The organism is Candidatus Pantoea communis, from assembly GCF_011752685.1.
Taxonomy (GTDB): domain Bacteria; phylum Pseudomonadota; class Gammaproteobacteria; order Enterobacterales; family Enterobacteriaceae; genus Pantoea; species Pantoea communis.
Genome location: NZ_VWXC01000002.1, coordinates 343416 through 388847, shown reverse-complemented (window position 1 = coordinate 388847; position 45432 = coordinate 343416). Strand labels below are relative to the sequence as shown.

43 protein-coding genes and 2 tRNA genes (1 of these 45 cut by a window edge) are annotated in these 45432 nt (G+C 52.9%); 21 read left to right on the top strand and 24 right to left on the bottom strand.

The features are described from left to right. Positions 1-156: 156 nt before the first annotated feature. The 5 genes from F3J37_RS05940 to rssA form a co-directional block, all read right to left on the bottom strand. On the bottom strand, positions 157-1164 hold the full coding sequence (locus F3J37_RS05940; RefSeq protein ID WP_166932362.1) for an NAD-dependent epimerase: 1008 nt from the start codon (positions 1162-1164) through the stop codon (positions 157-159). A 14-nt stretch (positions 1165-1178) separates the two neighbouring features. Continuing rightward, on the bottom strand, positions 1179-2519 hold the full coding sequence (locus F3J37_RS05935; protein WP_034828819.1) for a UDP-glucose dehydrogenase family protein: 1341 nt from the start codon (positions 2517-2519) through the stop codon (positions 1179-1181). Positions 2520-2542: 23 nt separating this feature from the next. Further along, positions 2543-3451 (bottom strand): UTP--glucose-1-phosphate uridylyltransferase GalU, encoded by a 909-nt coding sequence (gene galU, locus F3J37_RS05930; protein WP_034828817.1) that lies wholly within the window; start codon positions 3449-3451, stop codon positions 2543-2545. 193 nt (positions 3452-3644) lie between these two features. Next, complete coding sequence (rssB, locus tag F3J37_RS05925) at positions 3645-4661, bottom strand: two-component system response regulator RssB (protein WP_034828815.1); 1017 nt, start codon at positions 4659-4661, stop codon at positions 3645-3647. 102 nt (positions 4662-4763) lie between these two features. Next, positions 4764-5669 (bottom strand): patatin-like phospholipase RssA, encoded by a 906-nt coding sequence (rssA, locus tag F3J37_RS05920; protein ID WP_058959825.1) that lies wholly within the window; start codon positions 5667-5669, stop codon positions 4764-4766. A 96-nt stretch (positions 5670-5765) separates the two neighbouring features. Here rssA and F3J37_RS05915 point away from each other — a divergent pair, with 96 nt between their 5' ends. The 5 genes from F3J37_RS05915 to xthA all read left to right on the top strand — a co-directional run bounded on the left by F3J37_RS05915 (position 5766) and on the right by xthA (position 8408). Further along, positions 5766-6221 carry a YchJ family protein gene (locus F3J37_RS05915; protein WP_166932360.1) on the top strand — a complete coding sequence of 152 codons (456 nt, stop codon included), beginning with the start codon at positions 5766-5768 and terminating at the stop codon, positions 6219-6221. A 57-nt stretch (positions 6222-6278) separates the two neighbouring features. Further along, the gene (gene purU, locus F3J37_RS05910) at positions 6279-7127 is read left to right on the top strand and encodes a formyltetrahydrofolate deformylase (RefSeq protein ID WP_034828882.1); all 849 of its coding nucleotides are present in this window, start codon (positions 6279-6281) and stop codon (positions 7125-7127) included. A 143-nt stretch (positions 7128-7270) separates the two neighbouring features. Continuing rightward, a tRNA-Tyr gene (locus F3J37_RS05905) sits at positions 7271-7355 on the top strand. A 45-nt stretch (positions 7356-7400) separates the two neighbouring features. Beyond that, positions 7401-7485 (top strand) — tRNA-Tyr (locus F3J37_RS05900). A gap of 110 nt (positions 7486-7595) precedes the next feature. Then, a complete protein-coding gene (gene xthA, locus F3J37_RS05895) occupies positions 7596-8408 on the top strand; it encodes an exodeoxyribonuclease III (RefSeq protein ID WP_034828809.1) in 813 nt (270 codons plus the stop codon). 33 nt (positions 8409-8441) lie between these two features. Here xthA and F3J37_RS05890 read toward each other — a convergent pair whose 3' ends face one another. The 4 genes from F3J37_RS05890 to F3J37_RS05875 form a co-directional block, all read right to left on the bottom strand. Continuing rightward, complete coding sequence (locus tag F3J37_RS05890; protein WP_240154070.1) at positions 8442-8696, bottom strand: YnjH family protein; 255 nt, start codon at positions 8694-8696, stop codon at positions 8442-8444. Positions 8697-8737: 41 nt separating this feature from the next. Further along, positions 8738-10660 (bottom strand): DNA topoisomerase III, encoded by a 1923-nt coding sequence (locus F3J37_RS05885; protein ID WP_166932356.1) that lies wholly within the window; start codon positions 10658-10660, stop codon positions 8738-8740. A 22-nt stretch (positions 10661-10682) separates the two neighbouring features. Next, the gene (gene selD, locus F3J37_RS05880) at positions 10683-11726 is read right to left on the bottom strand and encodes a selenide, water dikinase SelD (protein ID WP_166932354.1); all 1044 of its coding nucleotides are present in this window, start codon (positions 11724-11726) and stop codon (positions 10683-10685) included. 153 nt (positions 11727-11879) lie between these two features. Further along, entirely contained in the window at positions 11880-12431 is a 552-nt protein-coding gene (locus F3J37_RS05875) for an NAD(P)H nitroreductase (RefSeq protein ID WP_166932352.1), read from the bottom strand. 169 nt (positions 12432-12600) lie between these two features. Between F3J37_RS05875 and sppA the strand changes: the two genes are divergently transcribed. From sppA to pncA, 3 genes are all read left to right on the top strand, one after another. After that, positions 12601-14460: a signal peptide peptidase SppA gene (sppA, locus tag F3J37_RS05870; RefSeq protein ID WP_166932350.1), complete on the top strand. Its 1860-nt coding sequence runs from the start codon at positions 12601-12603 to the stop codon at positions 14458-14460. An 85-nt stretch (positions 14461-14545) separates the two neighbouring features. Beyond that, positions 14546-15559, top strand: coding sequence for an asparaginase (gene ansA / locus F3J37_RS05865; protein ID WP_166932348.1), 1014 nt, complete (start codon positions 14546-14548; stop codon positions 15557-15559). A 16-nt stretch (positions 15560-15575) separates the two neighbouring features. Then, positions 15576-16184 (top strand): bifunctional nicotinamidase/pyrazinamidase, encoded by a 609-nt coding sequence (pncA, locus tag F3J37_RS05860; protein ID WP_034828795.1) that lies wholly within the window; start codon positions 15576-15578, stop codon positions 16182-16184. Positions 16185-16219: 35 nt separating this feature from the next. Here pncA and F3J37_RS05855 read toward each other — a convergent pair whose 3' ends face one another. Beyond that, on the bottom strand, positions 16220-16501 hold the full coding sequence (locus tag F3J37_RS05855; protein WP_045816085.1) for a YeaC family protein: 282 nt from the start codon (positions 16499-16501) through the stop codon (positions 16220-16222). A 2-nt stretch (positions 16502-16503) separates the two neighbouring features. After that, entirely contained in the window at positions 16504-16914 is a 411-nt protein-coding gene (gene msrB / locus F3J37_RS05850; RefSeq protein WP_034828790.1) for a peptide-methionine (R)-S-oxide reductase MsrB, read from the bottom strand. A gap of 338 nt (positions 16915-17252) precedes the next feature. On the opposite strand from msrB, the gene gapA reads away from it, so the two are divergent. Next, positions 17253-18251 carry a glyceraldehyde-3-phosphate dehydrogenase gene (gene gapA, locus F3J37_RS05845; RefSeq protein ID WP_034828788.1) on the top strand — a complete coding sequence of 333 codons (999 nt, stop codon included), beginning with the start codon at positions 17253-17255 and terminating at the stop codon, positions 18249-18251. Between the two features lie 74 nt (positions 18252-18325). After that, positions 18326-19201, top strand: a complete 876-nt coding sequence (locus F3J37_RS05840; protein ID WP_166932346.1) for a D-hexose-6-phosphate mutarotase — start codon at positions 18326-18328, stop codon at positions 19199-19201. Positions 19202-19222: 21 nt separating this feature from the next. Here the strand turns inward: F3J37_RS05840 and F3J37_RS05835 are convergent, their stop codons facing one another. After that, the gene (locus F3J37_RS05835) at positions 19223-20071 is read right to left on the bottom strand and encodes an aldo/keto reductase (protein WP_166932344.1); all 849 of its coding nucleotides are present in this window, start codon (positions 20069-20071) and stop codon (positions 19223-19225) included. A gap of 84 nt (positions 20072-20155) precedes the next feature. After that, a complete protein-coding gene (locus F3J37_RS05830; protein ID WP_058959835.1) occupies positions 20156-20905 on the bottom strand; it encodes a MipA/OmpV family protein in 750 nt (249 codons plus the stop codon). 407 nt (positions 20906-21312) lie between these two features. Between F3J37_RS05830 and yeaG the strand changes: the two genes are divergently transcribed. The 6 genes from yeaG to F3J37_RS05800 all read left to right on the top strand — a co-directional run bounded on the left by yeaG (position 21313) and on the right by F3J37_RS05800 (position 30041). Further along, a complete protein-coding gene (gene yeaG / locus F3J37_RS05825) occupies positions 21313-23247 on the top strand; it encodes a protein kinase YeaG (protein WP_034828773.1) in 1935 nt (644 codons plus the stop codon). Positions 23248-23338: 91 nt separating this feature from the next. Then, a complete protein-coding gene (locus tag F3J37_RS05820; protein ID WP_034828771.1) occupies positions 23339-24616 on the top strand; it encodes a YeaH/YhbH family protein in 1278 nt (425 codons plus the stop codon). Between the two features lie 230 nt (positions 24617-24846). Then, positions 24847-26574 carry a potassium/proton antiporter gene (locus F3J37_RS05815; protein WP_038646621.1) on the top strand — a complete coding sequence of 576 codons (1728 nt, stop codon included), beginning with the start codon at positions 24847-24849 and terminating at the stop codon, positions 26572-26574. A gap of 77 nt (positions 26575-26651) precedes the next feature. Further along, positions 26652-26885, top strand: coding sequence for a DUF1480 family protein (locus tag F3J37_RS05810; protein WP_034828766.1), 234 nt, complete (start codon positions 26652-26654; stop codon positions 26883-26885). A gap of 377 nt (positions 26886-27262) precedes the next feature. Beyond that, positions 27263-28729 carry an undecaprenyl-phosphate galactose phosphotransferase WbaP gene (gene wbaP, locus F3J37_RS05805; RefSeq protein ID WP_166932342.1) on the top strand — a complete coding sequence of 489 codons (1467 nt, stop codon included), beginning with the start codon at positions 27263-27265 and terminating at the stop codon, positions 28727-28729. A 118-nt stretch (positions 28730-28847) separates the two neighbouring features. Further along, positions 28848-30041, top strand: coding sequence for a multidrug effflux MFS transporter (locus F3J37_RS05800; protein ID WP_166932340.1), 1194 nt, complete (start codon positions 28848-28850; stop codon positions 30039-30041). On the opposite strand, the gene dadX is transcribed toward F3J37_RS05800, so the two are convergent. After that, positions 30034-31104, bottom strand: a complete 1071-nt coding sequence (dadX, locus tag F3J37_RS05795) for a catabolic alanine racemase DadX (protein WP_034828760.1) — start codon at positions 31102-31104, stop codon at positions 30034-30036. The two genes, F3J37_RS05800 and dadX, sit on opposite strands and share 8 nt — an antisense overlap. Positions 31105-31125: 21 nt before the next feature. Further along, complete coding sequence (locus F3J37_RS05790; protein WP_166932338.1) at positions 31126-32427, bottom strand: D-amino acid dehydrogenase; 1302 nt, start codon at positions 32425-32427, stop codon at positions 31126-31128. Between the two features lie 501 nt (positions 32428-32928). Between F3J37_RS05790 and F3J37_RS05785 the strand changes: the two genes are divergently transcribed. Beyond that, the gene (locus tag F3J37_RS05785) at positions 32929-34464 is read left to right on the top strand and encodes a SpoVR family protein (RefSeq protein ID WP_097116914.1); all 1536 of its coding nucleotides are present in this window, start codon (positions 32929-32931) and stop codon (positions 34462-34464) included. A gap of 37 nt (positions 34465-34501) precedes the next feature. Here F3J37_RS05785 and fadR read toward each other — a convergent pair whose 3' ends face one another. Further along, positions 34502-35221, bottom strand: a complete 720-nt coding sequence (gene fadR / locus F3J37_RS05780) for a fatty acid metabolism transcriptional regulator FadR (protein WP_034828755.1) — start codon at positions 35219-35221, stop codon at positions 34502-34504. A gap of 316 nt (positions 35222-35537) precedes the next feature. On the opposite strand from fadR, the gene dsbB reads away from it, so the two are divergent. Continuing rightward, the gene (gene dsbB, locus F3J37_RS05775; protein WP_034828752.1) at positions 35538-36071 is read left to right on the top strand and encodes a disulfide bond formation protein DsbB; all 534 of its coding nucleotides are present in this window, start codon (positions 35538-35540) and stop codon (positions 36069-36071) included. 39 nt (positions 36072-36110) lie between these two features. Here the strand turns inward: dsbB and ycgN are convergent, their stop codons facing one another. From ycgN to F3J37_RS05760, 3 genes are all read right to left on the bottom strand, one after another. After that, positions 36111-36557 (bottom strand): cysteine cluster protein YcgN, encoded by a 447-nt coding sequence (gene ycgN, locus F3J37_RS05770; protein WP_034828749.1) that lies wholly within the window; start codon positions 36555-36557, stop codon positions 36111-36113. A gap of 65 nt (positions 36558-36622) precedes the next feature. Next, on the bottom strand, positions 36623-37282 hold the full coding sequence (locus F3J37_RS05765) for a fumarylacetoacetate hydrolase family protein (protein ID WP_166932336.1): 660 nt from the start codon (positions 37280-37282) through the stop codon (positions 36623-36625). 267 nt (positions 37283-37549) lie between these two features. After that, positions 37550-37825, bottom strand: coding sequence for a YcgL domain-containing protein (locus F3J37_RS05760; RefSeq protein WP_058959843.1), 276 nt, complete (start codon positions 37823-37825; stop codon positions 37550-37552). Between the two features lie 153 nt (positions 37826-37978). Here F3J37_RS05760 and minC point away from each other — a divergent pair, with 153 nt between their 5' ends. The 3 genes from minC to minE are packed head-to-tail and all read left to right on the top strand — an operon-like array spanning position 37979 to position 39814. Further along, on the top strand, positions 37979-38689 hold the full coding sequence (minC, locus tag F3J37_RS05755) for a septum site-determining protein MinC (protein ID WP_166932334.1): 711 nt from the start codon (positions 37979-37981) through the stop codon (positions 38687-38689). A gap of 33 nt (positions 38690-38722) precedes the next feature. Further along, complete coding sequence (gene minD, locus F3J37_RS05750) at positions 38723-39535, top strand: septum site-determining protein MinD (RefSeq protein WP_034828743.1); 813 nt, start codon at positions 38723-38725, stop codon at positions 39533-39535. 3 nt (positions 39536-39538) lie between these two features. Next, positions 39539-39814: a cell division topological specificity factor MinE gene (gene minE / locus F3J37_RS05745; protein ID WP_034828741.1), complete on the top strand. Its 276-nt coding sequence runs from the start codon at positions 39539-39541 to the stop codon at positions 39812-39814. A 54-nt stretch (positions 39815-39868) separates the two neighbouring features. Here minE and rnd read toward each other — a convergent pair whose 3' ends face one another. The 5 genes from rnd to yoaA form a co-directional block, all read right to left on the bottom strand. Beyond that, complete coding sequence (gene rnd / locus F3J37_RS05740) at positions 39869-40990, bottom strand: ribonuclease D (protein WP_058959851.1); 1122 nt, start codon at positions 40988-40990, stop codon at positions 39869-39871. A 98-nt stretch (positions 40991-41088) separates the two neighbouring features. Then, on the bottom strand, positions 41089-42765 hold the full coding sequence (fadD, locus tag F3J37_RS05735) for a long-chain-fatty-acid--CoA ligase FadD (RefSeq protein WP_166932372.1): 1677 nt from the start codon (positions 42763-42765) through the stop codon (positions 41089-41091). A 207-nt stretch (positions 42766-42972) separates the two neighbouring features. After that, positions 42973-43569, bottom strand: coding sequence for a Slp family lipoprotein (locus F3J37_RS05730; RefSeq protein WP_166932332.1), 597 nt, complete (start codon positions 43567-43569; stop codon positions 42973-42975). Between the two features lie 59 nt (positions 43570-43628). After that, on the bottom strand, positions 43629-44327 hold the full coding sequence (gene tsaB, locus F3J37_RS05725) for a tRNA (adenosine(37)-N6)-threonylcarbamoyltransferase complex dimerization subunit type 1 TsaB (RefSeq protein WP_166932330.1): 699 nt from the start codon (positions 44325-44327) through the stop codon (positions 43629-43631). A 52-nt stretch (positions 44328-44379) separates the two neighbouring features. Further along, positions 44380-45432 carry the 3' portion of a DNA repair helicase YoaA gene (gene yoaA, locus F3J37_RS05720; protein WP_166932328.1) on the bottom strand. The gene runs 858 nt beyond the window's last position, so the window shows 1053 of its 1911 coding nt (coding positions 859-1911); its start codon lies beyond the right edge, outside the window; it ends in the stop codon at positions 44380-44382.

Below are 45432 nucleotides of genomic sequence, written 5' to 3'. Positions count from 1 at the left end.
ATAATGGCGATGGCGCCAGGGCTGGTGCTGCCGGAAAGAAGAGTGCGGCATTACCCAAGGGCGGTAAAAAAGAGGCCACAACGTTATCCGTTGCGGCCTCCATTAAGATCTTAACTGACAAGCATTAAGCCGCTGGCTTCCTTTTTTAATGCGTCTTTATTGCTGATAAAAGCGACGATACCAATCAACAAAGTTCTGCACGCCCTGCTCAACCCTGGTTTGCGGACGGAACTGAATCGCATCATATAATGGCTGGGTATCCGCACTGGTATTGAGCACATCTCCCGGCTGCATCGGCAGCATATTTTTCTTCGCTTCAATGCCCAACGCTTTTTCCAGTGACTCGATATAGGTCATCAGGCTGGTCGGCTGGCTGTTGCCGATATTGTAAACCCGGTATGGCGCAGAACTGGTGGCCGGCGATCCCGCTTCCACGGTCCAGTTTTCATCAGCCTGCGGAATCACATCCTGCATACGCACGATAGCTTCAGCAATATCATCAATGTAAGTAAAATCTCGGGTCATTTGCCCACGGTTATAGACGTCAATTTGCTCACCGGCCAGCATTGCGCGGGTGAATTTGAATAACGCCATATCCGGACGTCCCCATGGACCGTAAACAGTAAAGAAGCGCAGACCGGTGGTGGGCAACTGGTATAAATGGGAATAAGTATGCGACATCAATTCGTTGGCTTTTTTGGTGGCCGCATACAGAGAAATAGGATGATCAACAGAGTCATCCGTTGAGAAAGGCATTTTGCGGTTAAGCCCATATACTGAGCTGGATGACGCATACAGCAGGTGGCCAACTTTATGATGGCGGCACCCTTCGAGAATGTTGAGGTGGCCAATGAGATTGGCATCGGCGTAAGCGTGTGGGTTATCAATTGAATAACGAACGCCCGCTTGCGCACCCAGATGGATCACGCGATCAAATGCATGATGTTCGAATAATGAAGAAATGGCCTGGCGATCTGCCAGGTCCATTTTCAGGAAAATAAACTCGGGATGCTGGAGGATCTGGTCTAAGCGCGCTTGTTTCAGGCTGACATCGTAATAGTCATTCAGGTTATCGATACCGACGACCTGGTGACCGGCGGCCAGCAAACGCTGACTCACGTGAAATCCAATAAAACCTGCCGCACCGGTAACCAAAAACTTCATACATCCCTCATTTATTACACAATTTGAATTGATGCTCCGCGGCCGATAGCGTAATACGTAAAGCCGCGTTTGCTGATACGCTCCGGATCATACAGGTTACGACCATCAAAAATCACGGGTTGTTTTAACGCGGTTTTGATAACGTCGAAATCTGGCGCACGGAAGTTCTGCCATTCAGTACAAATGACCAGGCCATCAGCACCTTGCAACGCCGCTTCTTTGGTACCGGTCAGCTTCAGGTCGTCGCGGTGGCCATAAATACGCTGCGCTTCTTCCATTGCTTCCGGGTCAAATGCCTGAATGGTCGCACCCGCTTCCCATAGCGTTTCCATCAGCACACGGCTGGAGGCTTCACGCATATCGTCGGTGTTAGGTTTGAACGCCAGGCCCCAGAGAGCAAAGGTTTTGCCACGCAGATCGTCGCCAAAATGACGCTTGATGAAGCTCGGCAATTTGTTCTTCTGTGAATCATTCACATCTTCTACCGCCTGCAACAGACGCGGTGTGTAACCAATCGACTCAGCAGTACGAATCAGCGCCTGCACGTCTTTCGGGAAGCACGAACCACCGTAGCCACAGCCAGGGTAGATGAAGTGATAACCAATGCGAGAATCTGAACCAATCCCCTGGCGGACTTTCTCAACGTCGGCTCCCAGACGTTCTGCCAGGTTAGAGATTTCGTTCATGAAGCTGATTTTGGTCGCCAGCATGCAGTTCGCTGCGTACTTGGTCAGCTCTGCACTGCGGATATCCATCAGAATCATGCGATCGTGATTGCGGTTGAATGGCTCATAAAGCTCACGCAACAACTCAACCACGTCGTCGTTATCAGTGCCCACCACGATGCGCTCAGGACGCATGCAGTCGTTTACTGCAGCCCCTTCCTTGAGGAATTCAGGGTTAGAAACCACATCAAACGGGATGTTCACATCACGTTTTTGCAGCGTCTCGGCCATTACTGCACGCACACGATCAGCCGTTCCGACAGGGACGGTAGATTTATCGATCACCACTTTATGATCGTTCATGTGCGCTGCAATTGTCCGCGCAACCGCAGTCACATATTTCAGATCGGCAGAACCGTCTTCATCCGGCGGCGTACCCACAGCAATAAATTGCATGACACCGTGGTTAACACCCTCTTCTGCATTGGTGCTGAACTTCAGGCGACCCGCTTCATAGTTAGACATGACCAGCGGCGTCAAACCCGGTTCGAAAATCGGAATATGGCCTTTTTTCAGGTTTTCGACTTTCTTTTCATCGACATCAATACAGAGAACGTCATGTCCGACTTCGGCTAACACCGCAGCCTGAACCAGACCGACATAGCCGATACCAAATACAGTGACTTTCATTGAATTATCCTGTGTTTAATGAATTACTTTTTGTTGCCTACAGCGCCTTCCAGCCATTGAGTAAAGTCTTTACCCAGTACTGGATGACGAACGCCATACTCAACGAAAGCCTGCATATAACCCAGTTTGTTACCGCAGTCATGGCTTACACCGGTCAGGTGATAGGCTTCAACGGTCTCTTTTTCCATCAGCATGGCGATGGAGTCAGTCAGCTGAACTTCGCCGCCAGCACCTGGAGGGGTTTTCGCCAGCAGTGGCCAGATGTCAGCAGACAGCACGTAACGACCCACAACTGCGAGGTTAGAAGGCGCTTCAGAAGCTTTAGGCTTTTCAACCACACCCACCATTGGCGCGCTCTGGCCTGGCGCCAGGTCAGCACCTTTGCAGTCAACGACACCGTAAGCGGTCACATCAGCAACCGGCTCTACCATGATCTGGCTGCGGCCGCTTTCTTCGTAACGCGCCAGCATTTCTGCCAGGTTGTCTTTGGTTGGGTCAGATTCGTACTCATCGATGATCACATCTGGCAGAATCACGGCAACTGGCTCATCACCGACCAGCGGATGTGCACACATCACTGCGTGGCCAAGGCCTTTCGCAATACCCTGACGCACCTGCATGATGGTCACGTGTGGAGGACAGATAGACTGGATTTCATCCAACAACTGACGCTTAACGCGTTTTTCCAGCATGGATTCCAGCTCAAAACTGGTATCAAAATGGTTTTCGATGGCGTTTTTAGAAGAGTGCGTAACCAACACGATTTCGTTAATGCCCGCAGCGATACACTCATTCACGACATATTGGATCAGCGGCTTATCGACCAGCGGTAACATCTCTTTTGGAATAGCTTTAGTAGCAGGCAGCATACGCGTACCCAGACCTGCAACCGGGATTACCGCTTTTTTTACTTTAGACTTATAGGCAGACATCTAAATACCTCTCTTAATAGGCCGTTCAAGTTAATACTTGATATGTCGGTTTAAAAACGAAATGAGTATATCAGTTACTATCAGACGGATTTATCCTGGATGGAGCTAATCCGCGGAATTTAAGACTATTACCCAAGTGTAAAGCTTACCCCTGGCCCTGTCTCCAGCCCGCAAAAAATATAAATCCAATCGCTTATTCTTCAGCCGATAACATCAGCCGTAGCCTGCCACCCGCGCCCCACACATGGCACTGCCAGGCATCAGCGCGTTGACTGATCTGATTGAGGTGCGTACTGCCCATAGTACCAAGCGGCACGCCATTACTGAGTTGAATCTGATGGGTGTTAATGTGCAATGTGGCGTTGAGGCCAGCGGAGACCAGAATCAGGTTTTTCAACTGACGGTGGTAGTACCCCACCAGCAAGGGGAACTGGCCACTGAGATTGGCCTGGCGTAACAGCATATTGACCTGGCGCAGCAGGCCGTTTAACTCCGGCAAGCGCTGCTTCTGTCCGGAAAGTTGTTCCTGTAACAGACCATTAAACAGCGCGCGCAACAGTAAGGCGGCCAACACGCCATTATCGCCTGCTCGGGTCACATCAAGACAGTAGAAGGCCAGATCCTTGTCGGACAACGCGGCAATATCCAGCACCAACCCTGGCTGTTCAGCCATGGTCAGTTGGCGATAGTTAATGCGGCAATTGGCGATGGTTTGCTGAACCGGAGGTTGCAACTGCTTCAGTAACTTAGACGCAGCTAAAGGATCGCGGACCAGTGCATCCCAATCCTGAAACAGCTGTTCATCTTCCTCAACTTTGGAAGTGAACATCGAAGGATAAAGGCACTCATAAACAGCTTCACGAAAACGTTCGAGGTTTCTGAGCGGCTTAAGCAGAACATCCTGAACCCCAAGGCGCAGGACATGCGCAATATCGGCCATGTTCTGCGTGGCGGAGATGATCAAGATTGGCACACTATTACCGCGGCTGCGGATACGTTCGACGAACTGAAGCCCCCCCATGCGCGGCATCTCCAGATCGCAAATCACCAGATCCACGGCTTGAGCCGACAGCAAGGTTAAGCCATCGAGGCCATCTCCCGCTTCCAGCGTGCTGGCTCCCAGCCCCACCAACATAGTGTCTAACATCGAACGGAAAACGACCTCATCTTCGACAATGAGTATCTTTTTGCCGATTAGTGGTTTTTCCATTCTCTCCCCCTGCGTACCAGATATTTCAATAGTGGTTCATAAAACGCAGTTGCGCATTTCAGAATTGACTGAAGTCGCACTGCCTGTGAATGAACAACCTGATTATCTGCCACGGACCAGCGGTAATAGTTCATCCATTTTTTTCTCGACGGCGGCTTTACCTGCCGCAATGGCTTCTTCTGCACGATGAAAATCCAGTGTGGATATCTGCGGACAAAACGGTTGAATCAGCACATCCGGTGGATCGCCCGCCATACGATTACGTTTAAGGCGGTTTTCCAGAATCTGGATGGATGTGGACATGATCTCCATGGCGCCCGGCGTTTGATTGGCGCGGCGGTGCGTCAGACCCAGTATGCGCTGGCGCAATTTTTTGCCCCAGCTTAATGCCTCAGCCGCGGCCTCTTCTTCACCGCTCTGTGGTGTCACCGATAATAAATCCTGCTGCATTAAATGCGCGTCATGCTGTAAGTCCACCGCGATGACAATGTCGGCGCCAAGGGCTCGTGTCAGAGATATCGGCACCGGATTGACCACGGCACCATCCACCAGCCAGTAACCATTGTAGCCAACAGGTGGTAATAAGCCTGGCATACTACAGGACGCACGTACTGCCTGATGCAAATCGCCTTCGGTTAACCACAACTCACGGCCGGTACTTAAATTCGAGGCCACCACGCCGAAGGGTTTATTGCACCCCTCAATCAATTCATTGGGGATCAACTGACGGATGTGGCTGAACACGCGGTCACCGCGCAGCAAACCACCACGCTGCCACGACAGATCCATGAGCCGGATCACGTCCCAATAGCGAAATGCGCTCACCCACTTTTCCATTACGCCCAGCCGCCCATTGACGTATGCCGATCCCACCAACGCGCCGACAGAGCAGCCTGCAACCACATCAATTTCAATGCCGGCACGCTCCAGCGCATTAATCACACCAATGTGCGCCCAACCTTTGGCGGCACCTGAACCCAGGGCCAGCCCGATCCTCACCTTTCTCATCGCACCTCGTGATTAGTCTGGTACGTAGCATCCCGCTCAGCAGTCGGCTACCATAGCGCACACTTTAATTAACTTTAATCACTCACAGGAGATGACGTGTCTGAAAAGTGCCCCTGCTGCAGCGGAAAGCAGTATAGCTTATGTTGCCAGCCCTTTCTGAGCGGTCAGGCATTCCCTGCCAGCGCTGAACAATTAATGCGTTCACGCTACACCGCCTATGTTGAAAAGAACGTGGGTTATCTGGCTGCGACCTGGCACTCCAGTAAGCGTGTGGCCGACCTTGAGACGTTATTATCTGAAAGTTTTTCCGGCACTGAGTGGCTGGGCTTGAATGTAACCCGTTGTAATCATGGAAGCCACGAGAATGAAGCCTTTGTGACCTTTTTTGCGCGTTACCGCGAAAAAGAGCGCACTTCGGCCATCTATGAATGTTCACGCTTTCTCTGTGAGGATCAACGCTGGTACTATATCGACGGAACGGTGCCCGAGCTGGGGCGCAACGATCGCTGTCCTTGTGGCTCCGATAAAAAATACAAAAAATGTTGTGGTTAATCTGGACAGATGCACAACGGCTTTACCATTCATCGCTTTGACAGGACTCTGATCGAGATGCAAGCGCAAAACACGCAACGAAAAGTTTTACGGACCATTTGCCCTGATGCGAAAGGTCTGATCGCCAAGATCACCAACATTTGCTACAAGCATGAACTCAACATTGTGCAAAACAACGAGTTTGTCGATCACCGTACCGGGCGCTTTTTCATGCGCACAGAGCTGGAAGGGATTTTCAACGACAATACCCTGCTGGCGGATCTCGACAGCGCGTTACCGGTAGGTTCGGTGCGGGAATTGCAGAGCGCTGGTCGTCGTCGTGTGGTGATTCTGGTGACCAAAGAGGCGCATTGCCTGGGCGATCTGCTGATGAAATGCGCGTTTGGTGGTCTCGATATGGAGATTGCCGCCGTCATTGGTAACCATGAAACGCTGCGCTCGCTGGTTGAACGTTTTGATATTCCGTTTGTGCTGGTCAGCCATGAAGGTCTGACGCGTGAAGAGCATGACAACCGCATGGGCGATGAAATTGATCGCTACCAGCCGGATTACGTGGTGCTGGCCAAATATATGCGCGTGCTGACGCCGGCTTTTGTGCAGCGTTACCCGAATCAGATCATCAATATTCACCACTCGTTCCTGCCTGCTTTCATCGGCGCGCGCCCTTACCATCAAGCTTACGAGCGTGGCGTAAAAATTATCGGTGCTACCGCGCATTACGTAAATGACAACCTCGATGAAGGTCCGATCATCATGCAGGACGTGATCAACGTCGATCACAGCTACACCGCAGAAGAGATGATGCGTGCCGGTCGTGATGTCGAGAAGAATGTCCTGAGCCGTGCATTGTATAAAGTGCTGGGTCAACGCGTGTTCGTTTACGGTAACCGCACCATCATTCTGTAAGCGTCCTGGCGCTGAATTGTGCAACTCTTCAGCGCCACGGATGAAAAGTGGGCAAACGATTCATATTTTTGTTTTCAGCGCTTTACAGTCAGAACGCATTTGGTATCATGCGCCCCGCTTTCAGGCACATTATTCAGGCCAGTGGCGGGATTCCCGAGCGGCCAAAGGGAGCAGACTGTAAATCTGCCGTCATCGACTTCGAAGGTTCGAATCCTTCTCCCGCCACCATCTGAATAATCTTCTCACCTGAATCACTAAGAGCTTTATATCCCTGGCGGGATTCCCGAGCGGCCAAAGGGAGCAGACTGTAAATCTGCCGTCATCGACTTCGAAGGTTCGAATCCTTCTCCCGCCACCATCGCTTTTCCTATTGCTTACATCGTTATTTCTTCCCGATTCAATCCATGACATTCTAACGAAAACTCGTTACCATCCCGGCATACTTTTGCGGATAAGAATGGCAGCGAAATGAAATTCATCTCTTTCAACATCAATGGCTTGCGCGCACGCCCTCATCAACTTGAAGCCCTCGTCGAACAGCATCAGCCAGACGTCATCGGCCTGCAGGAAACCAAAGTTCACGATGACATGTTCCCGCTCGAAGACGTCAGCAAATTGGGTTACAACGTGTTTTATCATGGTCAAAAAGGCCACTACGGCGTCGCGCTGCTGACCAAGGCTCAGCCTGTTTCGGTACGTCGTGGTTTTCCCGGTGATGATGAAGATTCACAACGCCGCCTAATCATGGCGGAAATCCCCAGCCCAATTGGCGACATCACCGTGATTAACGGTTACTTCCCGCAGGGTGAAAGCCGTGACCATCCAACTAAATTCCCGGCGAAAGAGAAGTTCTACCGTGATTTACAGGATTATCTGGAACAGCAGTTGGCGGTTGATAAGCCGGTGCTGATCATGGGTGACATGAATATCAGCAGTACCGATCTTGATATCGGCATTGGCGAAGATAACCGCAAGCGCTGGCTGCGCACCGGTAAATGCTCATTCCTGCCAGAAGAGCGTGAGTGGATGGATCGCCTGTTGCATTGGGGTCTGGTCGATACCTGGCGCGCGAAATACCCGGAAACGGCTGACCGTTTCTCCTGGTTCGACTACCGTTCAAAAGGTTTTGATGATAACCGTGGTCTGCGTATCGACCTGTTGCTGGCCAGTCAACCGCTGGCAGCGCGTTGCATTGAAAGTGGCATTGATTACGAGATCCGCAGCATGGAAAAACCATCGGATCATGCACCTGTCTGGTCGACGTTCAATCTGGAAAAATAAGTTAACTGCGTGGCGTGAGAACGCCACGCACCTTTACTTGATGATTTTCCAGATAAGCGGGTTAGTGCCCATCACTTTCTCATCACGCCCACACTGCAGCAGCACGCCTTCCGCTTTCACGACCGCCCCTTCAGAGTAACTGCGATTCTCATAAGTGCAGCACTGCAGACAGTTGCTCTGCTGATTATTCTGTCCCTGTGTCCAGACTTCCGGTGGCATATCCACCACCACATCCGTATTGCTCGTGCGACTGTTTTCCGGCTGGCGGTTCGCCAGCGCCGAATTCATGCACAACAGCAGCCCGCTAAGCGCTAATAGGATATAACGCATCACTCTGTCTCCTTGGTTTTACGCCGGGTCGATTTCGGTTTTGCTTTACGTTTAGCGGCCGGTGCGGCAATGCCTCTAAATGATTGCAACGAGGGTCGCTGACGCGCTTCGCCAATTAACCCGATCAGCGTGGCAACCAGCGGCTGCATAAACTCATCGTAGCGGCAGGCCTTTTCACTGATGCGTGTTAATGTCGATTCCCATTGAGCCGTCATATCTGGTCGGGCCGCCATTTCTGGTAACGCATGGATCAGCGCCCTGCCCGCGTCCGTAGAATGAATATAGCGGCCTTTCTTCACGAGGAATGTCCGGCGGAACAATAATTCAATAATGCCGGCTCGCGTCGCTTCCGTCCCTAAACCATCGGTCGCACGCAGCACTTTCTTTAATTCTTTATCCTGAACAAAGCGCGCGATGCCGGTCATGGCGGATAACAGGGTGGCATCGGTAAACGGGCGCGGCGGCTGCGTCTGCTTGGCAAGCACCTCACCGCGCTCACACAGCAGCTCATCGCCCTTTGCCACCACCGGTAAAGGCGTGCCATCGTTCTCTTCATCGCGTTCTTTACTGCCGATTAAGGCACGCCAGCCCGCTTCTGCCAGAAAACGCGCTTTGGCAACAAACTTGCCCCCGCCAATCTCGAGATCGATAACACATTTGCGAAACACCGCGTCTGGGCAAAATTGCATCAGATACTGACGTGCCACCAGGCCGTAAATATTGGCTTCATTCTCCGTGAGGTTCACTTTACTGGCGCGGGCGGTAGGGATGATCGCGTGGTGCGCATCCACCTTTTTATCATCCCAGCAGCGGTTCTTCTGATCAGGGTTAAAATCCGTCGGCGGTGTCAGATTGGGTTGGTGCGCCTGTATCGCATTTAGCACCGCATGGCGTCCGGCAAAATGTTCATCCGGCAAATAACGGCTGTCTGAACGCGGATAGGTAATCAACTTATGGGTTTCATACAGACGCTGGCAGCAGTCCAATACGTTTTGCGCACTCAGGCCGAAACGCTTTGCCGCCTCGATCTGCAGGCTGGAGAGCGAAAACGGCAATGGTGCGGTGTCAGATTCCCGTTTGTCGTTATAGCCTGTCACTATCGCCGGCTTACCGTTGATGCGCTCTAAGACATGATCGGCCAGCGAACGGTGTAACAGGCGACCTTCCTCATCCTGCCAGGGTTCGCAGGCGTCGCTGGGTATCCAGCTGGCAACAAAACGCTCATCCTTCGGCGTCACGATGTGCGCTTTCACTTCGAAAAAATCTTTAGGAATGAAGTTTTCGATCTCTTCATCGCGACGCACCACCAGACCGAGCACCGGCGTTTGTACGCGTCCGACCGACAGCACGCCATCATAACCGGCATTGCGGCCTAACAGCGTCCAGGCACGGGTCATATTGATGCCGTAGAGCCAATCTGCGCGGGCGCGGGCCAATGCGGAGACGCACAGCGGGATAAACTCGCGATTCTCACGTAAACGGCTGACTGCTCGCTCCACGGCGGAGGGGTTGAGATCGTTAATGAGACAGCGCTGCACTTTCTGCCGCTTTTCCGGCGCGAGTTGCAGGTAGTCCAGCACTTCATCCACCAACAGCTGACCTTCACGATCCGGGTCACCGGCGTGCACCACTTCACTCGCCTGTTGCAGCAAACCCTCAATCACTTTGAGTTGCTTAGCCACCGACGGACGGGGTTGTAAACGCCACTTTTCCGGAATGATCGGCAGGTCGGCAAGGTTCCAGCGCGCATAGCGGCTGTCATAGCTGTCCGGCTGCGCCTGTTCCAGCAAATGCCCGACACACCAGGTGACCATCTGATCGTTGCCACAGGCAATAAAACCGTCACCGCGGCGATGCGGCTTCGGCAGTACATCAGCAATGGCACGCGCCAGGCTGGGTTTTTCAGCAATAAACAAACGCATGTCTGGCGTCGTTCCTTCTACGTCAATTCACGACGGTAATTAATGGACAGGAAGGATCGGCAGCGAAGAGTTCCCCCACCGCCGTCGCCTGCACGCCGGCCAATATTGCGCAGCGCTGGAAGGCTTCGACCTCGCTGGGTTGCACCGCCACCAGTAAACCACCCGAGGTTTGCGGATCGCACAGTAACGCGCGCGTTGCATCATCCATCGCGGAAACCAGGGCGCCATAGCTGGCAAAATTGCGCTGAGTGCCTCCGGGCAAGGCACCTTTGGCGATATACTCATCGACACCCGGTAAGCGCGGAACCTGTGTGGCGTGGATTTCCGCACGCAAACCCGATCCCTGGCAAATCTCACTCAGATGTCCCAGCAAGCCAAAACCGGTGACATCGGTCATGGCGCTGACGCCATCCAGTTTGGCGAACTCGGCACCGGCTTTATTCAACTGACACATCACCTCCGCCGCTAATGACTGATGTTCTGGCAGCAGAAGGCCTTTTTTCTCGGCGGTGGTCAGGATGCCGATCCCCAATGGCTTCGTGAGAAACAGCTGGCTTCCCACCTGCGCGGCGCTGTTCTTTTTCACCCGCGCCACATCAACAATTCCCGTGACGGCCAGGCCAAAAATCGGCTCCGGCGCATCGATCGAATGCCCACCCGCCAGCGCAATACCAGCAGCCTGACAGGCCGCACGGCCGCCTTCAATGACCTGCTGAGCCACTTCCGGGCTCAGCACGTTGACCGGCCAACCCAGGATGGCAATCGCCATGATCGGTTTGCCGCCCATAGCATAAATATCACTGATGGCATTGGTGGCGGCGATGCGACCAAAGGTATGGGGATCATCGACAATCGGCATAAAAAAGTCAGTGGTGCTCACCACCGCTGTGCCGTTACCAAGATCGTAAACGGCAGCATCGTCACGTGTTTCGTTGCCCACCAGCAACTGGGGGTCATGAAAAGGGATTAGCTCACTATGAAGAATGGTTTCCAGTACCTGCGGCGAGATTTTGCAGCCGCAGCCAGCTCCATGGCTGTATTGCGTCAGACGAAGAGGTTCACTCATGGCGGGTTCCTTATGCGCTGAACAGAAGGCTGTATGTTAGCCTGGCTGTCAACCGGTGGTAAGTGTTGCGCGGTTTAAGCTCGATCTTTCGCACACGCGGTGTGCAATCTTTGCAACACGGCTCACCCTGCCGAAGAAACCCGCCGATGTCTGTCAGAAATAACTGACAAATTGCGCGGTGTCCGGTGCAACCACCGTGGTATTCGCTTTAAGCTGCGGCGTACCGAGATACAGGAATCCGACAATCGCATCCTGCTCGCGGCAACCAAAAGCTTCGCGTACCGAAGGATGGTCGGTCCATGGACCGCTGCGCCAGATACCGTTAAAGCCCTGCGCCAGCGCGGCCATTTGCATCGCCATCACGGCACAACCTGCTGAAACCAACTGTTCCCAATGCGGGACTTTGGCATGCTCTTCACAGTGCGCCACAACAGTGATAATCATCGGCGCTCGAAACGGTGCGGTGGCGGATTTTTCAATTGCCTTTTCATCGAGGTTGCTGTCACGCGCCGCTTGTTCAAGCAATTTACCAAAACGCTCACGCCCTTCATTCTCTACAATGATAAAGCGCCACGGCTGCAACGTACCATGATCCGGTGCACGTAAGCCTGCGTGCAAAATGTTCTGCAAGACTTCGCCTGCTGGAGCCGGTTCTGCCAGACGCGATGCCGAACGGCGGTTAATTAATAAATCCAGTGCATCCATCATTATTCTCCCGTGAATAAAAAGCGTGGGCTAATCCTGGCACAGCAAGATCTTTTGTAACAGTCTGGCGCGATTTCCTGCTGACATTTCGCACGCTGCTCTTTAGGATGAACCCGACATCGGGGCAGACCGCGTGGCGACTGCCCTGTTACGTGAATATGGAGAGTTTATGCGCACATTGTGGCGAATTATTGCTGGCCTGTTCCGCTGGAGCTGGCGGGTGTTGAATTTTATTCGGGAATTCATTCTTAATTTATTCCTCATCGTCTTAATCCTCGCCGGTGTCGGTATCTGGTTACAGCTTTCCAGCGCCAACAGCAGCGAACCGGTGCAACAGGGTGCACTCAAAGTGGATTTAAGCGGTGTATTAGTGGATAAACCTTCCGTCAGTAATCGCCTGAGTCGCATCAGCCGTGAGTTGCTGGGCGCGAGCAGCGATCGCCTGCAAGAGAATTCATTGTTCGACGTGGTGGATGCGGTTCGTCAGGCGAAAACTGACAAAAACATCACCGGGATCGTGCTTGATTTGCGTGATTTTGCTGGCGGCGATCAACCTTCATTACAATATCTGGGCAAATCGCTGCGTGAGTTCCGTGATGCGGGAAAACCGATATACGCCATTGGTGATAGCTATAGCCAGGCGCAATACTACATCGCCAGCTATGCCACCAAAATTTATCTGTCACCGCAGGGCACCGTTGATCTGCATGGCTTCGCTACCAATGGGTTGTATTACAAATCCCTGTTAGAGAAGCTCAAAGTCAATTCTCATGTGTTCCGTGTGGGCACCTACAAATCTGCCGTCGAGCCTTTCCTGCGTGACGATATGTCTCCGGAAGCACGTGATGCGGATGGTCGCTGGATCGGCCAGCTGTGGCAGAACTACCTGAACACCGTTTCCGCAAATCGCCAGATTACCCCGGATCAGCTGTTCCCGGGAGCAGCTGGCGTCATCAGCGGATTGCAGGCTGTCGATGGTGATACCGCAAAATATGCGCTGAATGCGAAGCTGGTTGATGTGCTGGACAGCCGTGCAGCAGCCGATCAGGAGCTGGTGAAAACCTTTGGCTGGGATAAAGCCAATAACGATTATCGCAACGTCAGCATTTACGATTACACCGTGAAGCAGCCTCAGCAGGACCAGGATGGCAATATTGCGGTGATCTTCGCCAGCGGTGCGATCATGGACGGTGAGGAAACCGCCGGAAACGTGGGAGGCGATACCACCGCTTCGCAGATTCGCGATGCGCGTCTCGATCCGAAAATCAAAGCGATTGTACTGCGCGTCAACAGCCCAGGTGGTAGCGTGTCGGCATCGGAAGCGATTCGTGAAGAGTTAGCCGCAGCCCATGATGCCGGCAAGCCAGTGGTGGTCTCAATGGGCGGCATGGCGGCTTCAGGTGGCTACTGGATCTCGACGCCAGCAGACTACATTGTGGCCGCACCCAGCACCTTGACCGGTTCAATCGGTATTTTCGGCGTGATTAACACGGTCGAAAATAGCCTGAACAGTATTGGTGTGCACACGGATGGCGTGGCCACTTCTCCGCTGGCTGACGTTGCCACCACCAAAGCCCTGCCGACGGAAGTGCAGCAATTGATGCAACTGACCATCGAAAACGGCTATCGTAACTTTGTCGGACTGGTCGCGAAGTCGCGTCATAAAACGCCAGAACAGATCAATGATATCGCTCAGGGCCATGTCTGGACCGGCAGTGATGCTAAAGCCAATGGCCTGGTGGATGCGTTGGGTGATTTTGACGATGCCGTGGCGAAAGCGGCTGAGTTGGCAAAAGTCGCCAAGCCGCAGCTTAGCTGGTATCAGGACGACCCCGGCATGATTGACCTGCTGTTAAATCAGATGAATGCCTCTGCACAAGCGATGCTGCCAGCAGCACTGAAGGTGTGGCTGCCCGCACCGATGCTGGATGTAATGAGTGCAGTGAAAGATCAGCCAGGCCTGATGAACAATCTTAATGATCCGCAAAATCGCTACGCCTTCTGCCTGAACTGCGGTAACGTACGCTAATCTTTACAGCCCGGCCGCTGGTCGGGCTGCTTTTCGCTGTTAATCCCCTTATACTGCGCGTTTTACGGCAAGTCTGAGTTCTTCCATGCAAAAGAAAAATATCTATGTAGCCTACACGGGCGGTACCATCGGTATGCAGCGCTCCGCGCACGGCTACATTCCGGTTTCCGGCCACCTGCAGCAGCAACTGGCCAACATGCCAGAATTCCATCGGCCTGAGATGCCGAATTTCACCATCCACGAATATCAGCCTCTGATGGATTCGTCAGACATGACGCCATTGGATTGGCAATCGATTGCTGATGACATTAAACAGAATTACGAGAGCTATGATGGTTTTGTGATTCTGCACGGCACCGACACCATGGCATTCACTGCCTCGGCGCTGTCATTCATGCTGGAAAACCTGGCGAAGCCGGTAATCGTAACCGGCTCGCAGATTCCACTGGCAGAATTGCGCTCAGATGGTCAGCAGAATTTACTCAATTCGTTGTACGTGGCCGCTAATTATCCGATCAATGAAGTGGCGTTGTTCTTTAACAACACGCTGTTCCGTGGCAATCGCACTACCAAAGCACATGCCGACGGCTTCAACGCCTTCGCTTCACCGAATCTCCCTCCTTTGCTGGAAGCCGGTATTCACATTCGTAAACTCAATACGCCGCCGGCACCACAGGGCCGTGGCGAGTTGATTGTGCATCCGATTACCCCACAACCGATTGGCGTGGTTACCATTTACCCCGGGATCTCTGCCGATGTGGTACGTAACTTCCTGCGCCAGCCGGTGAAGGCACTGATTCTGCGCTCTTATGGTGTCGGTAACGCGCCGCAAAATGCAGAATTCCTGGCTGAACTGCAGCAGGCGAGCGAACGTGGGATTGTGGTGGTGAATCTGACGCAATGCATGTCCGGAAAAGTGAATATGGGGGGCTATGCCACCGGTAATGCGCTGGAGCATGCGGGGGTGATCAGCGGTTTTGACCTTACCGTTGAGGCTACATTAACAAAACTGCACTTTTTGTTGAGCCAAAACCTCACCAACCCGGAAATTCGTGCCAGAATGCAACAGAATTTACGCGGCGAACTGACCGACGACTGATACGGAGCGAGATGTAATGAAGCGGGCATTGATAATCATCGATATTCAGAACGATTTTTGCCCCGGCGGCCCAATGGCGGTGCGCGAAGGCGACCAAACGGTTGCCGTTGCCAATCGCTACGCACGCGAGTTCCGCGATCGGGGAGAATGTGTAGTGGCATTGCAAGACTGGCATCCGGCAGATCATGGCAGCTTCGCCTCCGTCTCTGGCGAACCGGTGTATACCCTGGGTGAATTGAACGGTTTGGCGCAGATTTGGTGGCCCGATCATGGAGTCGAGAACTCAGTGGGGGCGGATTTCCACCCAGAACTGGACCGCACACTGATTGATGCGGTGTTCCATAAGGGGGGCGACGCGGATGTGGACAGCTACAGTGCTTTCTTCGATAACGGCCATCGCCGCAAAACGGAGCTAGACAGTTGGCTGCGTGAACGCGACATCAGCGACCTGGTGATGCTGGGGCTCGCTACCGACTATTGCGTCAAATACAGCGTGCTGGATGCGCTGGAGCTGGGCTACAACGTTGAAGTGGTGAAAGAGGGTTGCCGCGGCGTCAACCTGAATCCTGATGATAGCGATATTGCCATCGAACAGATGCAAGCTCAGGGTGCGGTAATAATCTGAAAATGAGGGCTGGTGAAAACCAGCCCTTTTGCGTTCTAGTGCAGGTTAATGCGCGTGATGTCCGGCTCGATACCGAACTCTTCCTTAAGCTGCTTTTTCGACTTCATCACCATCTCCCCCCCTTTGCCAATGGTCATATGCTGTGGGTCGTCGTTGTGACGCGCCTGCCACAGCATCACCAGCTGCAGGCAATTATCGCGCTGCTCTTGCGTCAGCGCGACACCGTCCGGCCATTTACCGGTTTCCACTGCGGTGGCGAGCCGCTCGTAGACCTCCGGCGTCATCGCCGCCAGCATGGCTTCCAGTTCTTGCTTCATGCTCAGCCCTCTTGTTGCTTGCCCTGCTCATCGGTAAAGCTCAATGAGGCAGAGTTAACGCAGTAGCGCTCACCGGTAGGCTGCGGGCCATCCGGGAACACGTGGCCGAGATGCGCATCGCAATTGCCACAGCGAATTTCCACGCGGTGCATGCCGTGGGAATCATCTTCCAGATAACGAATCGCTTCGTCGCTGTAAGGCTGGTAAAAGCTCGGCCAGCCGCAGCCTGAATCATATTTAGAGTCGGAGAGGAACAGCGGTGAATTGCACACTAAACAGTGGTAGATGCCCTCCTGCTTGTTGTGCAGTAGCGCGCCACTGAAAGGAGGTTCCGTGCCGCGATGCTGTGTGACATAGCGCTGCATCTCAGAAAGCTGCGCGATTTTTGCCTCGGGTGCGGTGTCTTTAGCCATTTTGAGTTCCGGAGTGTCATTCTGTAAAAATCGACTAGTATTCTAACAAACGAACAACATCATCATGGTCTTTTTTCGTGCGAACCCGTTCGCCACGACTGCCACAGCGCAAAATTGTGACGTCGATCACCCTTTGCAAAAGTCATCCCTTTTCGGTCGGTATTCGGCGTAACATAGGCGCGCAATAAGGGTGCTGCGTAAGCGATTGCGCAACCAATTATTCCTGGCGTTGGAATTGACCTGTCGCAACAATTGACACGATTCCGCTTGACGCCTGGTAAGGTTTTTGTAATTTTACAGCCAACCTTTTATTCACTAACAAATAGCTGGTGGAATATATGACTATCAAAGTAGGTATCAACGGTTTTGGCCGTATCGGTCGCATCGTTTTCCGTGCTGCACAGCAGCGTTCTGACATCGAAATCGTCGCGATCAACGACCTGCTCGACGCCGATTACATGGCTTACATGCTGAAGTATGACTCTACGCACGGTCGTTTCGACGGCACCGTAGAAGTGAAAGACGGCGCGCTGATTGTTAACGGTAAGAAAATCCGTGTTACCGCTGAGAAAGACCCGGCTAACCTGAAATGGGACGAAGTGGGTGTTGACGTTGTTGCAGAAGCAACCGGTATCTTCCTGACCGACGAAACCGCTCGCAAACACATTCAGGCTGGTGCGAAGAAAGTGGTTCTGACCGGTCCTTCTAAAGATGCGACCCCAATGTTCGTTCGTGGCGCTAACTTTGAAAAATATGCTGGCCAGGATATCGTTTCTAACGCATCTTGCACCACTAACTGCCTGGCACCACTGGCTAAAGTGATCAACGACCACTTCGGTATCGTTGAAGGTCTGATGACCACTGTTCACGCTACCACCGCTACCCAGAAAACCGTTGATGGCCCGTCTCACAAAGACTGGCGCGGCGGCCGCGGCGCAGCTCAGAACATCATCCCATCTTCTACCGGTGCTGCTAAAGCAGTGGGCGTGGTTCTGCCAGAGCTGAACGGTAAACTGACCGGTATGGCGTTCCGCGTTCCTACCCCGAACGTGTCTGTTGTTGACCTGACTGTACGTCTGGAAAAACCAGCCACTTACAAAGAAATCTGTGCCGTGATCAAAGCTGAATCTGAAGGCAAGATGAAAGGCGTTCTGGGCTACATCGAAGACGACGTTGTATCAACCGACTTCAATGGCGAAACCCTGACTTCAGTATTCGATGCTAAAGCCGGTATCGCACTGAACGACAACTTCGTGAAACTGGTTTCATGGTACGACAACGAAACTGGCTACTCACACAAAGTTCTGGATCTGATTGCACTGGTTGCTTCTAAGTAAGCGACTGGCGAAACAGACAAGGGGTGACTTCGGTCGCCCCTTTTTTTTCATTTGGAAGAAGAGAAGGTCTGACGATGCAAGATACGCTTTATAGTTTACCGGTGGTGAATCAGATCACCCCTTATCTGTCACAACGCCAGATGGGCGATTTACCCATCGTCGTCGTGAGCCATCCCAAGGTCCGAGCGGCGATTGCGCTGCAAGGCGCGCATCTGCTCTCATGGCAGCCCAGCGGCCAGCAACCGGTGATCTGGTTGAGCGATAAGACGCCGTTTGTCGCAGGCAAAGCAATCCGTGGAGGCGTGCCGATTTGCTGGCCTTGGTTTGGTCCGGCAGGTGAACCGGCGCATGGTTTCGCCCGTAATCAACCCTGGACATTGACTGCACACGATGAGAACGAAGATGCTGTAATGCTGACGTTCACACTGGAAAGCAACGCGCAAACGAAGAAGCTGTGGCCGCATGATTTCACCCTGCTGGCCCGTTTCCGTATCGCCGAGCATTGTGAAATTGAGCTGGAAGCCTGGGGCGATTACGAAGCCACCGCAGCCTTACACACCTACTTCCAGATCGCCGATATTGCTCAGGTGGAAGTGAGTGGCTTAGGAAATAGCTTTATCGACAAGGTGAACGCTAACACGGTAGGCAGTTTGGCTGATGGCAAGCAAACCTACCCTGATCGCGTCGATCGGATTCACACCGCCGCCGAAGATTGCAGTGTGATTCACGACATCGCAGGAAAGCGTCAGATTGAAGTGTACCACCACTATCAAAGTGACGTTGTCACATGGAATCCGGGTCCAGAATTATCCTGCAGCATGGCGGATATGCCTAACGAGGGCTACAAAACCATGGTCTGCGTGGAAACGGCTCGCATCAACAAGCCGATGAAAAGCGCCGGTGAATCCCCTGCTCGCCTCGGTACCACGCTGCGCGTGCGCAATAAGTAAGTTTGCGGCGCTGATGCGCCGCTACACCACGTCTAAGTCCGTTTTGTGCTGCGGTGCCGGGAATGCCCGGTCGATGATAGCTAATTCTTCAACGCTCAAATGCAGATTTAACGCTGCGGCATTTTCCACCACGTGTTGTTGGCTACTGGCTTTGGGAATGGCGATCACGCCAGATTGACGAATCACCCATGCGAGCAGTAATTGTGCCACGCTGATGCTCTTCTGTTGTGCAATCTGCTGCAAATGGGGATCATCAAACAGCGATTGACGCAAACGTCCCGCCTGCGCCAGAGGGCAATAGGCCATTATCGGCGTATCACGTTGCTGGCAGGCGGCTAATAAATCGTATTCGATTCCTCGTGATGCCAGGTGATACAGCACCTGATTGGTTGCGCAGTTTTCACCGCCCGTCTCACTCCACAGTTCTTGCATATCGTCCGTGTCGAAATTCGATACGCCCCAATGCCGAATTTTTCCTTGCTGCTGTAAGGTTTCCATGGCGTGAATGGTCTCTTCCAGTGGCACATTGCCGCGCCAGTGCAGCAGATAAAGATCAAGATAATCGGTCTCTAAGCGCTGTAAGCTGCGCTCGCAGGCCTCTATCGCATCCACTTCCCCGGCATTCCACGGATAGACTTTTGACACCAGCCAGGCCTGATGGCGGCGTCCGCGTAGCGCTTCGCCCACCACCTCTTCCGCCCCGCCTTCGGCGTACATTTCTGCGGTATCAATCAGTCTCATCCCCAGATCCAATCCAGCCTGTAACGCCATGACTTCCTGACGACGCAGCGCTGCATTCTCCCCCATATACCAGGTTCCTTGCCCAATAGCAGGTAAAGCTGATTCTCCACGGAATTGAATCGTCTTCATTACGCCTCCTGATGCGCCATGATGGGGCGCGTTATTGGTGCAATGTAATAAAAACGCCTCATTACGAGGCGCGATGTAAAACCATTAGAAGCTGTAGCTGATGCCGGTCCAGAGGGTGAACTGACCACTTTTGTCCACCATCGGACTGTCTTTGATTTCGCTATCAAAGCGGGTGTAACGCCCGGACAAACTGGCGTTCCAGCTATCGCTAATCTGGTAGCTGGCGTTCATTTCCACATAAGGAGACCAGCTGTCGTCCGGTTGATATTCAGCAATACCTGTCCGCGCGCTTTCGTGCGAAGACACGCCATAGTAGTAGCGGTTTTGATTGGCGCTGTTCCACATTGCACCGATGCCTGGCGTCAGGCTGAACGCGCCAAAATCGAAGCGATACAGATAGGTAAGATCCCAGATGATGCCATTACTGTTGTTCAGCACATCGCCCAGCAGAGCGGTACGCACGATACCCCAATCCGCAACATGGCGGTAGGTGGCACCTGCCATCAGGGTCATCCGGCGCTTATCCAGAGCCTTCATGTCACCCAGATCGTTATCCTTGGGATCATACTGTTGCGGTGAACCCAGCAAGGTTAATGACAGTTGATCCTGCTGGTCTTTCCACAGGTAGTAGCCGCCTTGCAAGCTACGGAACCAGAAGTTTTCGCCTTCATAATTGATGACCGGGATGGGGATGTATCGGTCCTGTCCACCGCGATAAGGTGACTGGGCATAAATAACCGAAGCCCCGAGAGATAAGGGTTCTGCATGAGTGCTGAACGCCGCAAAATAACAAGGAACAACACAAGCAAGCGCTTTAAGTTTGAATTGGTTCACAATTTAATCAGTCCATTAATATAACAATCACACGCAGAGTCTAACTAAATTTTCGCGCTGGGTTAACGTTAAATCAGGGATGTTTATCACCCATGCGGAATAGTCTGAAGCAGGTTGCAGTGGTAGACATGCAAACGGAATGCCTTAGTGCTTATGAGACTTTGTTATTGATATATCGCTAAATAAGGAGAAAAGTGGCTGCAGATTTTCTGAATGCCTTCTACAGTTAAAAGTAAGCCGAGACTTTTTGTACGAGCAGAGTAACCATAAGAATTGTGTATCCCGATAAAAAAACGTCAGGTTGGCATAAGGGTTGCTGTACTCAATAAAGAATATCTTCCGGGAGCTGCAAACGTATCTAATTTCGCTCCTTTACCTGTGCTAAAAACGAAAGGACGGGCATCGCTATGAATATATTCGATCACTATCGTCAGCGTTATGAAGCTGCCAAGGACGAAGAGTTCACACTGCAGGAATTTCTCGCTATCTGTAAGCAGGATCGCAGTGCATACGCCAACGCTGCAGAGCGACTATTGATGGCTATCGGTGAGCCGGTGATGGTTGACACGGCGCAGGAGCCACGCCTTTCCAGAATCTTCTCTAACCGCGTCATGGGACGCTATCCCGCCTTCGAAGAGTTTTATGGTATGGAGGAAGCGATTGAGCAGATCGTCTCCTACCTGAAACATGCTGCGCAAGGCCTGGAAGAGAAGAAACAGATTCTCTACCTGCTGGGGCCGGTCGGTGGCGGTAAATCGTCACTTGCTGAGCGTTTGAAAGCCCTGATGCAACGCGTACCGATCTACGTGCTGAGCGCTGATGGCGAACGCAGCCCGGTCAACGATCATCCTCTGTGCCTGTTCAACCCGCAGGAAGACGCCAACATTCTTGAGAAAGAGTATGGCGTGCCGCGGCGTTACCTGGGCACCATCATGTCGCCGTGGGCAGCAAAACGCCTGCATGACTTCGGCGGCGATATTACCCGCTTTAAAGTGGTTAAAGTCTGGCCTTCCATCCTGGAGCAAGTGGCCATCGCCAAAACGGAACCGGGTGATGAAAACAACCAGGATATCTCTGCATTGGTCGGTAAGGTGGATATCCGCAAACTGGAAAACCACGCGCAGAACGATCCCGACGCTTACGGTTACTCGGGCGCACTCTGCCGCGCGAACCAGGGCATCATGGAATTCGTCGAGATGTTTAAGGCACCGATTAAAGTGCTGCATCCATTGCTGACCGCCACTCAGGAAGGTAACTACAACGGTACTGAAGGGATCTCTGCCCTGCCGTTTAACGGCATCATTCTGGCGCACTCCAACGAGTCAGAATGGGTGACTTTCCGTAACAACAAGAACAACGAAGCGTTCCTGGACCGTGTTTACATTGTCAAAGTGCCTTACTGCCTGCGAGTGTCGGAAGAGATCAAAATCTACGACAAACTGCTTAATCACAGTGAGCTGACGACGGCGCCATGTGCACCAGGCACGCTGGAGACCTTAGCGCGCTTCTCTATCCTGTCGCGTTTGAAAGAGCCGGAAAACTCCAGCATCTATTCAAAAATGCGCGTCTATGATGGTGAAAGCCTGAAAGATACCGATCCAAAAGCGAAATCATGGCAGGAGTATCATGACTACGCTGGCGTGGATGAGGGCATGAACGGCCTTTCGACCCGCTTCGCGTTCAAGATTCTGTCGCGCGTATTCAACTTTGACCATGCAGAAGTGGCGGCCAACCCGGTACATCTGTTCTACGTGCTGGAGCAACAAATTGAGCGCGAGCAGTTCCCGCAGGATCTGGCAGAGAAATACCTTGAGCACCTGAAAGGTTATCTGATTCCGAAATACGCGGAGTTTATCGGCAAAGAGATTCAGACCGCCTATCTGGAGTCTTATTCAGAATACGGCCAGAACATCTTCGACCGCTACGTAACCTACGCCGACTTCTGGATTCAGGATCAGGAATACCGTGATCCCGATACCGGACAGTTGTTTGATCGTGAATCACTGAACGCCGAGCTGGAAAAAATCGAGAAACCTGCCGGGATCAGTAACCCGAAAGATTTCCGTAACGAGATCGTCAACTTTGTGCTGCGTGCCCGGGCGCAAAATAGCGGACGTAATCCCAACTGGACCAGCTACGAAAAACTGCGCACGGTCATTGAGAAGAAAATGTTCTCCAATACCGAGGAGTTGCTGCCGGTGATTTCGTTTAATACCAAGACCTCAACGGACGAACAGAAAAAACACGATGATTTTGTCGATCGCATGATGGAGAAAGGCTATACCCGCAAGCAGGTGCGCCTGTTGTGCGAATGGTATCTGCGCGTGCGTAAATCGTCTTAATCGTTACCTGTAAGCTACGCGGCGCCGCGACGCCGCAACAGGAGGCCGGAGTGGTTCCGGCCTGGCTTGCACTGTAGTTTGGGGGATATGTATGGCCTATTTTATCGATCGGCGTCTGAACGGTAAAAACAAGAGCGCGGTCAATCGGCAGCGTTTCCTGCGCCGTTACAAGTCGCAAATCAAGCAGTCGATCTCCGAGGCCATCAACAAGCGGTCGGTCACCGACGTGGAGAGCGGCGAATCTGTCTCGATTCCTATCGATGACATCAATGAGCCCATTTTCCATCAGGGACGCGGCGGCAGTCGCCATCGCGTGCATCCGGGGAACGATCATTTCGTCCAGAACGACCGCATTGAGCGCCCACAAGGGGGCGGTGGTGGCGGTGGCAGCGGTCAGGGCAACGCCAGTCAGGACGGTGAAGGTCAGGATGAGTTTGTCTTCCAGATATCGAAAGATGAATATCTTGATTTGCTGTTTGAAGATCTTGCCCTGCCAAATCTGCGTAAAAATCAGCATCGACAATTGAACGAATATAAAACGCACCGCGCGGGCTTTACCTCAAATGGGGTACCGGCCAACATCAGTGTGGTGCGTTCGCTACAAAATTCACTGGCGCGTCGTACTGCCATGACCGCCGGTAAACGCCGTATGCTGCACGAACTGGAAGCCACGCTGACTGAAGTGGAGAACAGTGAACCGGCTCAGTTGTTGGAAGAGGAGCGGCTGCGCAAAGAGATTGCCGAACTGCGGGCACGCATTGAACGTGTACCCTTTATTGATACCTTCGACTTACGCTACAAAAACTTTGAGAAGCGCCCTGAGCCTTCCAGCCAGGCGGTGATGTTCTGCCTGATGGATGTGTCCGGTTCCATGGATCAAGCCACGAAAGACATGGCGAAGCGTTTTTATATTCTGCTCTATCTGTTCCTGAGCCGGACCTATAAAAATGTGGAGGTGGTGTATATCCGTCACCATACGCAGGCGAAAGAAGTCGATGAGCAGGAGTTCTTCTACTCGCAGGAAACCGGCGGCACCATTGTCTCTAGCGCATTGAAGTTAATGGATGAAGTGGTTAAAGAGCGCTATGACCCTGCGCAGTGGAATATATATGCGGCACAGGCCTCTGATGGTGACAACTGGGCGGATGACTCTCCGTTATGTCATGAGATTCTGGCCAAACATATTTTGCCGGTTGTACGTTATTACAGCTACATCGAAATCACGCGCCGTGCGCACCAGACGCTGTGGCGTGAGTATGAACATCTGCAAGCCATGTTTGATAACTTCGCGATTCAGCACATCCGCGAGCCAGAAGACATTTACCCAGTATTTAGAGAACTTTTCCACAAACAGGTGGCAGAAGCCTGAACATCAAGCCGGTCAATGACCGGCTTTTTCTTTTCCGCGCCACCGCTCATTCGCCTGAAATCCCCGCTGATTTTTCACACAATTTTAACGATCTATGGGATAGCGCTCCGCAGATTGAAAAAATATGCAATTAAGCGCTGACAAGCTATTGATAAGGCATTATCTTTTCACCTTGTCTGTGTGAATCCCCCGCAGTTTGTCATTTTCGCTCGTACCGCAGGAGAACGCCGTTGAATGCCAGCATGATTTACAGTTTGTTTATTATTGGTTCCGTGCTGGTCGCAGCAAGTATTCTTCTGAGTTCATTCTCGTCACGGCTTGGCATCCCTATTCTGGTAATCTTCCTTGCGTTAGGCATGTTGACCGGCGTTGATGGGATTGGCGGCATCGCTTTTGACAACTACCCGGTGGCGTATCTGGTTTCTAACCTCGCGCTGGCGATTATTTTGCTGGATGGCGGCATGCGCACCAAAGCCAGCTCATTCAAGGTGGCACTGGGGCCCGCATTATCACTCGCCACGGTCGGTGTGATGATAACCGCCGGTTTGACCGGTTTGGCTGCAGCCTGGCTCTTTAAACTCGATTTGATGCAAGGTTTCCTGATTGGCGCGATTATCGGTTCCACCGATGCCGCCGCCGTCTTCTCGCTGCTGGGGGATAAAGGGCTTAACGAACGTGTCAGCTCCACGCTGGAAATTGAATCCGGCAGTAACGATCCCATGGCGGTATTCCTGACCATCACGCTGATTGACATGATCCAGCAAGGCCAGTCAGGCTTAAGCTGGATGTTTGTGGTACATCTGGTGCAACAGTTCGGGCTCGGTATTGTACTGGGGCTGGGCGGCGGCTGGGCACTACAGCAACTGATTAACCGTATCAATCTGGCGCAAGGTCTCTATCCCCTGCTGGCGTTAAGTGGCGGCATCATTGTGTTTGCACTGACCACGGTGATGGAAGGCAGCGGTATTCTGGCGGTTTACCTGTGTGGCTATCTGCTGGGTAACAGCCCGATCCGCAACCGTCACGGTATTCTGCAAACCTTCGATGGTATGGCGTGGTTGAGTCAGATCGGCATGTTTATCGTGCTCGGCTTACTGGTGACGCCATCTGATTTGTGGCATATCGCCGTTCCTGCCATGATTTTATCTCTCTGGCTGATTTTGGTGGCGCGTCCGCTTTCAATTCTGGTGGGCCTGTTGCCATTTAAAGGTTTCACCGGCCGCGAACGCATCTTTATCAGTTGGGTTGGCCTGCGTGGCGCAGTACCCATTATCCTCGCGGTGTTCCCGATGATGGCCGGGCTGGAAAACGCCAAGCTCTACTTCAACATCGCCTTCTTCGTGGTTCTCGTGTCGTTGATGCTGCAGGGCACCTCACTGGGCTATGCGGCCAAACGCGCCAAAGTTGTGGTTCCCCCTACTGCATCACCTATCAGCCGCGTCGGACTGGACATCCACCCTGAAAACCCCTGGGAGCAGTTTGTTTACCAACTTAGTGCTGATAAATGGTGTATCGGAGCCGCGCTGCGTGATTTGCAGATGCCACGCGAAACGCGCATCGCTGCCCTGTTCCGCGATAACGCGCTGATGCATCCCAACGGTAGCACGCGCCTTAAAGAGGGCGATGTGCTATGTGTGATTGGACGTGAACGTGATTTGCCCGCTTTGGGTAAAATGTTCAGTCAGTCTCCACCCGTCGCGCTCGATCAGCGCTTCTTTGGTGACTTCATTCTGGATGCCGAGGCACGTTTACGCGATGTGGCGCAAATTTATGGGCTGGAACTCGATGAAACCACCAACGATCAGCAATCCCTCGGTCAACTGGTGATGGGCCTGCTGGGCAGTACACCGGTGGTGGGCGATCAGGTGGAGTGGAACCAATTGACCTGGACCGTGGCAGAGAAAGAGGACAACCAAATCGTTAAAATTGGCGTACGTGTCATGGAAGACAAGGAGTAATCCTAACCGCGAATACGCCAAAACTGCGCGTGAGCGACTATGATCACTGTTCCACCCAGCACAAACGGGAGAAGCGCATGGGACACGTGGTAAAGATTGGTCGTTACGAGATCGTTGATGCAGAACTGAATGCTGAAAAGCTCGATACCATCAGCATTCCCTGCAATACCAACCCCGGCCTGAGTTACCAACTCGATGGCTGGGATCATGAAACCAGCGTGCCGGCGTGGATTGATGGCGAGCCCGTCGATCTGCAGATCGGACACTATGACAAGCAACAAGACCGCTGGGTATTAAAAAAACCCGCCTGATGTACCCCCGCCGCCATCCGCTTCGTATGGCGGTCATTCCTAAAAGCAGTCTTAAAATGAAGCGTTCTATCTGTGTTTTTTTTGGTTTTAACCTTGTATTTCAATTAGCTAACTCACTATTTCACGCAGCATTTATTTCCTTTTAAGACTATTTCCATATTAACTCTGTCAAATAACTCCTGCATACTCTTAAACGTTGCTGCAGCTTTTCGTGACGTACATCACGTCTCAAACGGCCCTTTCCATGCAGCGCTTATGGCAGCATTGACTTATATCGCACTGAAAAATCATTTCTTTTTATTTTCGGTGGACAACTCCTGAGCGCGTACTTGATTCTGGTCAGGCCATCTTTTACTTAAGAAAAGAGAGCAGGTTTTATGGCAAGTACATTGGTAATGAATGATGCAACCCGCTCGTGGAGCGGATTGCGTAAAAATCTCATCGCAAAAGTCGCTTTAAGCTTTTCGGATTTAATTGCTCTGAATCTGGCTTTGTTTTTATCTGCAGCAACCGTTCAGGGTATTTGGGGAGAACTGGACACCTTTATTCCGCCGCAGCAGATTGAGTACCGCTTCATCGCTCAATTAGGGCTTTCTGTACTTTGCACCGCGTGGTTTTGGGTGCGCATGCGTCATTACACTTACCGCAAACCGTTCTGGTTCGAGTTAAAAGAGATTGTTAAAACCCTGTTCGTCTTCTCGCTGCTGGATTTGGCGCTGATTGCCTTCTCCAGGTGGGATTTTTCGCGCATGGTTTGGGTGTTTAGCTGGACTTACGCACTGCTACTGCTGCCGCTGATGCGTGCGGTGGTCAAGCGTGCCATTAACCGCGCAGGTCAGTGGCAGAAAGAGACCATCATCATTGGTTCAGGCAAGAATGCCATGGAAGCTTATGCAGCCCTGCAGAGTGAGGAAATCCTCGGCTACAACGTCCAGGCTTTCATCTCACTGGAAGATGAGCACCACCCTGAGAAAGTGAATGGTGTACCCGTGATCACCTGGAAAGACATCAACTGGCAAACGATGGATCGCGACAACACGCAATTTATCGTCGCCACTGAGTTTGAACAGCAGGTGGTGCGCGATAAATGGCTGAAGTTCCTGTCCAAAATGAAGTGCCGCTCCATCTCCGTGATTCCAACCCTGCGCGGTGTGCCGCTGTATGGCACTGATATGTCATTCATCTTCAGCCACGAAGTGATGATCCTGCGCGTCAGCAACAATCTGGCGAAACGCTCATCCCGCTTCCTCAAGCGTACTTTCGATATCGTGGTGGCATCACTGTTGCTGCTGTTCCTTGCCCCGGTATTTGGTCTGCTGTGTGCGATGGTGAAACGTGATGGCGGCAATGCCATTTATGGACATGAACGCGTTGGGCAAGACGGTGTGAAGTTTAAATGCCTGAAGTTCCGTTCGATGGTCACCAACTCGCAGGAAGTATTGCAAAACCTGCTGGCGACCAGTGAAGAAGCGCGTGCCGAATGGGATCGTGATTTCAAACTGAAGAACGATCCACGCATCACCAAAATTGGCGGCTTCCTGCGTAAAACCAGTCTCGACGAATTGCCGCAGTTGTGGAATGTGATTCGTGGTGAGATGAGTCTGGTGGGACCACGTCCGGTTATCGAAGCTGAGCTGGAACGTTACGCAGGGGATGTCGATTATTACCTGATGGCGAAACCGGGCATGACGGGTCTGTGGCAGGTGAGTGGTCGTAACGACATAGACTACGACACCCGCGTCTATTTCGATTCCTGGTATGTGAAGAACTGGGCGTTGTGGACCGATATTGCCATTCTGTTCAAAACCGCAGGCGTAGTGTTACGCCGTGACGGCGCTTACTGATCCTACCCTCGACGCGATGTCTGTGTTGGTCCAGCAGACATCGCTTTTTTATTCCTTTCTTTTTCCCGGCTAAGTCATTACCCTTCCCGCTTGTTTAACAGGACGTTTCTGGTTTCAGATGCAAAAATTTACCCTGCTGCTTTTAAGCCTGGTGCTGCTGGCACCGCTCGGCATCGATCTTTACCTTCCCACTCTGCCGCAAATCGCTGAAGGCCTGAACAGCCCGGTCAGTTTGATTCAGATTACCATTCCGCTGTTCTTACTGGTGATGGGCATCGGCCAACTGGTGACCGGACCATTGGTAGATAATTTTGGCCGTAAGCCGATTGCGCTGATTGGCCTGGCACTCTACATCGTTGGTAGCGCTGTGGCTGCGACCGCCACCGTATGGCCGGTGTTCTTCCTCGCCCGTTTGATTCAGGGCTGCGCGGTCTGTTGCAGTGCTGTGGTGGCCTTCAGTGGCGTGCGCGATCGTTTAAGCGGTGATGAAGCCGCACGCGCCTATGGTTTCCTGAATGGTGCACTGAATATTGTGCCGGCACTGGCGCCACTGCTGGGCGGTATCCTTGCTGAAGCCTACGGCTGGCGTGCGCCCTTCTGGTTCCTGTGTGGCTATGCTGCCGTGATTGGTTTGATTGTGGTGTTCTGCCTGCCGGAAACCCGTCCTGCCGATACGCTGCGAGTTAAAGGATTGCCGCTGGCGCAGTACGCGGCGATTGCACGTGAACCGCGTTTTCTTGCCTTCGCCTTTGCCAATGCGGGTGCGCTCGGCATGGTGCTGACTTATGTGTCACTGGCACCCCACGTGCTGATGACGGAAGGGGGTCTGACGCCCCTGCAATTCTCCTTTGCCTTTGGTGCCAACGGCTTTTGGATCATGCTGGTCAGTGCGTTTGTGAATAAGACTATCCGTAAAGCCGGACGCCCGTTCTGCCTGGTGATGGGCTTCGTCACCATGCTGCTGGGTGCCATTCTGCTGCTGGCGGGAATGACGCTGTTGCCTGCCGTATGGCAGACACACTGGGCGCTGTATATGATTCCGGTGGCGGTATCGGTTGCAGGACTGGCCTTTACCGTTGGCCCGGCCACCAGCTACGCGTTAGAACCGTATCAGCAGCAGGCAGGCGTTGCCGCGGCATTGCAGGGGTTTATTCAGATGGCGTGCGGCGCGGGTGGTAGCCTGATGATTGTGGCATTGCCGGTTGCAGAAAAATCAGCACTGGCTTTGATGATGCTTTTAGGTGCAGCGCTGGCTCTGATTGCCTGGCGCTGCAGTAAGAAAATGCACGGCAGCGTGACCGCGCTTAAATAATCTCAACCGGTACGCGGGGCGCGAGTGCACACATCAGCTCGTAGCCCACCGTGCCGGCGGCTTTCGCCACCTCATCGATTTTCACCTGATTGCCCCACAGTTCCACTTTGGAACCAATCCCGGCCTGCGGACAAGGTTCGAGGTCAATCATCATCATATCCATGGAGATCGCGCCCAGCGTCTGGGTGCGAATACCGTCGACGCTCACTGGCGTGCCGGTTGGCGCATGGCGTGGATAGCCATCTGCATAGCCGCAGGCCACAATACCAATGCGCTGTGCGCCCGATGCATGATAGCGATAGCCATAGCCCACACCGTCACCGGCACTGAGCTGCTGCACACCAATGATTTCACTGTTCAGCGTCATCACAGGTTGCAAGCCGCTGCTGGCAATATCCTGCCAATTCCCACTTGGCGATGCGCCATAGAGAATGATCCCCGGACGCACCCAGTCAAAGTGCGCTTCAGGATGCCACAACGTGGCGGCAGAGTTGGAGAGCGAGCGCGGGCAATCCAAACCTTCGGCGGCCAGTTCAACGCGCTTCATCGGTTCGATAAGTCCTTCCGGGTTTTCCGCGTCCGCAAAATGCGCCATCAGCGTCATCTCACCGACGTTAGGGAGCGCACGCAGTTTCTGCCACGCCGCCTGAACCTGTTCAGGACGGAAACCCAGCCGATTCATGCCGCTGTTCATCTTCACATAGATATCAACCGGTGCAGAAAGTGAAGCTTTGGCCAGCGCCTGAATCTGCCAGTTGCTGTGCACGCTGGTGGTCAAGCGATAACGATCGATCAACGTTAGATCTTCAGCATGGAAGAAACCTTCCAGCAACAGAATCGGTTTTTTCCAACCCTGCTCACGCAACAGAATCGCTTCTTCCATATTCAACAGCGCGAAACCATCGGTCTCTGCCAGACTTTGCCAGACACGCGCGATACCGTGCCCGTATGCATTGGCTTTGACCACTGACCAAACCCGCGACTGTGGTGCAGCCTGCCGTACAATCGCCAGATTGTGGCGCAGCGCCTGTTGGTTAATGGTGGCGCCAGTAGGACGTGACATGCTTGTGCTCTCCCTGAGGTCTCAACGCGCCGCGTTAGCGTTACGCAACGGCGATGAATGGGGTTCGAAACCCGGCAGGTAGCGCAGTACTGACAAATCGTCTGCGGCAATCGCCGGTTTCTGACCGGAAATCAAATCAGCCAATAGCTGACCGGAACCACAGGCCATGGTCCATCCCAGCGTTCCGTGACCGGTGTTGAGATAGAGATTGGACAGCGGCGTACGCCCGACAATCGGCGTGCCGTCCGGCGTCATCGGACGCAATCCTGTCCAGAACGTGGCCTGTTCAACAAAACCGCCTTCAGGATAGAGATCGCTGACCACCAACTCCAGCGTTTCACGTCGTGCAGGCGTCAGTTTGGTGTTAAAACCAACAATTTCCGCCATGCCTCCCACGCGAATGCGATCGTCAAAGCGCGTGACCGCCACTTTGTAGGTCTCATCGAGGATGGTGGACACCGGCGCAGCGTCGGGATTCTTAATCGGAATGGTGAGGGAATAGCCTTTTAGCGGATAAACCGGAATTGAGACGATATCTTTCAGCAACGCGGTCGAGTAGGAACCAAAGGCCACCACATAGGCATCCGCTTTAACCACCTCATCACCACACTTCACACCGTAAATGCGATTGCCTTCACGCAGCAGTTGATCAACCTGAGTGTCATAGCGGAAGGTGACACCCGCAGCGGCTGCCATCTCGGCCAGGCGCTGCGTAAACAGCTGGCAGTCTCCGGTTTCATCGTTCGGTAAACGCAGCCCACCGGTCAGTTTGTGTGCGGTCGTGGCCAGCGCCGGTTCAACGCTGTGGAGCTGGTGTGCTTCCAATAGTTCGTATGGCACGCCGGCTTCTTTGAGCACGGCAATATCTTTGCTGGCGCTCTCAAACTGTTGCTGAGTGCGGAACAACTGCAAGGTGCCACCCTGCCGGCCTTCATAGGCGATACCGGTCGAGGCGCGCAATGCTTTCAGGCAATCACGACTGTATTCCGCGATACGTACCATGCGTCCTTTGTTTTCCTGATAATGGCGCATGTCACAGTTACGCAGCATGTTCCACATCCATTCCAGCTGGAACTTACTGCCGTCGAGGCGAACGGCCAATGGCGCGTGACGCTGAAACATCCATTTTACCGCTTTAAGCGGCACGCCCGGTGCCGCCCAGGGCGCCGCATAACCAGGAGAGATCTGGCCAGCGTTGCCGGCACTGGTTTCCAGCGCGGCCCCCGGCTGGCGATCGATGACCGTCACCTCATGTCCAGCCTGCGCCAAATACCAGGCACTCGCCACTCCCACGACACCACTTCCAAGAATCACTACGCGCATAAGCCCCTCGTCGCGGCAAAAGCATAATCAACTATGAATGCTGCCTGAATCAGCATAACCAGACAGCACTTCTTATCTTACATTCGACAGACATATTTCACATGTTTTTCACCTTCCTGCACACAGAAATCATGAGGTAGTGCAAAAATCAGGATTTTTTATGCCATAAAACCATTAACCAGCAATTTATTATGCGCAGGGCAGTGCTTTTCTCTTTTTTCAGGAGAAAGCGCCGCAGTCATATAATGCACTTATAAACAGAGTTTTATTCTGCAAATTAATCCAAAACCAACAGTTGTCATTAGTAATGACTTAAGCGTCGATTTTTGAATGATTTTCTGCCAAAAGAATTCGATTGAGTTCCGGTTTCGGATAAGCGACAGTGGACTATCATTGAAGTGTTCGCTCAGTTTTATTGGGCCGTCTTTCTCAGGATGAAGCCTTAAACGATCGTGACAGGTGACAATCCGTTGCCTGCCGCTTGCAAAACAGAGGTGCGCTATGACGACAATCTTTGACGAGCCAACCCGGAGCAGTAAACGACTCAGTGATGGACCCGACTGGACCTTCGAACTGCTTGATGTCTATCTGGCGGAAATCGACCGTGTAGCGAAAAGCTACGGGCTTGATACCTATCCGCATCAAATCGAAGTCATCACCTCCGAACAAATGATGGATGCCTACTCCAGCGTGGGTATGCCGATTAACTACGCCCACTGGTCGTTCGGCAAAAAATTCATTGAAACCGAACAACGCTATAAACATGGCCAGCAGGGTTTAGCGTACGAAATCGTCATCAACTCCAATCCTTGTATTGCCTATCTAATGGAAGAGAACACCATGACCATGCAGGCGCTGGTGATGGCGCACGCGTGCTATGGGCACAACTCTTTCTTTAAAAATAACTATTTATTCCGCAGCTGGACCGATGCCAGCTCCATCGTCGATTACCTGTTATTCGCGCGTAATTACATCACCGATTGTGAAGAGCGATATGGCGTCGAAGAAGTGGAGCGGCTGCTCGATTCCTGCCATGCTCTGATGAACTACGGCGTGGATCGCTATAAACGTCCGCAAAAGATCTCGCTGCAGGAAGAGAAAGCGCGGCAAAAAAGCCGTGAAGAGTATCTGCAAAGCCAGGTAAACACCTTATGGCGCACCCTGCCGCGTAAAGAGAAGGAGTCCGTGCACGTGGAAGCGGCGCGCTATCCTTCGGAACCGCAGGAAAACTTACTCTACTTTATGGAAAAAAACGCCCCGCTGCTGGAGTCCTGGCAACGCGAGGTGCTGCGCATCGTGCGCAAGGTCAGCCAGTATTTCTACCCGCAGAAACAGACGCAGGTGATGAACGAAGGATGGGCGACGTTCTGGCATTACACCATCCTCAACCATCTCTACGACGAAGGGAAAGTGTCGGAACGCTTTATGATGGAGTTCCTGCACAGCCACACCAATGTGGTGTATCAGCCACCGTATAACAGCCAGTGGTATAACGGCATAAACCCTTATGCTTTGGGCTTCGCCATGTTCCAGGATATCAAGCGTATCTGCCAGTCACCGACAGAAGAGGATCGCTACTGGTTCCCGGATATTGCGGGTTCCGACTGGCTGAAAACGCTGCACTTTGCCATGCGCGAGTTTAAAGATGAGAGTTTCATCAGCCAGTTCCTGTCACCCAAAGTGATGCGCGACTTCCGCCTGTTTACGGTAATGGATGACGATCGCAATAACTTCCTGGAAATTGCCGCGATCCACGATGAGGCAGGCTATCGCGCCATCCGCCAGCAACTGTCAGCACAGTACAACCTGAGTAATCTGGAGCCTAACATTCAGGTCTATAATGTGGATCTGCGCGGTGACCGTTCGCTGACCTTACGCTACGTGCCACAGCAACGTGCGCCGCTGGATAAAAGCCGCCGCGAAGTGCTGAAGCATGTGCATCGGTTGTGGGGTTTCGATGTGATTCTGGAACAACAGAACGAAGACGGCAGCGTTGAGCTGCTGGACCGGTCGCCAACACGTGGACCCGCACTGTAAACATAAAAAAACCGGACTGTTAAAGTCCGGTTTTCCTTTAGCGCTTGCTGGCTAAATCATCGGGCATACTTTTTTGCATGCTATGCCAGATCTCTCCACTGCGACGACCATACTCACGTACCGTATCGACAATCTGGTCCTGCGTGGGATTCGCACTGCACAAATCCGCCAGTTGACGATAGAAGCTACGAGCCTGCTGACGCGCCTCGGGATTAGAGAAGTAGTGGCGCCCCACGCGGGTGTACAGCCCTTTTAAACCGTTCAGGATCAAACCATAAATCGGGTTACCGGAGGCAAAGGCCAAACCACGGAACACGCGATAATCCAGTTCGGTGTAGGCTTCTGCTTTATCCTCTTCGCTCAGTGCAGTTTCCAGCACTTCGCGCGCTTTGTCCGGATGATGACGCAATGCACGACTAATAAAGATCGAGGCGATGTTGGTACGCACCGACAGCAGATTATCAATCAACTGCGGTACGCTATCGTGATCGAGGCGGGCAAGCGTTTCGAGAATGTTTAGACCGGAGGTTTCCCAGAAATCATTCACGCGCGTGGGTTTACCATGTTGAATGGTTAACCATCCATCGCGTGCCAGACGCTGTAAAACTTCACGCAGCGTGGTGCGCGTGACACCAATCAGTTCAGAAAGCTCACGTTCAGCAGGCAGAATAGACCCCGGCGGAAAGCGACTGTTCCAGATGCTTTCAATAATATACTCTTCAGCAAATCCTGCGGGGCTTTGCGCCTTAATCACCATAGCATTTATTTCTCATTGCTTTCTTTGTCGTAATGGCACTCATCATACCAGAGCGGCTATAGCGGAAATAGACTGACAACCGATTAAAAGCGCGCGCTGGCGCAAAATTCAGCAGTGTTTTTAACCGGTCAGACGGCAACGCACTCGTTTGCGTCGTATGGATCTTCTGCCACCTCCGCTTGATCAGTAAATGCGCTTTTTATGGCCTGGATCAGGCTTAAGTCATTTTTGTACATGATTTTTTCCCCTTACCTGGCTGGCACGGTTACGCTTTTGGTTTACACTGCGAAGCATTAATGGTTACAGGATAAGCAATATGTTGCGATATTTGAATCAATGCTCACGAGGACGCGGGGCATGGTTATTGCTGGCTCTGACAGCACTGGCTTTTGAACTGACTGCACTCTTCTTTCAACACGTCATGGGACTGAAACCCTGCGTGATGTGTATCTACGAACGTTGTGCGCTGTTTGGCGTCATGGGCGCAGGTATCGTTGGCGCGTTCGCCCCGAAATCCCTGCCACTGCGCTGGGCCGCTATCCTGATTTGGCTTTACAGCGCTTATAAGGGATTAATGCTTTCGATTGAACATACTAATATTCAGCTGCACCCGAATCCGTTTGTTACTTGTGACTTTGCCGCACGCTTCCCGACCTGGCTGCCGTTGGATAAATGGCTGCCATCAGTATTTGTCGCCAGCGGTGATTGTGCCGAACGCAGCTGGACATTCCTGACCTGGAGCATGCCACAATGGATGATCGTCATCTTTGCCGCGTATCTGCTGGTTGGCGCACTGGTGCTGATTGCCCAGCCGTTTAAGCCAAAACGCCGCGATCTGTTTAGCCGCTAATCAAAACGAAACAGGCAGCTCTCGCTGCCTGTTATCACGTCAACCGTTACGATCGGGCCGATCGATAATGTGATCTTCCCAGTCGCGCACTTCGCTTTCCCGTACCGCGATATAACGCACCGAGATACGCTGCGCATGCATCGCTTTTTTCGAACCGGCCACCAATGGATGCCAGGCAGGCAATGTGCCGCCTTCGCCTAACAGACGATAGGCGCAGGTGCGCGGCAGCCAGTTAAAGGTGGTGAGGTTTTCACGCGTCAGCTTGATGCAGTCCTCTTCGTACTCAAACCGGCGCTCGTAGTTACGGCACTGGCAGGTTTTGATGTTCAGCTGATTGCAGGCCACATTGGTGAAGTAGATTTCGTCGGTGTCCGCATCCTGCAACTTGTTCAGGCAGCACTGGCCGCAGCCGTCGCACAGTGATTCCCACTCTGCATCGTCCATTTGGTCAAGGCGTTTTGTCTGCCAGAAAGGTTGTTCAGTCATGATCGCGGTCCGGGTTGTGCAATAAGACCGCACCTTATAAAGGGTTAGGTGCGGTGATGCAAGTTTTACAGTACGCGGGTGGTAATTCCGTGACCGGCCAGCGAGATTTCGAGTTTATCGCCAGATCGCATTGGCCCGACACCTTCCGGGGTGCCCGTCAGGATCACATCGCCGGCGCGCAGCGTAAAGTACTGACTCATATAGGCAATCAGCGGCAGAATTTTGTGAATCATATCCGCCGTGCTGCCATGCTGGCGCACTTCGCCATTCACCACCAGCTTCAGTTCGGTATCCTGCGGGTCGCCGCTGAATTCAGAAACCGGAATGAAACCTGACAGCGGGCAAGAGTTATCAAACCCTTTGGATTTTTCCCACGGCTGACCGGCTTTTTTCAATCCCGCCTGTACATCGCGCAGCGTCAGATCCAGTGCCACACCATATCCGGCAATCGCTTTGACCACATGCTCTTCCGTTGCCTGTTTCAGCGTTGAGCCAATCAACACCGCCAGTTCCACTTCGTGATGCACTTCGCCGAAGTTGGCTAGAATTGAAAGCGGCTGGCGCAGATCGCACACCGCCGTTTCCGGTTTGATAAACACCACCGGTTCTGTCGGCGTGGCACTGCCCATTTCCTTGATGTGCTTCGCATAGTTGCTGCCCACGCAAACCACTTTGCTGACGGGATAATCCAACAAAGCGCCCTGCCAGTTACGATGCTGATACATGCTGTTCCCCTGCATTAGTTGTGTTTGATGCCAGTCTGACTGGCGGATAGGTCAGGTTCAGTGCCGGAACGCGGCAAGCTGAGGAGGATTATATTAGCGGTTTTATGGCAGCAGACGTGGCGGAAATTGTCAAAAGTCGTTAATCATACGCAACAAACAGGATCACAACCTGGAATTATTGCCCGCAATAATGCTTTAAAGCGGGCGAATAATTAATGCAAATAACACTGAGGATTTTTACAGGGAATATTTACAGATGAATCCGAATTAAACTTTTTTACTCTGATCAAGATGAATGTTGAGCAGACTTTCAACCGGTGGTGGGATCTGTAAATAATAGCCTTGATCGCTCAAACCTTGCTTAACTTTATTGATATCTGCATTAGCCAGTTTGTCGCGTTTGTCCAGTGATAGCACCATTGCTAGCTGGGGTTTACCAAAGCCACGCAGCAGTTCTTCCGGAACGCGCGAAAAATCGTCTTTTTTTTCAACATAAAGATAAGTTTGTTCACGTTGCGGGCTTCTATAGATCACACAAAACATATTTTTTACTCGAATTAACCTGTGGCGTCACTTGCCTGAATATAGCAGTAACTATAACATGCTTGCAGAACTTCGAATATTGACCGTTTGATGTTAATGACGATTTTATCGACGTACATCTTAGGGTCGTAAAACAGGACTGAGTCAGGACAGATGTCGCAAACGCCAATCGAATTCAAGGGAAGCAGTTTTACCCTGTCAGTGGTTCATCTGCACCATTCACAACCCGAGGTGATTCGTCAGGCGCTGCAGGACAAAATCGACCAGGCACCTGCGTTTTTGCAGAATGCACCAGTGGTGCTCAACGTGTCAGCGCTGAACGGTGACATTAACTGGAAACAGATGCAGCAGGCGGTCATCGCCACCGGTTTACGCATTGTCGGTGTCAGCGGTTGTAAAGATGAAGCCCTGAAAAAGATGATTGCCCGAGCAGGCTTGCCGGTGTTGTCAGAAGGTAAAGAGAATCGCAAGCGTGCAGAAGCGCCAGTGGTTGAAGATGTGCCGCCGATTGTGGCACCGGTTGCTGAAACCGCCAGCAAAACCCGCATCATCAATACGCCAGTGCGCTCAGGCCAACAAATTTACGCACGGAATGCCGACCTTATCGTCACCAACAGCGTAAGCGCCGGTGCCGAACTGGTGGCAGACGGCAATATTCATATTTACGGCATGATGCGTGGTCGTGCGCTGGCGGGTGCCAGTGGCGAACGTGACAGCCAGATTTTTTGTACCAACCTCGCAGCCGAGTTGGTCTCTATTGCCGGGGAATACTGGATCATGGATCAGATTCCGGCGGAATTTTTTGGTAAAGCCGCGCGCCTGTGCCTTAAAGAGGGCGCGCTCACCATTCAGACACTTTATTAGGCCCCTTTTCTTTCGTTAAGGAAATCAACATTTATGGCACGCATCATTGTAGTTACATCGGGTAAAGGGGGCGTTGGCAAGACCACGTCAAGCGCGGCCATCGCAACCGGTTTAGCGCAGAAGGGCAAGAAAACTGTCGTGATCGATTTTGATATCGGTCTGCGTAACCTCGACCTGATCATGGGCTGTGAACGCCGTGTGGTTTATGACTTCGTCAACGTCATCCAGGGCGATGCAACCCTGAACCAGGCGCTGATTCGTGACAAGCGCACGGAGCAACTCTATATCCTGCCTGCTTCACAAACACGTGATAAAGATGCGCTGACCCGCGAAGGCGTGGAAAAAGTATTAAACGACCTGGCCGCGATGGAGTTCGATTTCATCGTATGCGATTCCCCTGCGGGGATCGAAACCGGTGCGTTGATGGCACTGTACTTTGCGGATGAAGCGATTATCACCACCAACCCGGAAGTCTCTTCCGTGCGTGACTCCGACCGCATCCTCGGCATTATCTCTTCTAAATCGCGTCGTGCTGAAAACAGCCAGGACCCGGTGAAAGAGCATCTGCTGCTGACACGTTACAACCCAGGCCGCGTGACGCGTGGCGACATGCTGAGCATGGAAGACGTGCTGGAGATTCTGCGTATACCACTGGTGGGTGTGATCCCGGAAGATCAGTCGGTACTTCGTGCTTCTAACCAGGGTGAGCCGGTCATTCTCGACGCTAACTCTGACGCCGGTAAAGCTTACGCTGATACCGTAGATCGCCTGCTTGGCGAAGAACGCCCCTTCCGCTTTATTGAAGAAGAGAAGAAGGGTTTCCTGAAACGCCTGTTCGGGGGATAACCAATGGCATTATTAGATTTCTTTTTATCCCGTAAGAAGAACACAGCCAACATAGCCAAGGAAAGGCTGCAAATTATCGTAGCCGAGCGCAGAAGGGGCGACAGTGAGCCCCATTATCTGCCGCAACTGAAGCGCGATATTTTGGAAGTGATCTGTAAGTACGTGAAAATTGATCCGGATATGGTGACCGTTCAGCTGGATCAGAAAGGGGACGATATCTCCATCCTGGAACTCAACGTCACACTGCCGGAGACGGAGACGGAAGACGTTCCTAAATGATTGTAGCGGGTTCCTGATTTTCCCCTGCGTTGTGCGCAGGGGAAAACATTCCGCTTATAGCGCCTGCAGGATCTCGTCGATTCGCTTTTGCAGCAATTCACCACGCCAGCCAGTCAGTAATTCTGGTGTACGGCATCCGCTTTTCAAGCCCCAGTATACGCTTAACACCTGATTGATTTGGCGACGTGAAGCCAATAGCTCCTGACTGAAACCCGTCTCTTCGCTTACCTGTAACACCAGCGCTTTGATTGCTTTAAATGCCTGTTTGTAATGCGGATGGTCAATCAGATTGGGCAACGGTTGTGGCAAGGTCGCTTCATCCTGTGCCTGCGCTTCCGCCACCAGCGCCACCATCGCTTTCCCGTGGAAGCGAATCTCGTGACCGTTCAGGCCCAAATGATCGAGCTCACCCAGGCTACCCGGCATAAAGCGCGCCACTTTCCACAGATTCTCTTCACGCACCACAAAATTCACGGCCATGTCTTTCTGACGGGCGATGTTCAAACGCCATGCCGCCAGGCGTTGCAGCGCTGCCAACTGGCGCGGTCGCAACTGCCATGCGTTGGTGATGTCGCGCCATGCATCCTCTGGCTGTAAAACGTCAAGACGACGCTGGCAAAGATTATCGCATTCGCTCAGCGCGGCAGCCATGTTGCCTGCGGCTTGCGTCTGCTCAACTAACTGATGGGCAATCGGCAGAAGATAAGCGACATCTGCTGCGGCATAGTCGCATTGACGCTCAGTGAGCGGGCGCGCCAGCCAGTCAGTACGGGATTCGCTCTTATCCAGTTCGATTTGGTTAAAGTGATTAACCATCGAAGCGAAGCCCCATGACAGAGGCTGCCCAGCGAAGGCCGCCAGGATTTGGGTATCGATCATCGGATCAGGCAGGCATTTAAAACGATGCAAGAAAACTTCAAGATCTTCGCCACCGGCGTGCAGGAATTTCGTCACCTGTTTGTCTTGCAGCAGTGCGATGAACGGCGTCCAGTCACTGATGTTGAGCGGATCGATCAGAACCAGTTGTTCACCATCGAACAGCTGGATCAGACCCAACTGCGGATAGTAAGTGCGCGTGCGCACGAATTCAGTATCCAGCGCAACGGCATTATGCTGGCGCGCTTGTTCGCACACGGCAGCCAGCTGGCTGTTTTGGTCGATCAGGGTGTAATTCACGTATTCATTCTCGCTGCGGCACACTTCGCGCAGCGCTCCATGTTAAAAGCAATAAAAACGCCGGACTGAGCCGGCGTTAACCTGGAGAGAAAGGCAGCTTACTGCCCTTCTCGCTTCGCCTCGTCACGCAATTCGCGGCGCAAAATTTTGCCCACGTTGGTCTTCGGCAGCTCATCTCTAAACTCGATAATCTTCGGCACTTTGTAGCCGGTGAGCTGACGGCGGCAATGATCCAGCACTTCATCTTTCGTCAGTGACGGATCCTTTTTAACGATGCACACTTTCACCGCTTCGCCGGAAAGGTCGCTGGGAACACCGATTGCGGCGGCTTCGCGCACTTTCGGATGCTGCATCAGCACATCTTCGATTTCGTTAGGATACACGTTAAAGCCTGACACCAGAATCATGTCTTTCTTCCGATCGACGATGCGAATAAAACCTTCGCCATCAACGGTAACAACATCACCGGTGTGCAGCCAGCCATTTTTCAACACTTCTTCGGTGGCATCCGGTCGCTGCCAGTAACCGACCATCACCTGTGGACCACGAATACAGAGTTCACCCGGTTCACCTGGCGCCACATCGTTATCTTCGTCATCGACGATACGCACATCCGTGGAGGGTACAGGAAGACCGATGCTGCCGGTGTGGCAAGTGATGTCATACGGATTGACCGATACCAGTGGTGAACATTCAGTCAAACCATAACCTTCGAGCAGATAATGCCCGGTGAGTTTTTCCCAACGCTCAGCCACGGCCTTTTGCACGGCCATGCCGCCGCCAGCAGAAAGACGCAGCGTGGAGAAATCGAGCTTATTAAAGTTTTCGTCGTTGAGCAGCGCGTTAAACAGCGTATTGACGCCGGTAATGGCGGTGAACGGGAATTTGCTTAGCTCTTTGACAAAACCGGGGATATCACGCGGATTGGTGATCAGCAGGTTGGTACCGCCGAGATCGAGAAACAGCAGGCCGTTTACCGTTAACGCAAAGATATGGTAGAGCGGGAGTGCCGTGACCACCTGCTCTTTGCCCGCACGCAGCAGTTTGCCATAAGTAGCTTTGGTCTGCTCCAGGTTTGCCTGCATGTTACCGTGAGTTAGCATCGCGCCCTTGGCGACGCCGGTGGTGCCGCCGGTGTATTGCAGGAATGCCAGGTCACTGTTAGTCAGCGTCGGACGCTGGTAAGTCATCTGCGCGCCCTGCTGCAGTGCGCTGCGGAATGGCACCGCACCCGGCAGATGGTATTTCGGCACCAGCTTCTTAACATACTTCACCACGAAATTGACCAGCGTGGCTTTGACCGGGGCAAGTTGGTCACCCATGCGCGTCAGCATCACGTGCTTGATCGGTGTTTCCGCGACGACTTTTTCCAGCGTGTGGGCAAAGTTGGACACAATGACAATCGCACTGGCACCGCTGTCATTCAGCTGATGCTTCAGCTCACGCGGCGTGTAGAGCGGGTTAACGTTGACCACCACCATACCCGCACGCAGCACGCCAAACAGCGCCACCGGATACTGCAGCAAGTTTGGCATCATCAGCGCCACGCGGTCACCCTGCTTCAGGCCCAACCCTTGTTGCAGCCAGGCCGCAAAGTCGCGACTTTGCTTATCCAGCTGACGATAGGTCATCGGCTGACCCATATTAATAAACGCCGTTTGATCGGCATACTGCAATGCTGCGTGCTCGAAAAGTTCGACCAAAGAGGTATAACGGTCCGCATTAATCTCCGCAGGAACATCTGCCGGATAGCGTTTAAGCCAAACCTTATTCAAAGAATCACCCCGATATTCTTGTTGCGTAGCCATCGCCGCCTCTGCAATCAGTGTTGTTAACAATATTTTAACTGATTGTACCAGTTTGCCTGTTTCGGCATTTTCAGGTTGCGAAGCGCATCACTAAATTTCGCGCATCGGTTGCGCGCCCAATAAAAAAGCCCGGTCGCGAGCACCGCGACCGGGCCGTCAATTAATGAAGATGAATTATTCGGTCAGGATAGTTTCCACCTGCGCGGGACCGGTATTCATGTTCATCCCCCAATAAGGATTAGGCCCCCAGTAACCCGGATGACGACGCGTTGGCCCATACCAAATCCAGGGATCGATAGGCTGCGGTGGCGTCATCACCTGTTGAGTCAGGTGCCAGCGCTGATAGCCGCGCACATCCACCACCACAAAGTTGTAGCTGGCTTTACCAATCTCACCTTTTTCGGTGCCTTTGATATTACCCAGTACCGTGACGTACTGATTGTTCAGATCCACCGGATCAACAAAACCGCGAATGTCGGCAAAGATACGCCCAACCGATGCGGAACCTAAACGTGGCCGCGCACTTTCATCCAGCGGTTGGGTGGCAATTTCCAGGCGTGTGAGACCGGTCAGGTTAGTGACTTTCACCACTTTACCGCCAAAACGTGACTCCTGACCGACATACAGCTGCGGCGCATTCATCACGCGTAATAAATCTTGCTGTGGAAGTTGAGAACTCCCTTTAATGGAATCTGGCACCGAAACGCAGCCGCTGAGCAGCAGCGCGCAGGCTAACAGAGCGCCAGACATCCCTTTACGACTTATTGGCATAGCACTTCTCCTGTTATTTCTCAGTTAGACTGGGCGCTTACGGAATAGTTGCGTGGCGCTTAACGGCCCGGCAACTTTTTCCATGCCACTTCATTACGGAGGTAAACCGGCTCGGCATTCTCCACCGCCACCGACTCACCGCGCTGCCAGGCACTCAATGCCAGCGGCAGCATATCCTCCGCTGCTGGCAGCGTCACTTCTGTGGTCACTAAGGTTGCGCCCGTCGAGCTTAACAGATGCGGATAAGCCGCCCAGCCGGTGCCGACCGTTGCCCACTCGCCGCTTAGCTGGGCAATGCGCGCCTGCACATCTTCGGGTTTTAAAACGGCTTCCGAGTCCGCACCTTGCCATTCACCGTTGGCATCACGCTGATATTCGGCCCAGTAAACTTCGCCCATGCGCGCGTCGATGGCGGCCAGCACGCGGTTAGCGCCGCTTAAGCGCCATGCGCCCTGAGCCATAGTCGCGAGAGAAGAGACGCCGATCATCGGCAAGTTCGCACCCAACGCCAGCCCTTGCGCAATACCAATGCCAATGCGCACGCCAGTAAAACTGCCTGGCCCACGGCCAAACGCCAGCACGTCAAGCGCGGTCAGATCCAGCTGCTGCAACTGCAACAGCTCTTGTACCAGCGGTAAGATGCGTTGGGTGTGATCGCGCGGGGCGATTTCAAAGCGGGCATCGATCTGCTGCTGATTGAGCAGCGCGGCAGAACAGGCTTCTGTCGCCGTGTCCAGAGCTAAAATTCGGGCGGACATAACAACCTCTGAAAGTCAAAATGGCGCGCATCTTAACACAGCCTGGCACAAATTAGTGCTTCTCTGGCTGGCGGACGAAAGCGATGGCGCGCTGCAAATCGCGGGTACGCGGCGTGGGTGGCAGACTATTGAGGAACAACCCGCCATACGGACGCGATACCAGGCGCTGATCGCAAATCACCAGCACGCCACGATCGTCAGTATCACGAATCAAACGGCCAACCCCCTGCTTCAGGGTGATAACCGCATCCGGCAGTTGCACATCATTAAAGGGATCGCCGCCACGCAGGCGACAATCTTCCATGCGCGCTTTCAGCAGCGGATCTTCCGGCGAAGTAAACGGCAGCTTATCGATAATCACCAGTGACAGCGCATCGCCACGCACATCAACGCCTTCCCAGAAACTGCTGGTCGCCACCAGCAAGGCGTTGCCGGCCTCGAGGAACTGCTTCAGCAGCTGGCCTTTACTGGTTTCTCCTTGCAACAACACCGGCAAAGTCATCGAGGCACGAAATTCGGCGGCCAGTTCGCGCATCATCTTGTGCGAAGTACAGAGGAAGAAGCAGCGTCCTTTATTGGCATCGATCAGCGGTTTCATCATCTGTGCCAGCTTACGGGCACCGCCGGGTTGATTCGGTTCCGGCATATTGCGAGGCACACATAACAGCGCCTGCTGAGTGTAATCGAAAGGACTGTCGAGAATCATGGTGGTGGCTTTATCGACGCCTAATCGGCTGGAGAAGTGACTCATCTGCTCGTTCACCGCCAGCGTGGCCGAGGTGAATACCCACGCCGCTTTACGGTTATCCATCACTTCACGAAAACGTTCGGCCACCGATAGCGGGGTTAACGCCAGCGTAAAGTGGCGGCTGGTGCACTCATACCAGTAGCTAAAGCCGGGTTCATCAATGGCGCGCAGGCGTTTCAGTCGGGTGCGATACAGTGCCGCGCGTTCGAATGCCGCGTCCAGCAACGCCGAACGCCCCAGCGACAATTTGATGACGTCGTAGCAAAGCTCCAGCGCATCATCCAGCAGGGTCAACATGCGCATGATGTTGTTGTCGCTTAGCAGGTCACGCAGATTGCCGCGAAAACCCGGCTCGCC

Coding starts and splice junctions, on each gene's coding strand:
- F3J37_RS05940 (WP_166932362.1), bottom strand. CDS start 1,164: ATGAAGTTTTTGGTTACCGGTGCGGCAGGTTTTATTGGATTTCACGTG.
- F3J37_RS05820 (WP_034828771.1), top strand. CDS start 23,339: ATGGCCTATTTTATCGATCGGCGTCTGAACGGTAAAAACAAGAGCGCG.
- xthA (WP_034828809.1), top strand. CDS start 7,596: ATGAAATTCATCTCTTTCAACATCAATGGCTTGCGCGCACGCCCTCAT.
- minE (WP_034828741.1), top strand. CDS start 39,539: ATGGCATTATTAGATTTCTTTTTATCCCGTAAGAAGAACACAGCCAAC.
- purU (WP_034828882.1), top strand. CDS start 6,279: ATGCAAGCGCAAAACACGCAACGAAAAGTTTTACGGACCATTTGCCCT.
- F3J37_RS05800 (WP_166932340.1), top strand. CDS start 28,848: ATGCAAAAATTTACCCTGCTGCTTTTAAGCCTGGTGCTGCTGGCACCG.
- selD (WP_166932354.1), bottom strand. CDS start 11,726: ATGAGTGAACCTCTTCGTCTGACGCAATACAGCCATGGAGCTGGCTGC.
- fadR (WP_034828755.1), bottom strand. CDS start 35,221: ATGGTGATTAAGGCGCAAAGCCCCGCAGGATTTGCTGAAGAGTATATT.
- F3J37_RS05785 (WP_097116914.1), top strand. CDS start 32,929: ATGACGACAATCTTTGACGAGCCAACCCGGAGCAGTAAACGACTCAGT.
- F3J37_RS05765 (WP_166932336.1), bottom strand. CDS start 37,282: ATGTATCAGCATCGTAACTGGCAGGGCGCTTTGTTGGATTATCCCGTC.
- sppA (WP_166932350.1), top strand. CDS start 12,601: ATGCGCACATTGTGGCGAATTATTGCTGGCCTGTTCCGCTGGAGCTGG.
- F3J37_RS05875 (WP_166932352.1), bottom strand. CDS start 12,431: ATGGATGCACTGGATTTATTAATTAACCGCCGTTCGGCATCGCGTCTG.
- F3J37_RS05730 (WP_166932332.1), bottom strand. CDS start 43,569: ATGCCAATAAGTCGTAAAGGGATGTCTGGCGCTCTGTTAGCCTGCGCG.
- rssB (WP_034828815.1), bottom strand. CDS start 4,661: ATGGAAAAACCACTAATCGGCAAAAAGATACTCATTGTCGAAGATGAG.
- F3J37_RS05760 (WP_058959843.1), bottom strand. CDS start 37,825: ATGTTTTGTGTGATCTATAGAAGCCCGCAACGTGAACAAACTTATCTT.
- F3J37_RS05790 (WP_166932338.1), bottom strand. CDS start 32,427: ATGCGCGTAGTGATTCTTGGAAGTGGTGTCGTGGGAGTGGCGAGTGCC.
- ycgN (WP_034828749.1), bottom strand. CDS start 36,557: ATGACTGAACAACCTTTCTGGCAGACAAAACGCCTTGACCAAATGGAC.
- msrB (WP_034828790.1), bottom strand. CDS start 16,914: ATGGCTAAAGACACCGCACCCGAGGCAAAAATCGCGCAGCTTTCTGAG.
- minD (WP_034828743.1), top strand. CDS start 38,723: ATGGCACGCATCATTGTAGTTACATCGGGTAAAGGGGGCGTTGGCAAG.
- minC (WP_166932334.1), top strand. CDS start 37,979: ATGTCGCAAACGCCAATCGAATTCAAGGGAAGCAGTTTTACCCTGTCA.
- galU (WP_034828817.1), bottom strand. CDS start 3,451: ATGTCTGCCTATAAGTCTAAAGTAAAAAAAGCGGTAATCCCGGTTGCA.
- F3J37_RS05810 (WP_034828766.1), top strand. CDS start 26,652: ATGGGACACGTGGTAAAGATTGGTCGTTACGAGATCGTTGATGCAGAA.
- yeaG (WP_034828773.1), top strand. CDS start 21,313: ATGAATATATTCGATCACTATCGTCAGCGTTATGAAGCTGCCAAGGAC.
- tsaB (WP_166932330.1), bottom strand. CDS start 44,327: ATGTCCGCCCGAATTTTAGCTCTGGACACGGCGACAGAAGCCTGTTCT.
- F3J37_RS05840 (WP_166932346.1), top strand. CDS start 18,326: ATGCAAGATACGCTTTATAGTTTACCGGTGGTGAATCAGATCACCCCT.
- wbaP (WP_166932342.1), top strand. CDS start 27,263: ATGGCAAGTACATTGGTAATGAATGATGCAACCCGCTCGTGGAGCGGA.
- ansA (WP_166932348.1), top strand. CDS start 14,546: ATGCAAAAGAAAAATATCTATGTAGCCTACACGGGCGGTACCATCGGT.
- F3J37_RS05855 (WP_045816085.1), bottom strand. CDS start 16,501: ATGAAGCAAGAACTGGAAGCCATGCTGGCGGCGATGACGCCGGAGGTC.
- F3J37_RS05885 (WP_166932356.1), bottom strand. CDS start 10,660: ATGCGTTTGTTTATTGCTGAAAAACCCAGCCTGGCGCGTGCCATTGCT.
- dadX (WP_034828760.1), bottom strand. CDS start 31,104: ATGTCACGTCCTACTGGCGCCACCATTAACCAACAGGCGCTGCGCCAC.
- gapA (WP_034828788.1), top strand. CDS start 17,253: ATGACTATCAAAGTAGGTATCAACGGTTTTGGCCGTATCGGTCGCATC.
- rssA (WP_058959825.1), bottom strand. CDS start 5,669: ATGAGAAAGGTGAGGATCGGGCTGGCCCTGGGTTCAGGTGCCGCCAAA.
- F3J37_RS05890 (WP_240154070.1), bottom strand. CDS start 8,696: ATGAATTCGGCGCTGGCGAACCGCCAGCCGGAAAACAGTCGCACGAGC.
- dsbB (WP_034828752.1), top strand. CDS start 35,538: ATGTTGCGATATTTGAATCAATGCTCACGAGGACGCGGGGCATGGTTA.
- F3J37_RS05935 (WP_034828819.1), bottom strand. CDS start 2,519: ATGAAAGTCACTGTATTTGGTATCGGCTATGTCGGTCTGGTTCAGGCT.
- F3J37_RS05835 (WP_166932344.1), bottom strand. CDS start 20,071: ATGAAGACGATTCAATTCCGTGGAGAATCAGCTTTACCTGCTATTGGG.
- pncA (WP_034828795.1), top strand. CDS start 15,576: ATGAAGCGGGCATTGATAATCATCGATATTCAGAACGATTTTTGCCCC.